General features: G+C 44.4%; 57 protein-coding genes, 1 other RNA gene and 2 pseudogenes (1 of these 60 running past the window's edge). 38 read left to right on the forward strand and 22 right to left on the reverse strand.

The genetic code is table 11. The features are described from left to right. Positions 1-1383: 1383 nt before the first annotated feature. The gene (locus DW103_RS08015; protein ID WP_005641668.1) at positions 1384-2244 is read right to left on the reverse strand and encodes an RNA polymerase sigma factor RpoD/SigA; all 861 of its coding nucleotides are present in this window, start codon (positions 2242-2244) and stop codon (positions 1384-1386) included. Positions 2245-2386: 142 nt separating this feature from the next. Beyond that, positions 2387-3955: a Do family serine endopeptidase gene (locus DW103_RS08025; protein WP_122275146.1), complete on the reverse strand. Its 1569-nt coding sequence runs from the start codon at positions 3953-3955 to the stop codon at positions 2387-2389. Positions 3956-4323: 368 nt separating this feature from the next. Here DW103_RS08025 and rnpB point away from each other — a divergent pair. The 3 genes from rnpB (at position 4324) to DW103_RS08040 (ending at position 7441) form a co-directional block, all read left to right on the forward strand. Beyond that, an RNA gene (gene rnpB / locus DW103_RS08030) (RNase P RNA component class A) lies at positions 4324-4682 on the forward strand. A gap of 13 nt (positions 4683-4695) precedes the next feature. Next, complete coding sequence (locus DW103_RS08035) at positions 4696-6054, forward strand: YihY/virulence factor BrkB family protein (RefSeq protein ID WP_122275147.1); 1359 nt, start codon at positions 4696-4698, stop codon at positions 6052-6054. Positions 6055-6094: 40 nt separating this feature from the next. Then, entirely contained in the window at positions 6095-7441 is a 1347-nt protein-coding gene (locus DW103_RS08040) for an MATE family efflux transporter (RefSeq protein ID WP_122275148.1), read from the forward strand. A gap of 16 nt (positions 7442-7457) precedes the next feature. Here DW103_RS08040 and DW103_RS08045 read toward each other — a convergent pair whose 3' ends face one another. Next, positions 7458-8060 (reverse strand): riboflavin synthase, encoded by a 603-nt coding sequence (locus DW103_RS08045; protein ID WP_122275149.1) that lies wholly within the window; start codon positions 8058-8060, stop codon positions 7458-7460. Positions 8061-8087: 27 nt separating this feature from the next. Between DW103_RS08045 and DW103_RS08050 the strand changes: the two genes are divergently transcribed. The 3 genes from DW103_RS08050 (at position 8088) to DW103_RS08060 (ending at position 10642) form a co-directional block, all read left to right on the forward strand. Beyond that, positions 8088-8594: a nucleotidyltransferase substrate binding protein gene (locus DW103_RS08050; protein WP_233545642.1), complete on the forward strand. Its 507-nt coding sequence runs from the start codon at positions 8088-8090 to the stop codon at positions 8592-8594. Further along, positions 8591-8899 (forward strand): nucleotidyltransferase domain-containing protein, encoded by a 309-nt coding sequence (locus DW103_RS08055; RefSeq protein WP_122275151.1) that lies wholly within the window; start codon positions 8591-8593, stop codon positions 8897-8899. Before DW103_RS08050 ends, DW103_RS08055 begins: the two co-directional genes overlap by 4 nt. Before the next feature lie 909 nt (positions 8900-9808). Next, positions 9809-10642 carry a DUF6261 family protein gene (locus DW103_RS08060; RefSeq protein ID WP_122275152.1) on the forward strand — a complete coding sequence of 278 codons (834 nt, stop codon included), beginning with the start codon at positions 9809-9811 and terminating at the stop codon, positions 10640-10642. Between the two features lie 70 nt (positions 10643-10712). Here the strand turns inward: DW103_RS08060 and DW103_RS08065 are convergent, their stop codons facing one another. From DW103_RS08065 to DW103_RS08080, 4 genes are all read right to left on the reverse strand, one after another. Then, complete coding sequence (locus DW103_RS08065; protein ID WP_122275153.1) at positions 10713-12359, reverse strand: diphosphate--fructose-6-phosphate 1-phosphotransferase; 1647 nt, start codon at positions 12357-12359, stop codon at positions 10713-10715. Positions 12360-12466: 107 nt separating this feature from the next. Then, entirely contained in the window at positions 12467-13288 is an 822-nt protein-coding gene (murQ, locus tag DW103_RS08070; protein ID WP_122275154.1) for an N-acetylmuramic acid 6-phosphate etherase, read from the reverse strand. 18 nt (positions 13289-13306) lie between these two features. Then, positions 13307-14155, reverse strand: coding sequence for an ATPase (locus DW103_RS08075; RefSeq protein WP_122275213.1), 849 nt, complete (start codon positions 14153-14155; stop codon positions 13307-13309). A gap of 6 nt (positions 14156-14161) precedes the next feature. Next, positions 14162-16015 carry a PQQ-binding-like beta-propeller repeat protein gene (locus tag DW103_RS08080; protein ID WP_370453471.1) on the reverse strand — a complete coding sequence of 618 codons (1854 nt, stop codon included), beginning with the start codon at positions 16013-16015 and terminating at the stop codon, positions 14162-14164. 193 nt (positions 16016-16208) lie between these two features. Here DW103_RS08080 and DW103_RS08085 point away from each other — a divergent pair, with 193 nt between their 5' ends. The 8 genes from DW103_RS08085 (at position 16209) to DW103_RS08120 (ending at position 22612) form a co-directional block, all read left to right on the forward strand. After that, positions 16209-17048, forward strand: a complete 840-nt coding sequence (locus DW103_RS08085) for a hypothetical protein (RefSeq protein ID WP_122275156.1) — start codon at positions 16209-16211, stop codon at positions 17046-17048. Beyond that, complete coding sequence (locus tag DW103_RS08090) at positions 17045-17461, forward strand: VCBS repeat-containing protein (protein ID WP_122275157.1); 417 nt, start codon at positions 17045-17047, stop codon at positions 17459-17461. The genes DW103_RS08085 and DW103_RS08090 overlap by 4 nt, the downstream gene beginning before the upstream one ends. A gap of 367 nt (positions 17462-17828) precedes the next feature. Further along, the gene (locus tag DW103_RS08095) at positions 17829-18941 is read left to right on the forward strand and encodes a TlpA disulfide reductase family protein (RefSeq protein WP_122275158.1); all 1113 of its coding nucleotides are present in this window, start codon (positions 17829-17831) and stop codon (positions 18939-18941) included. Between the two features lie 123 nt (positions 18942-19064). Next, positions 19065-19757, forward strand: coding sequence for an iron-sulfur cluster assembly scaffold protein (locus DW103_RS08100; protein WP_122275159.1), 693 nt, complete (start codon positions 19065-19067; stop codon positions 19755-19757). After that, entirely contained in the window at positions 19750-19941 is a 192-nt protein-coding gene (locus DW103_RS08105; protein ID WP_122275160.1) for a hypothetical protein, read from the forward strand. Before DW103_RS08100 ends, DW103_RS08105 begins: the two co-directional genes overlap by 8 nt. Positions 19942-19949: 8 nt before the next feature. Further along, entirely contained in the window at positions 19950-20951 is a 1002-nt protein-coding gene (locus DW103_RS08110; protein WP_122275161.1) for a GGGtGRT protein, read from the forward strand. Positions 20952-21155: 204 nt separating this feature from the next. Then, a complete protein-coding gene (locus DW103_RS08115) occupies positions 21156-21497 on the forward strand; it encodes a hypothetical protein (RefSeq protein ID WP_147381195.1) in 342 nt (113 codons plus the stop codon). An 80-nt stretch (positions 21498-21577) separates the two neighbouring features. Then, positions 21578-22612 (forward strand): TQO small subunit DoxD, encoded by a 1035-nt coding sequence (locus tag DW103_RS08120; protein WP_122275163.1) that lies wholly within the window; start codon positions 21578-21580, stop codon positions 22610-22612. A 126-nt stretch (positions 22613-22738) separates the two neighbouring features. Here DW103_RS08120 and DW103_RS08125 read toward each other — a convergent pair whose 3' ends face one another. The 3 genes from DW103_RS08125 to DW103_RS08135 form a co-directional block, all read right to left on the reverse strand. Next, positions 22739-23254: a DsbA family protein gene (locus DW103_RS08125; protein WP_122275164.1), complete on the reverse strand. Its 516-nt coding sequence runs from the start codon at positions 23252-23254 to the stop codon at positions 22739-22741. 72 nt (positions 23255-23326) lie between these two features. Beyond that, complete coding sequence (locus DW103_RS08130; protein ID WP_122275165.1) at positions 23327-23761, reverse strand: hypothetical protein; 435 nt, start codon at positions 23759-23761, stop codon at positions 23327-23329. A 15-nt stretch (positions 23762-23776) separates the two neighbouring features. After that, entirely contained in the window at positions 23777-25501 is a 1725-nt protein-coding gene (locus tag DW103_RS08135; RefSeq protein WP_122275166.1) for a trypsin-like peptidase domain-containing protein, read from the reverse strand. Between the two features lie 107 nt (positions 25502-25608). Between DW103_RS08135 and DW103_RS08140 the strand changes: the two genes are divergently transcribed. Then, positions 25609-26334 carry an MBL fold metallo-hydrolase gene (locus tag DW103_RS08140; protein ID WP_122275167.1) on the forward strand — a complete coding sequence of 242 codons (726 nt, stop codon included), beginning with the start codon at positions 25609-25611 and terminating at the stop codon, positions 26332-26334. 1 nt (position 26335) lies between these two features. On the opposite strand, the gene DW103_RS08145 is transcribed toward DW103_RS08140, so the two are convergent. From DW103_RS08145 to DW103_RS08175, 7 genes are all read right to left on the reverse strand, one after another. Next, positions 26336-27523 carry an ABC transporter permease gene (locus DW103_RS08145; protein WP_122275168.1) on the reverse strand — a complete coding sequence of 396 codons (1188 nt, stop codon included), beginning with the start codon at positions 27521-27523 and terminating at the stop codon, positions 26336-26338. Beyond that, a complete protein-coding gene (locus tag DW103_RS08150; RefSeq protein ID WP_122275169.1) occupies positions 27507-28682 on the reverse strand; it encodes an ABC transporter permease in 1176 nt (391 codons plus the stop codon). The genes DW103_RS08145 and DW103_RS08150 overlap by 17 nt, the downstream gene beginning before the upstream one ends. 3 nt (positions 28683-28685) lie before the next feature. Beyond that, a complete protein-coding gene (locus tag DW103_RS08155; protein ID WP_122275170.1) occupies positions 28686-29678 on the reverse strand; it encodes an HlyD family secretion protein in 993 nt (330 codons plus the stop codon). Between the two features lie 16 nt (positions 29679-29694). After that, positions 29695-30006 (reverse strand): hypothetical protein, encoded by a 312-nt coding sequence (locus tag DW103_RS08160; RefSeq protein ID WP_122275171.1) that lies wholly within the window; start codon positions 30004-30006, stop codon positions 29695-29697. Between the two features lie 12 nt (positions 30007-30018). Beyond that, the gene (locus DW103_RS08165; RefSeq protein ID WP_122275172.1) at positions 30019-31452 is read right to left on the reverse strand and encodes a TolC family protein; all 1434 of its coding nucleotides are present in this window, start codon (positions 31450-31452) and stop codon (positions 30019-30021) included. A 68-nt stretch (positions 31453-31520) separates the two neighbouring features. Beyond that, positions 31521-32726, reverse strand: coding sequence for an MFS transporter (locus tag DW103_RS08170; protein ID WP_122275173.1), 1206 nt, complete (start codon positions 32724-32726; stop codon positions 31521-31523). A 413-nt stretch (positions 32727-33139) separates the two neighbouring features. Next, on the reverse strand, positions 33140-33691 hold the full coding sequence (locus DW103_RS08175; RefSeq protein WP_122275174.1) for an FHA domain-containing protein: 552 nt from the start codon (positions 33689-33691) through the stop codon (positions 33140-33142). Between the two features lie 223 nt (positions 33692-33914). Here DW103_RS08175 and DW103_RS08180 point away from each other — a divergent pair, with 223 nt between their 5' ends. Then, a complete protein-coding gene (locus DW103_RS08180; protein ID WP_158576677.1) occupies positions 33915-34412 on the forward strand; it encodes a PH domain-containing protein in 498 nt (165 codons plus the stop codon). A gap of 11 nt (positions 34413-34423) precedes the next feature. On the opposite strand, the gene DW103_RS08185 is transcribed toward DW103_RS08180, so the two are convergent. Continuing rightward, positions 34424-35581 carry an acyltransferase gene (locus DW103_RS08185; protein WP_122275176.1) on the reverse strand — a complete coding sequence of 386 codons (1158 nt, stop codon included), beginning with the start codon at positions 35579-35581 and terminating at the stop codon, positions 34424-34426. 491 nt (positions 35582-36072) lie between these two features. Here DW103_RS08185 and DW103_RS08195 point away from each other — a divergent pair, with 491 nt between their 5' ends. The 19 genes and pseudogenes from DW103_RS08195 to DW103_RS08290 all read left to right on the forward strand — a co-directional run bounded on the left by DW103_RS08195 (position 36073) and on the right by DW103_RS08290 (position 49869). Then, on the forward strand, positions 36073-36894 hold the full coding sequence (locus DW103_RS08195; RefSeq protein WP_122275177.1) for a DUF4121 family protein: 822 nt from the start codon (positions 36073-36075) through the stop codon (positions 36892-36894). A 19-nt stretch (positions 36895-36913) separates the two neighbouring features. Beyond that, entirely contained in the window at positions 36914-37855 is a 942-nt protein-coding gene (locus DW103_RS08200) for a hypothetical protein (RefSeq protein WP_122275178.1), read from the forward strand. Positions 37856-37936: 81 nt separating this feature from the next. Continuing rightward, complete coding sequence (locus tag DW103_RS08205; protein ID WP_117984074.1) at positions 37937-40939, forward strand: N-6 DNA methylase; 3003 nt, start codon at positions 37937-37939, stop codon at positions 40937-40939. A 4-nt stretch (positions 40940-40943) separates the two neighbouring features. Beyond that, positions 40944-41177 (forward strand): hypothetical protein, encoded by a 234-nt coding sequence (locus tag DW103_RS08210; RefSeq protein ID WP_004318866.1) that lies wholly within the window; start codon positions 40944-40946, stop codon positions 41175-41177. Then, positions 41168-41665 (forward strand): hypothetical protein, encoded by a 498-nt coding sequence (locus tag DW103_RS08215; RefSeq protein ID WP_004318867.1) that lies wholly within the window; start codon positions 41168-41170, stop codon positions 41663-41665. The genes DW103_RS08210 and DW103_RS08215 overlap by 10 nt, the downstream gene beginning before the upstream one ends. Positions 41666-41677: 12 nt before the next feature. Continuing rightward, a complete protein-coding gene (locus DW103_RS08220; protein WP_004318868.1) occupies positions 41678-41992 on the forward strand; it encodes a hypothetical protein in 315 nt (104 codons plus the stop codon). Between the two features lie 10 nt (positions 41993-42002). Further along, on the forward strand, positions 42003-42290 hold the full coding sequence (locus DW103_RS08225; protein ID WP_004318870.1) for a hypothetical protein: 288 nt from the start codon (positions 42003-42005) through the stop codon (positions 42288-42290). 92 nt (positions 42291-42382) lie between these two features. Beyond that, positions 42383-43312, forward strand: a complete 930-nt coding sequence (locus DW103_RS08230) for a hypothetical protein (RefSeq protein ID WP_004318871.1) — start codon at positions 42383-42385, stop codon at positions 43310-43312. Between the two features lie 40 nt (positions 43313-43352). Next, the gene (locus DW103_RS08235) at positions 43353-43862 is read left to right on the forward strand and encodes a DUF4313 domain-containing protein (protein WP_004318873.1); all 510 of its coding nucleotides are present in this window, start codon (positions 43353-43355) and stop codon (positions 43860-43862) included. Positions 43863-43881: 19 nt separating this feature from the next. Further along, positions 43882-44466, forward strand: coding sequence for a hypothetical protein (locus DW103_RS08240; protein WP_117984072.1), 585 nt, complete (start codon positions 43882-43884; stop codon positions 44464-44466). A gap of 11 nt (positions 44467-44477) precedes the next feature. Next, a pseudogene (locus tag DW103_RS18430) lies at positions 44478-45083 on the forward strand (hypothetical protein); the annotation flags it as partial. A 3-nt stretch (positions 45084-45086) separates the two neighbouring features. Continuing rightward, on the forward strand, positions 45087-45296 hold the full coding sequence (locus tag DW103_RS18625) for a hypothetical protein (protein ID WP_080599529.1): 210 nt from the start codon (positions 45087-45089) through the stop codon (positions 45294-45296). An 11-nt stretch (positions 45297-45307) separates the two neighbouring features. Then, on the forward strand, positions 45308-46330 hold the full coding sequence (locus DW103_RS08255) for an LPD29 domain-containing protein (protein ID WP_004318878.1): 1023 nt from the start codon (positions 45308-45310) through the stop codon (positions 46328-46330). A 10-nt stretch (positions 46331-46340) separates the two neighbouring features. Continuing rightward, positions 46341-46703: a hypothetical protein gene (locus tag DW103_RS08260; protein ID WP_004318882.1), complete on the forward strand. Its 363-nt coding sequence runs from the start codon at positions 46341-46343 to the stop codon at positions 46701-46703. A gap of 1 nt (position 46704) precedes the next feature. After that, positions 46705-47415, forward strand: coding sequence for a hypothetical protein (locus tag DW103_RS08265; RefSeq protein WP_004318883.1), 711 nt, complete (start codon positions 46705-46707; stop codon positions 47413-47415). Between the two features lie 10 nt (positions 47416-47425). Continuing rightward, a complete protein-coding gene (locus DW103_RS08270; RefSeq protein ID WP_004318884.1) occupies positions 47426-47944 on the forward strand; it encodes a hypothetical protein in 519 nt (172 codons plus the stop codon). Between the two features lie 21 nt (positions 47945-47965). Next, positions 47966-48307 carry a hypothetical protein gene (locus DW103_RS08275; RefSeq protein ID WP_004318885.1) on the forward strand — a complete coding sequence of 114 codons (342 nt, stop codon included), beginning with the start codon at positions 47966-47968 and terminating at the stop codon, positions 48305-48307. Between the two features lie 278 nt (positions 48308-48585). Then, the gene (locus DW103_RS08285) at positions 48586-48876 is read left to right on the forward strand and encodes a DUF4120 family protein (protein WP_004318886.1); all 291 of its coding nucleotides are present in this window, start codon (positions 48586-48588) and stop codon (positions 48874-48876) included. A gap of 66 nt (positions 48877-48942) precedes the next feature. Next, a complete protein-coding gene (locus DW103_RS08290; RefSeq protein ID WP_004318909.1) occupies positions 48943-49869 on the forward strand; it encodes a hypothetical protein in 927 nt (308 codons plus the stop codon). Positions 49870-49993: 124 nt separating this feature from the next. Here DW103_RS08290 and DW103_RS08295 read toward each other — a convergent pair. Beyond that, positions 49994-50341, reverse strand: a pseudogene (locus tag DW103_RS08295) (glycoside hydrolase); the annotation flags it as partial. A gap of 414 nt (positions 50342-50755) precedes the next feature. Continuing rightward, positions 50756-53206, reverse strand: coding sequence for an AAA family ATPase (locus DW103_RS08300; RefSeq protein ID WP_118161559.1), 2451 nt, complete (start codon positions 53204-53206; stop codon positions 50756-50758). 390 nt (positions 53207-53596) lie between these two features. On the opposite strand from DW103_RS08300, the gene DW103_RS08305 reads away from it, so the two are divergent. Genes DW103_RS08305 through DW103_RS08315 form a run of 3 tightly spaced genes read left to right on the forward strand, consistent with a single transcriptional unit; the run spans position 53597 to position 56803 of the window. Further along, positions 53597-54775: a site-specific integrase gene (locus DW103_RS08305; RefSeq protein WP_158576678.1), complete on the forward strand. Its 1179-nt coding sequence runs from the start codon at positions 53597-53599 to the stop codon at positions 54773-54775. Next, the gene (locus DW103_RS08310) at positions 54744-55754 is read left to right on the forward strand and encodes a tyrosine-type recombinase/integrase (protein ID WP_118161561.1); all 1011 of its coding nucleotides are present in this window, start codon (positions 54744-54746) and stop codon (positions 55752-55754) included. Before DW103_RS08305 ends, DW103_RS08310 begins: the two co-directional genes overlap by 32 nt. 2 nt (positions 55755-55756) lie before the next feature. After that, entirely contained in the window at positions 55757-56803 is a 1047-nt protein-coding gene (locus DW103_RS08315; RefSeq protein WP_118161562.1) for a tyrosine-type recombinase/integrase, read from the forward strand. 11 nt (positions 56804-56814) lie between these two features. Here the strand turns inward: DW103_RS08315 and DW103_RS08320 are convergent, their stop codons facing one another. Further along, positions 56815-57546 carry a M23 family metallopeptidase gene (locus DW103_RS08320; protein ID WP_122275179.1) on the reverse strand — a complete coding sequence of 244 codons (732 nt, stop codon included), beginning with the start codon at positions 57544-57546 and terminating at the stop codon, positions 56815-56817. Beyond that, positions 57537-57671, reverse strand: partial view of a DUF3872 domain-containing protein gene (locus DW103_RS08325; protein ID WP_117984097.1) — the final stretch only. 429 nt of this gene lie beyond the right edge of the window; the window shows 135 of its 564 coding nt (coding positions 430-564); its start codon lies beyond the right edge, outside the window; the stop codon is at positions 57537-57539. Before DW103_RS08325 ends, DW103_RS08320 begins: the two co-directional genes overlap by 10 nt.

The raw sequence follows: 57671 nt of genomic DNA on the forward strand, positions 1-57671 counted from the left end.
TGTACTACTTTAGTTGATATGTAATTCTTTCAAAGAACTTGGCGCATTTTTATTTTGCGAACGTGGGTGCAAAGATAAATGTTTTATCCCTTTCCCTCCAAATGTTTTCGGAACTTTTTTTGAAAAGTTTTTACTCCATCATTTGCCACACACTCTCGCTTGAATGCGGGTGCAAAAGTAGTGTTATAAAACATATAAAACAAATCTTACGGCATTTATTTTTCTTTTTCCCTAATTGCGATTTATGTATATATTATATGTACGCGCAAAGAATTGAAACAAGCCAAGACTCCCCCGACTGCAGGATAACCTCATCTATGGTATCAACATAATTTAATACACGAAGAAATTATCAAAGTGCACCAATCATATTCTAAAATTGCAAGCGCCGTAGGGATGTGTCGCACTTTTGCCACATCTCCTTTCTCTTCATCATTTAGCTCTTATGCGGTACTTCTTAATCAGTTCCATTTTTTCGAAGCAAAGAGATTAAACACAAAAGAGTTGTTTTTTATTATGTAAAAGAGCCTTGTGCACCGCCTTGGCAAGGCGTGTACACAGCCCTTTTAAAGCCACACACACAACGTTCCATCCAACAACATCTCACGAGAGATATATACCCGCGCTCGTTCACCGTTGTCTTGTCACCAATCTCCAGCCGGCCAATGACACAATTGATTAGGCAAACCGGATGCAATTCTAGGATTTTTCTATCCCAACAAAGCGAAAAAAGGATCTGCAGAGACTGGTCGTAAGATTTAAATCTTAATATTTGCCATAAAAAATTGTTACACTTAAGAATAGGACTTTTAGGCTAAAATGAAGTCTGAGCTTGGGAAAGTTCGGACTTCTCACAAAAAAAGCGCATCCCTGTTACGAGGATACGCTTTTACGCATAGTTATCGTTTTGGTCTTTATTTATCGTTTATAATCTCTCTGTACAAAAAAAGCCTGACCAACAAATAGCCAAGCTAAACACATACATAGTCTAGGCATCTTTGGTCAATCTGTCACTCTATATATAAATTTCTCTTAAAAACGAGTAACGATACAAAGAACGCCTTTTATTATTAATAACACAAGCTTTTCCAACTTTGATTTTTATGCTTTGCAACATAAAAGAAAAAACAGGCATATTTTTGGTACATCTCTAGTCGTACACCAAACCCTTTATAGCAAGCATCATCTTAGAAAATCCGATACTGAAATATTGAAATATATTCAACATCCACCTTACAACTTCCATAAGATGAATTTTAAAGCATTAACCCTTTCGAAAAAAATACAGAAAGAAAATTTTAATAGACTAAGAAGTCATAAAAAAGGCCTCCTATTCGAATTCGAATAAGAAGCCTAGTCCTTTTGTTAACCCCTTGAGGAAGTTTAACCTAAATACGATTTGAGGAGCTTGCTACGCGTTCCTTGTCTTAATCTTCTAATTGCTTTTTCCTTGATCTGGCGGACGCGCTCTCTTGTGAGGCCAAATTTGTCGCCAATCTCTTCCAATGTCATTTCTTGACAACCTATACCGAAAAACATTTTGATTATCTCACATTCTCTTTCGGTTAATGTAGCAAGTGCTCGATCAATTTCTTTTGCCAGTGACTCGTTCATTAACGATCGGTCTGCAATAGGAGCATCATCATTCACAAGCACATCTAAAAGACTATTGTCTTCGCCTTCAACAAACGGAGCATCCACCGAGATATGCCTTCCCGACACTTTTAATGTGTCCGAAATTTTATCAACAGGGATATCCAATTCGTCTGCTAATTCTTCAGGAGAGGGTCTGCGTTCATTTTCCTGTTCAAACTTCGAAAAGGCCTTGCTGATTTTATTCAGCGACCCTACTTGGTTCAACGGAAGACGAACAATTCTCGACTGCTCTGCCAAAGCTTGCAAAATAGACTGGCGAATCCACCAAACAGCATACGAAATAAACTTAAACCCTCTGGTTTCGTCAAATTTTTCGGCTGCTTTAATCAACCCCAGGTTACCTTCATTAATAAGGTCTGGTAAACTTAAACCCTGATTTTGATATTGCTTAGCAACAGATACGACGAAACGCAGATTCGCTCTGGTTAATTTCTCCAATGCTCTCCGGTCTCCTCTTTTGATAGCCTGTGCCAATTCTACTTCTTCTTCTACTGTAATCAAATCTTCACGACCTATTTCCTGAAGATATTTATCAAGAGAAGCGCTTTCGCGATTGGTAATGGACTTTGTGATCTTTAACTGTCTCATCCAATGTTTTTATATTGAGAATATCAGGGTGCAAAGATAATATTATTTTTATTGACAGAATTGGCTGGATGCACCCTACATCCAGCCAATTATAAACCTTTAACAATCTTTCCGCCAAATAAGACGAATATAACTTATTTTATTATTCGGCCAAATCTATAGCATATACTTTTGTACGTCCATTCGGATAGAAACCTTTCACTACGATGTAACGATCATCTGCTCCTCCCTTCAAAACCTTTTCTACTATTTTTTCCAGTTGTTCAGGAGTTGATACTTTTTGATCATTTACAACCATAATTATGAAGCCTTTCTTTATGCCTGCATCTTTCAATTTGCCATTCAGCACACCTGTTACTTCAACACCATAGCTTACACCCATTTCACGCTTCTGTTCATTTGTTAACGCCTGAAAAGCAGCCCCAAGAACTTCCGCACTATCACCACCGCCTTTTACAACAGTCGTACTACCTTGCGCATTACGAAGTTCCACATTAAATGTCTTAGTACTACCGTTACGGTCAACCGTCACTTGTACTTTATCGCCCGGACGATATTTACTAATCTGTTCTTGCAATGCATTTGCAGATTTTACTTTCGCACCATTTACTGCAGTAATCACATCACCTTTTTCAATACCGGCTTCTTTCGCTGTACTGCGTTCTGCAAAATCAGCTACACAAGCACCTTCAGATACTTTTATTTTCGACTTCAAGTCTGTCAGTTCTTCTTTCAATTTACTTGACAAATTCGGATAACCTAACTGGTCGGCAATATCACCTACACTCATAATCTGAACACCCAAAACAGCACGCTGTACTGTACCATATTGTTTCAGGTCGTTTGCAACTTTCCCTGCAATACTGATGGGCACAGCAAACGAATATCCTGCAAAATTCCCTGTTTCAGAATAGATAGCCGTATTAATTCCAACCAACTCTCCTTTTGTGTTTACCAGTGCGCCACCACTGTTACCCGGATTCACTGCAGCATCCGTTTGGATAAATGATTCAATCTTACTCTTATCGCTACCCATAGAGATACCACGTCCTTTTGCACTTACGATACCGGCTGTAACCGTCGAAGTCAAATTAAACGGATTGCCTACAGCCAGAACCCACTCACCTACTTTCAGTTTTTCAGAATCACCAAACGGAATAGTAGGAAGGTCTTTTGCATCGATTTTAATCAGGGCAATATCTGTTGTCGGGTCCGTACCAATCAACTTTGCTGCAAATTTTCGATTATCATTCAATGTCACTTCCAGTTCATCAGCTCCGTCAATCACATGATTGTTCGTTATAATGTATCCGTCAGTCGAAATAATGACACCCGAACCTGCACCAATACGCGGTTGCGGCTGCGGACGCTGGAAACCACCCCGTCCTCCGAATCCGAAGAAAAACTCTTCAATCGGGTCCCTGTATTGCTGCTCTCCTCTGTCGGCATACTGTTTTGCATTTGTCGTAGCTTTAATATGCACAACCCCATGGACTGTATTTTCAGCTGCCATTGTAAAATCAGTATTTTCAGCTGCCACCGTATTATAACCTGCCAATCTTATCGGCTGTTTAAAAGTATTCCCCGAGTCAGTCGTACTATATACCGGTTGATTCTTATTGATTAAATAAGCACTCGTACCAACTGCGGCCCCTGCGCTGATTGCAGCTACAAGAACAATACCAAGCACATTTTTCCACATTGTTTTCATACTCTTTTTATTTTATCAAACATTTAAATTTAACATTTTTCTTCCGACAAAGAAAATGCAAAAAACGTGCGATTATTCAATTTGCAGATGTTTTTTTATCACTTTTAACGACACCTTGCAGGGGCTTAACTGCGGTTAACAGTACCGTGTAATGCAAAGTACCTTTTTAACAATCCAACAGCTGCCAAAAGGTCATGTTTCCAATAATATAACAGTAAGAACGGCAGAATGTTTATTCAAACCTTTATAGGATTGTCAGAATCGACAAACAAAAAAAGGACTGATAATGAAACAAATATTCATCCTTCATGTTATTTGTCAACAGACTACTGCCTACTGTCAACTAAAATCCCTATCTTTGCCGCATTGCAGTCTGCCGGTCTGTCGCTCATTCCAAATGGGAGGAAAGTCCGGGCAACGCAGAGCACCATACTTCTTAACGGGAAGCTATTCGCAAGGGTAGAGTAACGTAACAGAAAAGAACCGCCGGACTTGTCCGGTAAGGGTGAAAAGGTGAGGTAAAAGCTCACCGGGTTTCGTAGCAATACGAAATGCCGTACGTCTTATGGGTTGTAAGGTCATGTATACCGGCGCATGTAGGATTGCTCGTCCGATGCCGGGGGGTAGACCGCTAAAGCTTACCGGCGACGGTAAGACGAGATAAATGGCAGACATTTCCGTGTAAAAAGCGGAAACACAGGACCCGGCTTACAGGCAGACTGCTTTTTTCATTATATAATATGAAGACAACCGATAAAAAAACGCTTGGAGAACGGATTAACGCCTTATTGACAAGAACAATTCGTTTCGTCACTTACGACATTTGGCGGATTACCGAGAATGAAGTAAGCGGCCTGAAAGAACTCTATATCAACATCATCAAAACCATGATATTGGCAGTTCGCGGCTTTCGAAGCGAAAATCTGCAAACAAAAGCCTCCGCCCTCACCTATAGCACACTGTTAGCTATCGTCCCACTGTTGGCGGTATTATTAGGAATAGCCAAAGGCTTCGGTTTCCAGAGCACCGTCAGGCAAGAATTATTCGATTACTTTCCCGGACATGAAGCAGAGCTGACCAAAGCATTCGAGTTTGTGGAAAGCTATCTGACACAAGCACAAGGGGGCGTAATCATAGGAGTCGGCTTACTTCTTTTGTTTTACACGGTTATCAACCTGATATCTTCAATTGAAGACACATTCAACGACATTTGGCAAATACAAAAATCCCGTCAATGGTACCGGAAAATATCCGATTATCTGGCCTTGTTTCTGATTCTGCCGATATTGATGACAGCCTCCAGCGGTATCGCCATCTTCCTGTCGACCCTGCAAAACTCCTTTTTGAGCCAATACTTGTTCTTCACCCCCATCGTCGAACTCATCTTAAACATTGCGCCTTATATAATCACCATATTGGCTTTTACAGGTCTGTACATCTCGCTGCCCAATACAAAAGTCAAATTTACCAACGGACTGGTTGCCGGCATTCTGGCAGGATGCGCCTTTCAGTTTTTCCAGTTCATTTACATCAGCGGACAGATTTGGGTGAATAAATACAACGCTATTTACGGTAGCTTCGCCGCACTGCCTTTGTTGTTATTGTGGCTGCAATTATCCTGGCTCATTTGCCTGTTCGGGGCAGAAATATCATACGCTTCCCAGAATGTAAAGAAATTCAGCTTCGAACGGGACAGCAAGAATATCAGTCGGAGATATAAAGATTTCCTGACACTGCTTATCGCCTCCTTAATCATCAAGCGGTTCGTAAAAGGGGAAAAACCTTACACGGCAGACGAACTTTCGGACGCCTACCGCATACCTATCCGTATCACGACGCAAATTCTTTATCATCTTACGGAACTGAACATTATTATTGAAGTCAATTACGGCGACGACGAACGTGTCGTTCATTACCAACCGGCCGTAGATGTCAATCAGATAACCGTCAGCTACCTGTTGACCCGCATGGACGAGTACGGTTCCGAGAATTTCAAAATCGATACTTCCAGACTCTTCAGCAAAGAATGGAAAGCCTTGCTGAAAACCCGTGAAGACATGATAAAAGCTAACGACACCATCCTGCTCAAAGACCTTTGATTAAGGACAATCCTAAATTGAATATTGGAAAAAAACAACAATGAAGGGGAAGAACAATAACGACTTGACGAAAGGAACAGTGTGGAAAGTAATCATCCGCTTTGCTCTCCCCTTGCTGATTGGAAATCTACTACAACAATTCTACAACATAACAGACAGCATCATCGTCGGACAGTTTTTGGGAAAAGAAGCCCTCGCCGCCGTCTCCGCCTCGTTCTTCATTTATTATTTCATCATTTCGCTGGTGATAGGAGTAGGAAGCGGGACAACAGTCGTGGTATCCCAGTTCTTCGGTGCACAGCAATATAAGAAAGTACAACTTGCCTTTTCCTCCTTTTTCATTTTCATGTTGATTTCGGGGGTCATCCTGTCGGTTGCCGGAATTATTTTTGCCGAACCGGTATTCCGCCTGACCAATACTCCGCCGGAAGTTATCCCCGGTGCTGTCGCTTATTTCCGGATATATATAGGAGGGACTTTCCTTTTCGTCACGTTCAACAGCATCATATCCATTTTGCGCGGGATAGGCGAGTCGGTCCGTCCGATGTTGTTTATCCTGACCACCACCGTCCTGAATATATTGCTCGACCTGCTCTTCATCGTAGTCTTTGATTGGGGCATCGAGGGGGCTGCCCGCGCGACCGTCATTTCGCAAGGCATCGGGATGTGCGTCGCCTTGGGATATGTAAACAACACGCATCCTTTATTATCCATCAAAAAACAGGATATGCTGTTCGACTTCCGGCTGTTTAAAGAAAGTTTGAAAATAGGACTTCCCACCAGCGTACAGCAATGTGCCATCGCCCTCGGGCTGATTGCCCTGCTGGGAATTGTCAACAGTTTCGGGACCAACACGCTGACGGCCTACGGAGCGGCCGGGAAAATCGACACAATCATCACGCAAGCCATTCTGACTTTATCCGGAGCATTAGCCGCCTTTTGCGGACAGAACATCGGAGCCGGCCGGCTGGACAGGGTCAGGCAAGGCGTCCGTTTCACGATGCAGGCAAATATCATATTCGGTCTTCTGACATTCGCCGCGATTTATTTTTTCGGAGGAGAGATGATGCAGGCTTTCACGCAAGACGCGGATGTGATTGCCATCGGGAAGGAATACCTGCTGATTGTAGGCGGGTTCTTCATCGTACACGGTGCTTTGAATGTATACAACGGAGCTTTGAGGGGAGCCGGCGACACACTGTTTCCGATGGTTATCAGTCTGGTCTGCCTCTGGCTCATCCGTATCCCCCTCGCCTGGCACCTCAGCGCGTGGCTGGGATGCCAAGGTATCTGGTGGGCTATCGGAATCAGCATCGCCATCGGGTTGGCGGTTACTTATCTGTATTACAGAATTGGTTTTTGGAAGAAAAAGTGCGTCGTGAAATAGAATGAGAGGAAATCTTTCATTTGAATTGCATCATTTTACTGATATACTTTCCCACGATGTCAAATTCGAGATTGACCACCGTTCCTTTTTCAATCCGGCAGAAGTTGGTATTATCGTGCGTATAGGGAATAATCGCAACCTGAAAACTATTTTGCCGCGAATTGCAAACCGTCAGGCTTACCCCGTTGACACAAACAGAGCCTTTCTCCACCGTCATATATCCCTGCCGTGCCATTTCCTTGTCGAAGGGATATTCGAACGTATAATACCAACTGCCGTTGGCATCTTCCACTGCGGTACAAACCGCGGTCTGGTCTACATGTCCTTGCACGATATGTCCGTCCAGCCGGCCGTTCATCAGCATGCTGCGTTCGAGGTTCACCAGCGAACCGGGCTTCAGAAGTCCCAGATTGGAGCGTTCCAGTGTTTCGCGCATGGCGGTCGTGGTGAAGGTGTCGCCTTCCTTGCGGACAACTGTCAGGCAGACGCCGTTGTGTGCCACGCTCTGGTCGATTTTCAATTCATCGACGAAAGAGCATTTCATCGTGATATGAATATTGTCTTTATCCTGCTCGATTGCTACAACCTGAGCCGTTTCTTCTACAATTCCTGAAAACATATTGATTGTTGTTTTAATATTATTACCGTGGCAAAGATATGGAAAATAACTATATTTGCCCGTAAAATTACAACAATCGATATGGTACGACAAGACGACATACGCTGGCTGCAACGTTTCTCCAACTATCGCAAAGCTTTGGCGAAACTGCGCCGGGCGGTAGAGCTGCAGACGGAGCGACGGGAATTGCCCGGCGAAATCGACGAGCTCTTGCAGGAAGGGCTCATACAACGTTTTGAATACACGCACGAGCTTGCCTGGAACGTGATGAAAGACTATGCCGTATACCAAGGATACACGGACATCCACGGTTCCCGCGATGCCATACGGAAAGCACTGGAGATAGGAATTATCGAGGACAAGCGCTGGATGGATACAATCAACGACCGCAATCTGACCTCGCATAATTACGATGACGACGTGGCTGCCGAAATATACGGGGCGATTATGCACATCTATTATCCGTTGTTCTGCCGCTTCGAAGAAAAGATGTTATCCCTTTCAGACGCGCAATCAACATTCCCAGCCCCATGAAATACGGACTTACCGACACGGAAATCACGAAACTATCCGACTTTTTCGCCCGGTACGAGGGGATTGAGAAGGTTCTGCTCTACGGCTCACGCGCCAAGGGGAACTATAAGCCGTTCTCGGATGTGGACCTCACGTTGGTTGGCGAAAAACTCACTCATCACGATTTAAATCAAATAGCATGGGCTATCGACGACCTTTTATTGCCTTACCAATTCGATATTTCCCTCTTTCAGAAACTGACCAACCCGGATTTGAAAGAGCATATCGAGCGAAAAGGTGTCGTCTTTTACCAAAAAACATCTTGAAACAATATGGAAGCAGACAAAGTCGAGACAGATGAAAAAAGCCCGAAACGGGACTTTTTATTTTGAAAACACCAAATTCGGACCCCAAAACGCTACTTTCATTTTGAAAACACCAAATTCGAACCCGAAAACGCTACTTTTCATTTTGAAAACACCAAATTCGGACCCGAAAACGCTACTTTCATTTTGAAAACACCAAAACCGGACCCGAAAACGCTACTTTCATTTTGAAAACACCAAAACCGGACCCGAAAACGCTACTTTCATTTTGAAAACACCAAAACCGGACCCGAAAACGCTACTTTCATTTTGAAAACACCAAAACCGGACCCGAAAACGCTACTTTCATTTTGAAAACACCAAAACCGGACCCGAAAACGCTACTTTCATTTTGAAAACACCAAAACCGGACCCGAAAACGCTACTTTCATTTTGAAAACACCAAAACCGGACCCGAAAACGCTACTTTCATTTTGAAAACACCAAAACCGGACCCGAAAACGCTACTTTCATTTTGAAAACACCAAAACCGGACCCGAAAACGCTACTTTCATTTTGAAAACACCAAAACCGGACCCGAAAACGCTACTTTCATTTTGAAAACACCAAAACCGGACCCGAAAACGCTACTTTCATTTTGAAAACACCAAAACCGGACCCGAAAACGCTACTTTCATTTTGAAAACACCAAAACCGGACCCGAAAACGCTACTTTCATTTTGAAAACACCAAAACCGGACCCGAAAACGCTACTTTCATTTTGAAAACACCAAAACCGGACCCGAAAACGGCACTTTCATCTTAAAACCCAAGAAAACGAACTCCTGACGAAATTTCTCACGTAAAAATTAGCTTATTCCGTTTTATAATACTTCCTTCGCAAAATGTTAATTTAAAAATAATCATATCATGGGAACATTTACAAGAATTGATTCGTATTCCTTACGTAATCTGAACAATGCTGAATATGCAAACTTCATCGACCGATTCCTCGCACTTCTTCCGCTGGCCGACAAGCCGGATGACCCGGAAAATCCGGACGTATTGAGCCTACAGAGCGATACGCCGGCCCAGGGCGCCCCTTCGCTGGCCATCCCCGCGGAGACTGTGGAACAGGAGAGAGCTCTCCTTGAAAAGTTGACGGACTTAAACAGGGAAACCCGTTCAAGCGCGCAGACGGAACAGATAGCCGAAGCGGAACGGGGACGTGACGAGGTGGCAACATTCATCATCAAACATATTTCCGGTTCTTCAACCTTACCTTTGCAGGCACAAAAAGAGGCCGGGAAACTGATGTATAATACGATAAAGGTGTATGAGGGTATCGCAAAACTCCCGGTCAGTCAGGAGACGGCGGCCATCAAAGGTATGTTGGTCGACCTGCGTAAGCCGGAGTTTGCAGAGGCAGTTGCAACTCTGGGACTTCAGCCGTATATGGCTGAACTGGAACGGCTGAACAGCCTATACGAGCAGCTGGTATCGGTACGCAGCGCCGAACGTTCCGTGAAAAGCACCGATGCCGTCAGCAAAGAAGTCCGCCTGCAAATGGACAGCCTCTACGACGACATGACGGACTTGGCTTTCGCCAGCAACGTGCTGAACGGTACTGCCGAAACGGCTGCCTTCGTCCGCGACGTCAACTCGCTGGTTGCCGAAACCCGCACCGCCCGCAACCAGCGCGGAAGCAAAACCAAAAAGGAACAAGGAGGCGACAACGACCCTGAAAATCCGGATATTTTATAGAAACGGATAAAAAAAGAGGTTGAGTCTTTTGAAGGCCCAACCTCTTTTTTTTATAATCTATCGACTTTTCTTATTTAGCCTGTTCCAGCTGCAACGTCTTGGTCGGCTGGTCGCAAACTTCCGTCGGACCGAAATACTGGATAGGACCCGGATAGACGTAGCTTGTAGTCAACGCCCATTCGTCGCGGTTGGCGGCAAATGTCTTGAAAGGAGCACCGTCCAGTTTCACCAAAGCTTTCTGGATAACCGGTTTCATTTCGCCGTGACGACGTTCCATGTTCATCATCATCGTAACAGGGATACCGCCTGCAATCCATTTGTCAGCCGGAGCAGTCGTGTTGCGTACGGAAGACATGTAGCCCGTCTTACCGGCGGCAATCAGGCAAGAAGCCGTGTAACCCAGCGAATAGCAATAGTCGGCATCATAGTTGGACGGAGCGGCGCAACGGCCTTCGTAACCGAAGAAGTGGTGCTGTGCAGCGAATTTGCCTACATATTTGCCTTCGGCTTTCCATTGAGCCAGCTTGTTGCCAACCATTTCGGAAAGCAGCTTTTCTGTTTCGATGAGTGAAACCTGAACGTTTCCGTGCGGGTCGCGGTCCAAAGACAACTGGCGTGCCACGCCTTCGGGCAGGGAAGCATACAGGTCGGAGTTTTCCTTTGTCAGCTTGCTGATGATGTAAGCGCGTTGTTCGCTCTTCTTAATCATCTTGAATTCGGCGTCGTGTTTAGCCAGGAAGTCGTTCAGTTCGGCAATCAGGCGTTTCATGGCCGGAACAAATTCGATTAAACCTTCCGGGATTAAAACCGTACCGAAATTGTTGCCCTCGTCAGCACGTTTTGCAACGATACCGGCGATATAAGTGACGATGTCGTCCAGCGACATGTTCTTTTCCTCTACCTCTTCGGAGATGATGCAGATGTTCGGTTGTGTCTGCAAGGCACATTCCAGGGCGATGTGGGAAGCCGAACGGCCCATCAATTTGATGAAGTGCCAGTATTTCTGTGCAGAGTTGCAGTCGCGCTGGATATTGCCGATTACTTCGGAATACACTTTGCAAGCGGTATCGAAACCGAAAGAAGTTTCAATCTGGGCATTCTTCAAGTCGCCGTCGATAGTTTTCGGACAACCGATAACCTGTACGCCTGCATCGATAGCTTTGTAATATTCGGCCAGCACACAAGCATTCGTATTCGAGTCGTCACCGCCGATAATAACCAGGGCAGAGATACCCAGTTCTTTCAGGATTTCCAAGCCTTTGTCAAACTGTTCCTTTGTTTCCAGTTTCGTACGGCCTGAACCAATCATGTCGAAACCGCCGGTATTCCGGTATTCGTCGATAATATCGGCTGTCAGTTCCATATATTTATGGTCAATCAGTCCACCGGGACCCAGAATAAAACCATAGAGGCGGGAGTCCTTGTTGGTAGCTTTGATACCATCGAACAAACCGGCAATCACATTATGACCGCCCGGAGCCTGTCCGCCTGAAAGGATAACACCTACGTTGATTGCCGGCATCGCTTTCTTTTCGTTGCTCTTTTCGAAAGTTACGACAGGCATTCCATACGTGTTCGGGAATAGTTCTTTGATTTCGTCCTGATCGGCTACTGATTGTGTGTACTCACCGTCTACGGCTTTCACAGCGCCTTTCAATGCAGCGGGTACCTTAGGCTGGTAGGCTGCTCTTGCAATTTGTAATGCACTCTTTGTCATTTCTTAATTTGATTTATTTAGAAATTATCTGATTCCTGTATTAAAGGCGGTGCAAATATAGATTTTTTTCTTCAATTATAAAAGGATGTATCCGGATTGATTTCGGCCTACCGGGAATGCTCGCGGTATTTATCTATGGCTTTCTTTACAGAGCCGGCCATCAGCAAAAGGTTCTGTGCCTGTTCGTATGACAAGCCCAGTTCTTCGACAATCATACGGGTTCCCCGGTCTATCAATTTCCGGTTGGTGAGTTGCATGTTGACCATTTTGTTTCCTTTCACGCGTCCGAGTCGTATCATCACGGTGGTCGATATCATATTCAGAATCATTTTCTGTCCCGTACCGGACTTCATCCGTGAACTGCCGGTCACAAATTCGGGGCCGACAATCATTTCTATCGGAATATCCGCTTCCGCAGCCATCGGCGAATCGGGGTTGCTACAGATACAGGCTGTCAGAATACCGTTTTTACGGGCTTCCCGCAAGGCGCCTATCACGTAAGGAGTCGTACCGGAGGCGGCTATGCCGATTACGGTATCTTTTTCGTTGATGTTGTATTGCTGCAATTCCTGCCATCCGTGCATCCGGTCATCTTCCGCGTTCTCTACCGCCGAACGGAGGGCGACATCCCCTCCTGCGATAAGTCCGATAATATGGGTAGGAGGCACTCCGAATGTCGGGGGTATTTCCGACGCATCCAACACGCCCAACCGTCCGCTGGTTCCGGCGCCCATATAAAAAATCCGGCCACCTTGCTGCATGAGCGGGACAATCCGGCCGACAAGTTTTTCTATTTGGGGAATCGTTTTCTGTACGGCCAATGCTACCTTTTGGTCTTCCGCATTTATATCGTCTAATAATTCGCGAATGGACTTCTTCTCCAAATCGTTGTAAAGAGACGGTTCTTCCGATATTTTAATGAATGACATATCTGATTGGTTTATCGTTTATACTGCTTCCGCCTGCAACGAATGGTAGGCAATGAGCCCTTCCATCGGGCTTTGGATAATCCGGCCTATCCGGATACCTGTCAGCCGGGCCGCCTCTTCCAAAATATCCTTATAATAGTAGGCGATAGAGCCGACAAAGCTGACTTCGTAGTTCCGATAGTCATACCCCAGCACATTCCGCGTAACAAAATCGACGAAGCTATTCAACACGAGTTGATGGATTTTCGGTTCGTTTATGTTCTCTTCCAGAAAAGGGGTCAGGCTTGCCAAAAAACGATTCGGGAAAGGTCGGCGGTAGACCCGTTCGATGATACCGCCCGGCGTCAGGTTATACTGCTTTAAAAACTTATTTCTCAACTCCTCTCCCATCATTCCTTTCAACAAGTCACCGACCAGGCGTTTGCCCAGTACGGCCCCACTCCCTTCGTCTCCCAGAATAAATCCCAAAGGAGAGACATTATCCACAATCTTTTTGCCATCGTAAAAACAGGCATTGGAACCGGTTCCGAGGATACATACTATCCCGGCTTTTCGGCCGCACAAACTATGGGCGGCAGCCAGCAAATCCGTATTCACCTCCACTTTAGAGACATGGACATATTGACTGATGACATTGCGAACGGTCTCGACTTTGTCGATTGTGCATCCTGCTCCATAGAAATAAACTGCGTCCAATAAATCTCCGTTTATTTGCGGCAACAAAACATTGGAAATCTCATTTCCCATCTCCTCTTCCGATTGGAAATAAGGATTCAACCCTTTCGTCTTTATAGACCGGACAAATTTCCCGTTTTCAATCAAACTCCAATCTGTTTTTGTAGACCCGCTATCTGCGATTAATATCATATTCATCTATTTTTCATTCCATTCTAATACACCCACTTCACCTCCGGCCGAGGTAAACACTATCCGATGACGTGATAAAGGATACACGGTATTTATTAAAGAACTTCCTATCCGATGTTTCCACAATACATGGCCGGTTTTTGAATCCAGCGCAAAGATAAGCCCGTTTTTAGTACTACCAAATACTGCACCTCCTTTCTCCGTTATCATGGACGGTGCGAACTCGTAACCGAAGCCGACATTTGATGCCCACAACTCAACAGGTTCCGTTCCACGAGAAGAAAAACAGGCAACGGTATCATTCATTGTCTTAGCATATATTCGCTCCTTATCTTCCGACAGTCCGATTGTCTCACGGACCTTTTCCTGATGAGTGCGCCAAATTGTTTCGCCGGTTCGCATATCGATGGCCGTCATAGCCCGCTGGGGATCCACGATAAAGACTTTTTCATCTACCGCTACCGGCCATACTGCCGCAGGAGAAAAGTGCATACGCGTAAGTCCTCCCGTCCATTTCCACAGATTTTTTCCATCTGCCTTATTTAAAGCGTACAAGGTATTATCCCAAGCCCCGAAAATCACTTTGTCGGAGGTAACCAACGGACGAGTTTCAATATATCCTTTCACTCCGGTATATTCCCAAACAACTTTTCCATTTTTAATATCGATAGCCCGGAAAGTATGGTCGCTGGCTCCGATATAAGCGATACCTTTTTCTATTGTAACAGCGCCTAATACCGGTTCGGCAACCGTTAATTCCCATTTTTTCTTGCCGTTTCCGGCGTCCAGCCCATAAATCTTCTTGTCTGCGGAACCTAGAACCAAGATGTTGTTTTCTACCGCAGGTGTACCGATAATGCGGTTTCCTGTCTGATACGACCATTTCTTTTTTCCGTTTTCCACATTGTAACAGGTAAGAACGCCTAAATCATCTCCTACATATAAATTGTTTTTATAGACCACCGGCGAAGCATATATACCGGCTCCCGTTTGTTTATTCCAAAGTTCCTTTACCCGGCTATATTCTCCGTTTACTGAAAAATCAGGGCGTTCATTTATCCGTTTATTCTCCTCATAGTATTTTTTCCGGGTAGAAAGGGAGGCCCATTCTTTCATTTCTCCCCCGATTCGATGCTCATATACAAGAATGGAATCTGAAGTAACGTGATAAACGGAATAACCGCCGACCTCTTCTTTTCCCCGCAAATTACTTCTAGTCAATATACCGGGAATGCCATCGTATGAAAGAAACCGGTTGCTATGATAATGCCCTCCTAAAACCACACGTATATTATAAGGGCGGACAGCGTCCGTTACATCATACCAATTATCCACATCCCCTTCTTGGAGCGGATAATGAGTAACTAAAATGACAGGCTTCTCTTTTCCTGCTTTTTTCAGTACCTCCTTCAACCATACAATATCTTGTGGAGAGACATGCCCGTCGGCCATCCGCAACAAAGGTCCCGAATTAAATCCTAAAAATAAATAGCCCTCATACTCAAATTTAAATCGTTCATCTCCGAAAAGAGTCGCAAAATAGGTTGCACCGGACTCACTCCACTTCGTATCATGATTTCCCGGAATTATATAGTATTTCATTTTTAACTCATCCAGAATGGATTTCGCTTTTTTCAACGATTCACGGTCACCTTCTTCCGTAATGTCACCGGAAACAAGAACAAAATCTATCCCGGAAGTCGCGTTTATCTGACTTACCGAATTCTGCAAATCTTCCGCCGATGTGGTATTGGGAGTTATGTGTATATCCGTCAACAAGGCAAAACGGAAATCTGCCGCTTGAAGCTGCCATAGCAAAAAGCTAAACAATAATAAGAAGAACGACTTTTTCATGACGATTGTATTTAATTATAGACCCTTATCACGAGCAAATATAGTTGATATTTAAAAATCAAGAACAGATATTTTAATATTTTGTATTTTATGATTATTAATTCATATTTCCACGAAACTTCCACCCATACAATTATTGCAGGCATTCGCTAAATCTCTAAAAAACCTTTTTATATTTGCACAAAAATCCGAGTCAAACATGAAACTTATAGCAGAAAGTGGTTCTACAAGAACAGAGTGGGCCTTAGTCGAAGGCGAACATCTGATTGATCGTGTCTTTACGGACGAGATTAATCCGTTTTTTCAGAACAGACGGGAAATAAGCAGAAGCATAAGGTTAGGGTTACCAGAAATATATTTCAAGAAAAAGCTTGACCAAGTCTATTTTTACGGAGCGGGATGCAGCTCTGATGAAAAAAAGAGTATCCTGGAAGCTTCTTTAATTGCCCAATTTAAGACTCCGACGCAAGTGGAAAGTGATCTTCTGGCTGCTGCCCGCGGATTATTCAACAACGAAGCTGGCATCGCTTGTATCCTTGGAACCGGCTCAAATTCTTGTTTTTATGACGGAAATAATATCGTAAAAAACGTAAGAGCTGCCGGATATATACTTGGAGATGAAGGGAGCGGCTCTGCTTTAGGGAAACTATTTCTTTCAGATATATTGAAAGACCTTGCACCCAAACACTTGACAACCGATTTCTATAAGAAACTACAAATCACACCGGCCGATATAATGGAATCAGTCTACAATCGCCCTTTCCCTAATCGCTTTTTAGCCATGATTTCCTATTTCTTAGTAGATTATACTGAGGATGAGTATGTTTACAATCTTTTGACTCAAAATCTTCGCAATTTCTTTTCCAGAAATGTAAGCCAGTATGAATATCAAAAATATCCATTACGCTTTGTCGGCTCCGTGGCAAATGCCTATTCTTCCATATTGAAGAATATCGCGGATGAATTCGGTGCAAATCTGGATATTATAAAAGAGACTCCCATGGATGGACTAATCAAATATCATGCTACGGTATTATGAAGAAAGCAACGTTCACTGCCATATTCATTCTGTTGTTCATACAGCTACAAGCACAAACAACATGGAAGCTCGTTTCCTCACTGAACGGAGACATCGATATGCCCAACGGGGGGAACCAACAAACCTGTTCGGTCGTTGCCGACTTCGACAACGACGGACATCCGGACATCTGGTACGCTGAAATGCGTTTGAACGGAGGAAATCCGACATCGCAAAACAAAATCCTCTTTGGAGATGGAAAAGGAAATTTCCCTCGTGAAATGATTATTTCGGTAGGAGTAGACAACCATGAATCCAAGATTGCCGACCTCGATGGCGATGGAGATTTCGATATCCTCGGCAAAGGTTATGACCAATTGGGCGGCAACCTAAACATTTGGCTGCAAAACGGGACGGGAAAACGGAAAAAGTGAAGAAGCAACCCTTCTTGCCTTCGAGCCAAAGGCCGTAGACACTTTTCTAAATTGACGAGAAGGCCCGGAAATCGATTCACACGATTATCAAAATGTCACTACTATGGCGACTAAATGGGATTAGTATGGCGGGTAAAATAAATTACCCGCACATGTAACTCTTTTTAACGTATCAATACGACAGTGAAACACCGAAATGGAGAACATCCTGTCAATTTGCTGAGATAGGAGAAAAGTACTATATATTTTTTATCGTGTACCCTGTTTTTTTATTCAAGACACACTAATTGTAAGGCGAACTTTCACTACTTTTGTAGCAAACGTCGGTAACTACTTAAAAACAGTAATCGCTTTAATACAAAAGTATATGAAAAAGTATCTTTCCCTTGCTGCATCACTTCTGCTACTGGCAGCCTGCAGTGAAAAACCGGGCTACAAAATAACCGGTACAGTTTCAAATGCCGATTTAAACGGCAAGTACGTTTATTTGTATGAATACGGGAAACCGAATGTCATGCCTTTCGACAGCGCACTAGTGACAAACCAAGCTTTCACTTTTAAAGGAAGCCAAAACGGTTCATTACTGACAACTATCTGTTTTTCTACAGATGTTGTTCCGGTAAAACGAGGTGAAGTTACTACCCCTTTCAAAAAAACATTTACATTGGAGAACGGTAAAATTACAATCACCCTCGATTCCATATCGGTTGTAACAGGAACTCCGGCTAACGATGCAGAAAAAGCTCTTCACGACAAGCTGACCCCTATTTTCGACGAAATAAGAAAATTGGGCACAGAAATTAATTCCACAGACAAAAAGATTGTAGAAGCTGCTGAAAAGAAATATGATGAATTCAGCGAGAAAATTACACAAGAAGTCTGCAAATATATATTGGCGCATATGGATCAGAAGATGCCGGCTAAATACTTGGTCGACTACCAGTACCAGATAAATGAAGACCAACAAAACGAAATTCTGGAAAAAGCCGATTCCGCATTCAAAGCACAACCGAATATCGATAGGATGATTAACCATCTGAATGTATTGAAAAAAGTAGCTGTCGGACAAAAATTCACGGACTTTGAAATGGCTGATATCAAAGGTGATATGCACAAACTCTCGGAATATGTAGGCAATGGCAAAGTTGTCCTGATAGACTTCTGGGCCTCATGGTGTCCTCCCTGCCGTGCAGAAATGCCGAATTTGGTAGCTGCTCACAAAGAATATAAAAATAAGGGCTTCGATATTGTCGGTATCTCGCTCGACAGCAATGCTGATGCCTGGGCTAAAGGTATAAAAGACCTGAATATTACATGGACACAGCTTTCAGACCTGCAAAAGTGGCAAAACTCCGGAGCTGCCTTATATGGTGTAAACAGCATTCCACACACCGTTCTGATTGACAAAGACGGCACAATTATTGCAAAAAACCTGCATGGAGAAGAGTTGGACAATAAGTTAAAAGAGGTACTGAAATAAGGAACTCACCTTGTTGCACGGCTTAATTAAAAATTTTATCTTTGTGCGGTTTTTAAAAGAGCAATATTACATTAAAATTAGCAAAAGGTTTTATTATCACTTTAATATAATAAATTAGCGATTATGATTTATTCACATGAAGTTCAACACATGTGTGTTGTAAAAAAGGGAGCTAACCACCAAAGTGCTCCGATTCCTGAAGAAGGAAAGTGGGTTCGGGCAACTCAGATTACTGACATCTCCGGTTTGACTCACGGTATCGGCTGGTGTGCACCGAAACAGGGTGGATGTAAGCTGACATTGAATGTTAAGGAAGGAATTATTCAGGAAGCGCTTGTTGAAACAATCGGTTGTTCCGGTATGACTCATTCTGCTGCAATGGCATCGGAAATTTTGCCGGGTAAAACTCTGTTGGAGGCTCTGAACACTGACCTTGTTTGTGACGCAATCAACACAGCAATGCGTGAATTGTTCTTGCAAATCGTTTACGGCCGTACACAGTCTGCTTTCTCGGAAGGTGGTCTGCCTATCGGCGCCGGTCTGGAAGACTTAGGTAAAGGTCTGCGCAGCCAGGTAGGAACAATGTACGGAACTTTGGCAAAAGGTGTTCGTTACCTGGAAATGGCAGAAGGATACTGTACTCGTATGGCTTTGGATGCTGACGATGAAGTAATCGGTTATGAATTTATCCACCTGGGCAAATTCATGGATATGGTAAAGAAGGGTATGGATGCTAACGAAGCACTGGAAAAAGCAAAAGGCTCTTACGGTCGTTTCAAAGAAGCTGTAAAATATATCGATCCTCGTAATGAATAAGAAAACTGTAACACGCGTCCTGTGGGGGCTTATTGCTATTACAATAACAGCTTCGGTTATCGCATATTTTGCGATGAAACCGGAACGTCCCTGGATGGCTTTTTATGTAGCCTGCTGTGGCGGTGTACTTGTTTTCAATTTTCTGATATCTTTATTCCTGGTAAATAAGAATTTAAAAAAGTAAAAAATAATATGGCTTTATTTGAAAGTTATGACCGTCGTATTGATCATATCAACGCGGTTTTAAAAGAATATGGTATCAACGGTATCGAAGATGCAAAAGCAATTTGCGATGCTAAAGGTATCGACCCTTATACAATGTGTAAGGAAACACAACCTATCTGTTTTGAGAATGCTTGCTGGGCTTATGTAGTCGGTGCAGCTATCGCAATCAAGAAGGGATGTGTAAATGCAGCCGACGCTGCCGAAGCTATCGGTATCGGCCTGCAAGCATTTTGTATTGCTGGCTCTGTTGCCGACGACCGTAAGGTTGGTATCGGCCACGGAAACTTGGCAGCCCGTCTGTTGCGTGAAGAAACTAAATGTTTCGCTTTCCTTGCCGGTCACGAATCATTCGCTGCCGCCGAAGGCGCAATCAAGATTGCTGAAATGGCCAACAAAGTTCGTAAAGAACCGTTACGTGTTATCCTGAATGGATTGGGTAAAGATGCTGCTAAAATTATTTCTCGTATCAATGGTTTTACTTATGTTCAGACTCAGTTTGACTATATGACCGGCGATGTGAACGTAATCGAAGAAAAAGCATATTCAACAGGTTTGCGTGCTAAAGTTAAATGCTACGGTGCTGACGACGTTCGCGAAGGTGTTGCCATCATGCGTAAAGAAGGTGTTGATGTATCTATCACAGGTAACTCAACTAACCCGACTCGTTTCCAGCATCCTGTTGCAGGTACTTATAAGAAAGAATGTATGGAAAATGGTCATCCGTACTTCTCTGTAGCATCAGGTGGTGGTACAGGCCGTACTTTGCATCCGGATAATATGGCTGCAGGTCCTGCTTCTTACGGTATGACCGATACTATGGGCCGTATGCACGGTGACGCTCAGTTCGCTGGTTCTTCATCAGTTCCTGCTCACGTAGAAATGATGGGATTCCTTGGAATGGGTAACAACCCGATGGTAGGTGCTACGGTTGCTGTAGCAGTTGCTATTGAGGAAGCAATGAAAAAGTAATTAAACAGTTACTAACATACAAGCTCCTGTAACTTTAATGGTTGCAGGAGCTTTTGTTGTTTTATACAAATATCACATAAACACCTACAAAATCAATTTTTCTTGCCTGAAAAAAGAACAAAATACCACCGACAGTTGTTTCATAATAAAAACTCAAAGGGAAAAAGACCTTGAGAAACAAACGATATAGCAAGAAATCCGGTCATGACTTTACACAAAGACAGACATCTATTTAATATTATCATTTTCCCGATAATGATACTTTTGCTCCTCTCCTGCCCGATTAAGAGAGAGATTAAGCAATTGTTGGATATTCCTGTGAGAAATGTTACTTTGGGAAAAAGCAATATTCAATTTCCTACCTGCTTATATGAAACGGCCTCCAAGCAGGAAAATAAACAGATGTACGAGGTCCCCGAATACATTACAACTACTCCTTTCACAAATACTCCTACTTCTATAAATATACTATTTCAAACACAATGGTACGAAAAGATTGCGATATCGCTTCCGCTTTTCATCCGTCATCGTAAACTAATTATTTAGCTCCGGATTTCTATTCTGGCAAGGATAAATATGCAAATTCGTTTATTAATTAGTTTAACTATCTAAAACAACATACAAATATGACAAATCAAGAAAAACGGGACATAAACAATGTTTATGTCTTAGCCGGACTATTCACTCTTTCATTGCGTTTAGTCGTAGGATGGACTTATTTCTCTGCTTTTTGGAGACGTATCATACTGGAAAATAAATTAATACCCGATGTACCGGGATATATCGGGGAGAAATTCAATCATTTTCTTCCGAATGCTCTCGGTATCAAATCTATGATTGAATATCTGGTAACTAATCCGGATACTTTATGGTGGGCAATGGTGATTTTTACGATTATAGAAGGGATTGTCGGATTATTGTTTATGCTCGGATTCTTTACAAGGCTAATGAGTATCGGTGTCTTAAGCTTGGCTACAGGTATTTTATTGGGTTCCGGATGGTTAGGGACCACCTGTGTAGATGAATGGCAAATCGGAATTTTAGGAGTAGCCGCCGGTTTTACTTTATTCATGTCTGGTGGAGGAATATATTCGCTGGATTATTTATTATTGCCTAAGATACCGGTACTAAAAAAACAAAAATGGCTCGTATGGCTCACATCCGGAGCACTCCCGGTCAACATTTATACATTCAGCAAAATAACAGGCATCGGAGCAATCGCTATTTTATTACTGTCACTCGGAACAAATCAAGTATTCCACAATGGTGTTTGGGGAAAATTACATAACAAATCAGTAAAGCCCAAAATTGAAATATCGGAAGCAAAAATCAATGACAAAGGTTTGTCTTTTACAGTTTACCGTGTAGAAGGAGCAGATGTATACGGTTCTTTCCTGATTGGCATCACTGTAAAAGATGCAAACGGAAACGTTCTTTTCAATAAAAATGGAGAAGAACTTGCCCGGTTCCCCAAAAGCAATATACAAAATGAATATATTGCCAAAGTTACTCCCGGAAAACATAGTCTGGTTATCCCCTTAGGTAGTAAAGCACAACTGAATATGGAAAATCCTTCCATACAAAATCTGCCAAAAGGAAGATATAAGCTCATCTTAACAGATATCAGCGGTATCACGTGGGAAAAAGAAATCAACAAATAATAAAAAAAGGTGCATAAAATGTATCTTATCCAACACTTGACGCGAGATTATAGTAAGGAAAGACTTTATCTATCGATATCTGCCGATTCCTATATGTAATCCTGCGTCAAGCGCGGATACAATTTATTATTTAAGAAGAGATTCCAAATATTCGATAAGCTCATTAGACATCCAATTTCCTTCAAATCTCTGTCCGTTGACAAAAAAAGTCGGAGTTCCTTCTACTCCATTCTTTTCACCGGATTCATAATCACTTTTCACTTTTTGGAAATATTCGTCTTTTCCAAAATCTTTTTCAAACAGATGGACATCAAGTCCTATCTCTCGGGCATATTCAATTAAATGCGCATCATCCAGTTCACGTTGATTTTCGAGCAAAATATCATGCATTTCCCAGAATTTATCTTGCCCGGAAGCAGCTTCTGCTGCTAAAGCGGCATGTACAGCATATTGATGTACATCAGTCAACGGGAAATTCCGAAAAACAAATTTCAGTTTATCACCCATTTTCTGTTGGATATCCTTCACTATATAAAATGCTTTCTTACAATAAGGACATTGATAATCTGCATACTCAATTAATTCGACAGGTGCATCTGCCGGCCCTTGGACATGGTCCTGATTTGTTACATGTAAATTCATAATTGTGTTTTTCTGTTAGAACACAATCTGCGGCTAAACTGTTTACGGAAATCCCCTATTTTCGAGGAAACCTTATTTCCTAATCAATGTATATTTATATCCTGTTTGCGAACAATCCTGCAAAATCAACGTATCCCCATTTATGAGAAGCGGATAAGCTGGATTTGTTTCATAAAAAACATCCATCAGATAAGCATCATATCCTATACCGGTATCTGCCTTTCGCCAGTTCAATTCTCCCGGTTCCTGCTTGCCATCTTCTGTCCAGATATATTTATCATCATTGAACTCTATAAACGTATTCTCGTACTCACAAACTTCACGGGAATTTTTTCCACTAACCAGTTCCCACTTTCCATTAATCATTTTCTTTATCTCCGGAAGTTCTTTATCGAATAAGGTTGTCTTTATCCGAACAGTGTCTTTAGCTTTTTGTTTATTCCGGCAAGACGTTCCCGTCAGTAAAAAAGCAATCAACAGGAAAGATATTATTTTTACAAACCTCATATTCTTTTCGTTTGATTATTTGCAATGTTCCTTGATTAACTTTTCGGCAACCGGGTCACCTAACTCTTTAGCCTTATTCAATGCTTCACAAGCTTCATCCTTCTTGCCCATACGAACATAACAAACACCACGCAAGCGATAACAAGCAGCAAAATCAGGATCTATCGCGATAGCACTATTGATACTGTTCAGCGCATCTTCATGTTTTTGCATACGTACATAAACGGATGCCTCTTCCGCATAATAGTCGGCAACCTGAGGACTGGCACTTATCGCCTGTTGAATATCTTTTAAAGCACCTTCCAAATCATTGATACGGAATTTTGCTTGTTCGCGGAGGTAATAAAAATTGGCATTTACCTGTCCTCCCATCATTGTATAATACAAATCATAATCGGCTACAGCTTCCGCAAATTGCGACAAACGCAGTTTCCAGTCAATACGCTCCAATATATAAATCCCGGCTTCCGGATTGGTCGAACCGCTCTTTTCAATCGCTTTATCCAGCAGGCCTATCACATCCCCTATATTAAATCCCTGGGTATTTTCCAGCGTTTTAGCTGCGAAATAATAGGATGTGGGAGACGCCATATCACTATTATTGACAATCATATAGTCGTCATAAGCTGACTGATATTCCTTTTTATTGAAATATATATCGCCTTCCAACTGACGATAAGCCGGTAAATCTTCTTCTTTAATCGCTTTCTTAACAGCATCCATAGCTGCATCGACAGTCCATGCCGGATTATTTAATGTTGTATCGACAACTGCCGTGCTAAATATCAATTTCGCCTGATTGAACCATAAATCACCTTTCTTATCACTGAATTTTGATGCAGTTTTAACATCTTCAAACGCCATATCCAGATATTTATCCTGCTCAGACGGCGATGTTGCCAATTCGGCACGATTATAAGCATACAAATTGGCACGGTTCAAATACCCTTCGCTACTGTTCGGAAAAGTCTCAAGAAAATCATTAATCGTCTCCAGGCGGGTTTTCACATCTTGCGCATTACCCATCAAATAAAGAACGACTGTAGCCTGGTCAATATCTTTAGGCCATCCTTTTTTAATCCCAAGACTCGTATAAGTCGTATTCAGGAAATCCGTAGGCGAAATAGACAAGCTATTGGCATAACCCACCGAAAGAGCATAACTAATATCCTTTTTACCACCGGCATCCTCCTGAAGCAAACCGAATACCTCCCCTTCCGGGGTTAACAACGGAGAATTTAATTGCGAGGCTTCCAAAGGAATAGACAATTTGTAGTATTTATAAGGGTCTTTCAGCTTGCTGACTTCCGTTACGGTACCGGAAGCAAATTTCACATTCTTATCCGTAGAAAAAGGTAGCAGATAGGCAGTCGAACCATTAGCTACCGGTGCAGGTACTATAGACAAATAAGCAGTCTTCTTCGGTATCTGTACCTGAAATTTTATCACATCATACAATTCATCCGCACCCAGGATACTCTGAACCGGGAAAGTTTTCCCTTCCAAGTCCGTTACCACTGCTTTTGCCGCACCTTTAAAAAGAGCATAAGCCGAAACAGCCTCACCTGTTTCAGAAATAAAAAAACCCGTACCGGAAGTGAGTTCATTTCCATCTTTGCCATAAGTAGTAATTGTGATTACAGCTTTTCTTGCTTTCTCCATCCATTTAGGCGCTTTCTGTTGAGCTACTGCCGATAAGCACTGGCAGCAAATAAAAATAAATAGCAGTATTCGTTTCATTTCATTTCATGTTATCAGATACAGCCACAAAAGTAATTATTTATCCGGAATGTTATAGTATTTCTTTATCTTTGTCTAAATTGTTTTACTACTAAAGCGTGTTATTTATGAAACTTCAAATTTTAATTATTATGTGTAGCCTATTTACCGGAATATTTACATCCGCAAGCAATTTTGCTTCTGATAAGTTCAAGACCAAAGATGGTAGTGAACTGGAAATTACATTTATCAAACATGCCAGCCTGATGCTAAAGTACGACGGGCATATCATTCAAGTAGACCCGGTTTCGGAGTATGCCGATTATTCCGCATTCCCCAAAGCCGACATCATCCTGATTACCCACGAGCATGGAGACCATCTGGATAAAAAAGCGATTACCGCATCTGAAAAACCGGGAACAATCCTCATCGCAAACGGCAACAGCGAAAAGATATTGGGAAAAGGAACGATTATGAAAAACGGAGACAAAATCCATCCGACCGATTACCTGACGATTGAAGCTGTACCCGCCTATAACACCACGCCCGGCAGAGAGAAATTCCATCCCCGCCATCGCGACAACGGATATATCCTGACATTGGGCGGAACCCGTATTTATATTGCCGGAGATACGGAGGACATACCGGAATTAAGTAATCTGAAAGATATCGACATCGCCTTTTTACCGGTCAACCAGCCCTATACCATGACAGTTCCCCAGGCTGAACATGCCGCAAGAATGTTTTCGCCTAAAATACTTTACCCCTACCATTACGGGGAAACAAAAATCGAAGAACTGAAGGATAAATTAAAAGGTTCCGGCATTGACGTACGTATCCGCCAGCTGCAATAAATCAGGCCTTCGCCTTCTTCACGTTATACCGGTACGCCCAGCATGCTGTCAGGAAATAGATAGCACATTGTATCCACAGCGTAACATATTCCGTATGGATTTCGGCCATCGAGGCATGCATGGAATTAAGTTTCACGTATGCCAAGGTAGCCGGAGCCGCCGGAATAATATAATGAGAAGCTTTCCAGTACCAAGGCATTAACTCCAATGGATAAGAAACGCCGGAAAGAAAAATCAGACCTACGGAAAAGAACGCTATCATCAACAAAGGTGCATCCGAATCAGTAAAAACAATCGATGCCGTCAACCCGAAAAAACTTGTTGACAATAGAAACGGTATCAGAAGCATGATGACATAAAGCGGATTCCCCACATCCGGCAATCCGAAAATCAGAGGTATCAATCCCAAAAGAAAGAGTGCGAAGATAGCATAAAGTATGCCATAGACAAACGTCTTCCCTGTCACAATCCGCATCATTTGTCCGAAAGTAGGGTGAATAAAATGGCTCAGCGAACGGGTTTGCCGCTCTTTCCCGCTAATCATTCCGATGACCATCAACAGCGTCTGGAACATAATCACAATCAGGACTGCCGGAATTAAATAAGTCCCATATCCTTTCGTATAATTATACAAAGCGGTCCCTACCACATTGAAAGGTTGTGCCGAAGTTATCTTGGTCGCATCTTCACGGGGAAGGAATACCAGCATATCCGGACGGGTATTCTCGTTCAAAGCCAGCATTGCGCCGGACGAAGCCTCCTGTATCGCCAGATAATAAAGAAATGCGCTGGTTGTCTCATACATGATAAAAACAGACTCCTCACCACGTGATACACGCTCCTCGAAGTTCTCAGGAAGATACAAAATACCGGCTACTTCATTTTTTTTCATCAACTCTTGCGCCTCCGCATAATCCACGCCGGTTGTCAGGATATTCACTTGTGGAGTAGCGTCCAGCAAACGGATATATGAACGGCTCAGCTCACTTTTCGAGTTATCCACAACTGCAACCGGAACTTTCCTCACCACATCCGGAGCATACATATAATTATAGAGCAGGCCATACATGAAGATGCCTCCCGTCAAGACCAACAGGATGGCATAACTGCCGGAAATAGTCCGGAACTCATTGCGAATAATAGTCGCAATATCGATAAGGCCTGCTTTTATTTCATTCGATGTTTTCATACTTATGACTTAATATTGCCCGTTTCAGATGTGGCAAAATCAATAACGCGACTAATAAGAAGCAGAACAGGGCACTATAATTCTGCCAAGTATAAGCAAAACCGTAATCGCCATAGAGCAAATTCTGATTGATTTCGATAAAATGCCGTATCGGAAACAGAAACGAGGTATAATAAACCGGTGCATACATGGAAGGAGCCGGGAACGTCACTCCCGAAAGAGTAGCCCCCAACGAACCGACCATCGAAACAACACTGATAATCAAGCTGAGCGCAGGAAATAAGGAGAACAGAAATACCGCCAATGCCTGCGAAGCTATCACAAACAAGATTGCCGTCAGGTTCAACGGCCAGAAACCACAAGAAAAGGGTATATTCATCATCCCGAACATCACATAATTCCCGAAAACGCTCATGATGCCAAATATCACAGTATAGGGCAAGAGTTTTGCCACAACAGCCGTTCCGATATTCATCCGAGCCGTAGCAAGCCATTCATCACCGGTATGAAACTTGATTTCGCTGCCGATGGCATAGACGGTTGTCAGTAAAACAATCACTTGGAAAAATATAAAGAAGAAGGGATTACTCAGATAAACCGAATAATCCAAATCCGGATTAAACAGAGGATGGTTACTGGCTTTTACCGGCAACAGAAAGGTGGTAATCTGTTGTTCGTCCACCCCCAAAGCTGTTGCCTGCATGACGACAGGCCCCAGCGACAAGGTACGCAGAAGCGTCTCGAAAGCCCCTCTAACCTCACCGCCCACACTCAAAAGCGCGTAATGATAATAGTAAGAAAGAGTAGCTTCCCGCCCTCCCGTGACATCCGCCTCGAAATTGCCGGGTATGACTAAATAGCCGTATATTTCCTTCGCCTGCGTAGCCTTCCGGGCAGCCTCCGCATCAATAAAATGCCGGATGACGCGAAAGGTCGGAACAGCCTCCACTTGCCGGCTGATTTCACGCGACATGACCGTCTGGTCTTGGTCGACGATGCCTACCGGAATATTTTCCATCTGCCCGTTCCCGAATATCGTGGACATAAAGAAAATGCAGAAAAGAGGCAAGACGATGCAAACGCCAAAATACAGGCGCCTCGAAACCATCCGCTTCAATTCCCGTCGGAGAACGGCCACAAAAGGACTCTGTTTCTTCATTTTTTATTTTATCTTATCTAATTCCACCAATACGGACATTCCGGGTCGCAGGCCTTCCACACGGGAAACGGGCAACGCATGTATCTCGAAAGTACGCAAATCGTAGCTGCCCACCTGCTTCGTCGATTTCCAGGTAGCGAAGCTGCCCAACGGACTGACGTAATTAATTTTGAATTCGATGCCTTTTTTATCGATAGCGGGAACATCCGCCACAAACGTGCCTCCCATCGGGAAAAACGGCAAACGGTCTTCACGGACATTCAGCACGACATGTACATCATCCAGGACAATCAAATTCATTATCGGCATTCCCGCTCCCACCAATTCGCCCCGCTTGAGAAAAATGGTGGAAATCTGTCCCGCTTCCGGAGCCGTAAGCCGGGCATCCTGCAAGAGAGCGGCAACCTCTTCGACCGTTCCCTGAGCGGCATTTACCAGCGAACGGGCACTTTCCTTATCCTGGATTTGCGCTCCGTCGAGTGCCATCTGATACTGGTTGTAGGCAGCCCGCTCACCGGCAACGGCAGCATCATACAAGGCTTTCACCTCGTCGCGACGCTGGGAGGTGACAACGCTGTCCTTATATAAAGTCTCGATACGGCGATAAGTGGTCCGCGCCAGTTCCAGGTCGGATTTGGATTTGTTCCAGAGCTGTTGCATCGTGGCAATTATCTGCTTCCTCGTCCCTTCATCTATTTTTTGATGTTGGAAACGGGCAATATTTTCGAGCGCATTTACTTGTTGGTATTTGGCAAGCGCTTCGGGGCTGTTGATGACAACAAGCGTATCTCCGGCTTTCACGTTTTGTCCTTCCTTCACCAGAAACGTGTCGATGCGTCCGGGCAGTTTCCCGGAAATCCGTATTTCCGTCGCTTCAATCTGCCCTTGCAGGATAACCGGTTTCTTTTTCAGCAAGAGTATCCCGGCTACCGAGACTACGATGACGATTAGCAGGACTGCGACAAAAGAGATTGTCAGGTATTTTTTTGTTTCCATATTGATTATTATTATTTCAATCCAAAAGTTCTTTTTTTATGATTTTATAGTTTCCGAGAGCTCCGGAGAGGCTTCTCCCTAAGGAGAAATGGTCGCTGAGTGCTCCAAAGAGGCTTCTCCCCACGGAAAAGTCATTATTGAGTGCTTCGGGGTCGTTTTTACCTAAGGAGAAGCAGCCGTTGAGTGCTTCGGGAAGGTTTCTCCTTAGGGAGAAAGCATTTCGGAGTGCTTCGGGAACATTTTTACCGGAAGAGAAGCCATTTCGAAGTACTCCGAAGGCGTTTTTACCTAAGGAAGAGCCGTTTCCGGAACGAAAGTGATATTTCACACACGAATACAACTACAAAATCTCCGTCTTCCCGTCCCTCCGATACTGCTCGAAAGCCTCCGGAATGCCGCAAACAGACAACAGGTTGGCGAGAGCGACATCATATTGATAATAAGCCAGCAGAAAAGCCGTCTTTACCTTCGAAAGCATCACCTCGGCATCCACCACATCCGAAGAGGTTGCCATGCCCTCCTGAAATGATTTCATCCGGATACGAACCAGTTCGTTGCTCATTTCAAGCGTCGTATTCAGAGCCTTCACATTGTCGAGGGCATTTTGCATCTGCGTATGGAACTTATCGACACCTACCTGCAAATCGGTAACGGCTTTATCCTTCCCGATAGCCAGCGACTGACGGGTGAGGCGAGCTTGGCGGATAGTTTTTTCCCGCTCCAACCCGTCGAATATATTCCAGGTGAAACCGACGCCAATCATCGTGCGGGGCATCAGATATTTGTCGACTCCGTCCGAATAAAGCGTCTGCTTGCCTATAAGGGCGATATTCGGCAGATAACCGGCACGGCCGATTTTCAAATTATCCTCAGCTATGTTTTCCTGCAATCTCAATTGATTGACCGTATAATTACTGAAAGGAATCATCTCCTTGAAATAAGTTGCCGAGGGGAAACTCTCGTTTATAAAGAGAGAAGTCGTGGTGCGGATGTCCGTATTGTCATCCACATTAATGAGGCTTTTAAGTGCCTGGGCGGCCACTTCCAAATCTTTGCGGGCCGACTCCAATTCGCGTTTGGCTTCCTCCATGCTGACTTGGGCAAAAAGACGCTCGGCACGGTTTATCATTCCCTCCTGTTCCAATTTTAAAGCCTGGTCGTAATGCGTTTTCAGCGAACGATACGTTTCCTCTTTCACCTCCACGACACGTTGTCCCAGACGAAGGCCGAAGTAGCTTTCTATCAAGAGAGCTTGCTGGCTCGCATTGACCTGGCCTTGATTCGCCTCGGCTATGGCCACCATTGTCCGGCCTATTTTACCGGCATAAATACGCTTACCTCCGGCAAAAACAGGCCAGGTAAGATTTGCATCTATGGAAGTGATATTTTGCGAAATAAGGGGAAGCGTTAATGTATTCTGTCCTATCTTATCGAGGATGGACGAAATAAACCGGTCGTCGGGAATGATGGTGTGAACAAAATCCTTGGCAGGTCCGGTAAATTGGCTTAAAGATTGCCGGACCTCCACCGGGTTCGACATGTGCACGAAAGTGCCGGCGGCACTGACATTCGGATACCAAAAGGCGTTTAGCTTCTGATGCTCGTTCTTTGCCATTTCCACCTCCTTTCCCGCAATCTTCAGGCTTTTATTTTCCCGGTGAAGCAGCGAAAGAGATTGCTCCAGCGAAAGCTCGACCGTATCCGTCTGCGCTGAAACGAAGATGGGAAGAAGAGACAGCAAGGCAATGCCGAAATGCGTTAAGTTATAAATCATAAATGTGTCTAAATTTAGTTTTGTGCAAAATTTATGACTTATAACAAGAGGCCGGACAGGATTGTTTTCTATTTCTTTTTCTTCAGATTAGGTAAAAACCAGGTAACCAAACCAATCAAAGGCATATAACCGCAGACATTATAAACACTCTCAATGCCGTAACGGTCCGCCATATTTCCTAAAACAGCGGAAGCGATGCCCGCAACCCCGAATGCGAACCCGAAGAAAAGTCCCGAAACCAATCCCAATTTGTAAGGCAACAATTCCTGCGCGTAAACCAGAATAGCCGGAAAAGCGGACGAAAGCGTCAGACCGACACAAAAACTAAGTATCGCCGTCAGATACAAATTATCCACATGCGGCATCATCAGCGTAAAAGGAGCCGCTCCCAAGATTGATGCCCAAATCACATACTTCCGCCCTACCCGGTCGCCGATAGGTCCGCCCATCAGTGTGCCGATTGCCGTTGCTATCAGGAAGGTAAACAGAAACAGTTGCGAAGCCTGCACGCTGACGCCGAACTTTTCAATCAGGTAGAAAGTATAATAGCTGTTCAAACTCGCCATATAGATATATTTGGAAAAAATCAAAATCAACAGAATAGAGATAGAGAAAATAGTTTGCCCCAAAGGAAGCGGCATCTCCACGCGATTTGCTCCAACTCCCCTATCCTCTCTTTTCAGCCGCAGCAACAACCCTTTATACCAATGTCCGACCGGTATCATCACCATAATCGCAATAAAAGCCAATATAGCGAACAAAGCAATATGCCTTCGTCCGTAAGGAGCCACAAAAACCGCCGCCAGCAACGGCCCCAGCGAACCGCCCAGATTACCGCCAACCTGGAAAAGCGACTGCGCCAGTCCCCGCTTCCCTCCCGAAGCCAATGAAGTCAGTCGCGAAGCCTCCGGATGAAAAACCGACGACCCGACTCCGACCAACGCCACGGAGCATAAAACCCACGGCAACGAATTGGCAAATGCCAAGCTTAACAATCCCACCAATGTGAAACTCATGCCCGTGGGCAACGACCATGCGGAAGGCCATTTGTCGAAAAACAATCCCGTCAACGGCTGGAACACAGATGCCGCAAGCTGGTAGACCAACGTTATTAGCCCGATTTGAGCAAAACTAAGTCCCAAATCCTCTTTAAAAAGAGGATAAACAGCCGAGATAACGGACTGCAACGAATCATTCAAACAATGTGAAATACTTAATGCGACAAGTATGCTAAATGTTATTCCGCTTGTAGATTGTGCTTTGTTTTGTTCCATTTTTTATATATCTTCTTGCCTCTTCGGGCTGCAAATGTACGCATAAATACACACACTGTTAAGAAAATAATCAAAATGTTCGTTTTAACAAATAAATTTTATCAGTTTGCAAACGACAGAGGTTGCAATCCAAGCATTTATCCGCATTTTAACCATAGTTAATATCAACTTTTATTTCAGTTATTTTTAATTCTTTACGTAAAAGGCCGTGAGCCAAATGCCTTTTAGCTTGTTTTAATTGCGAACGTCTAAACAAAGAAACATGGAATGATAAATTTAAACCATAGCATACTGGACCGGAGTAGGAAAGGAATCTTGTATCCATCTCTCCCGAAACCTACGCCAAATTCCCCCTATCTCCCTTATCGCCCTGATGTAAGAGCTCAGTTTCGCTCCGGGACAGTATCTAAGGTTTATTCAACAAAATCCGTTTCTTCCTCCTCTCCTCCCGGCACATGAAGTATAAAAGTTGTAGCACCGATGGTAACAATGGCACCTTCGCCGATTTGCACCTGTTCCTTCTTGCCTAAAATAACACTCTTGAGGAAAGTTCCGGTCAGGCTGGGGAAATCGCGCAGCGTATAAATCAATTTACCCTGTTTGTTTTCTTTTACATGGATAACACAGTGCTTGCGCCCCATACTCGGGTCGCTGGTAATAATCGGGACATCCACGCCATCCGTATCTTTATTACGACGCCCGATTACATTGTCGCCCATGACTAAAGGCAATTCCTGTTTAAAGCCAAACGTATTTTCAATCACTGTTATATAGCCGCAGGAAAAATCCGGTTCTTTCACCTCCTTTTCCTGTCCGCTTTCCGTTCGAACCACCTTCCGGCCTAACTTAATCTTAAATTGGGAACCGCATTGAGGACAAACGAAAGCCAAAATCTTGCCTTCGGAATATTTCGTCTCATCAAAAGCCAACTGATTATCACATTTCGGACAGAAAACTCTTTTCATATCTATTTCTTTCGGATTATCGACATTTTATTTACGGCAAAGGTACGTTTTTTCGGCAAACTATAAAAAATCGGCCATTTCTACCTAAACAAATTCCAGAAAACTCTTACATAATCTTTGCGAACACAACTTTATTAATTCGACAATCCTTATTTTTTTATTTATTCAATAGGAAAACATACCAAGATATTAAATAATGTATTATTTTTATCAAAAAAATAATATGGAAAAAGTAGTAAACATCACGTGGAGCAACTCCGTTAAATCAATTACAGGCATTTGTGTCATTTTAGTGCTTTGTATCTTTTATTATATTATCAAATCCGGTTCTTTCAAAACAAATTTGTTACTCCCAACATGCCTTATCTTAATCCTTGGAGTATTGGCATACTTCATGACACAGGCGCCAACCTCACTTCATCTTTCCGAAACAAGCCTAACCTTAAAAAAGATAATAGGCAAAATAGAAATACCTTATAAGGACATTCAAAATATAGAAAAATACAATTTCAACCAAGGAGATACCAGGATTGTTGGAAGTGGTGGATTTTGCGGTTATGTCGGGACATTCAAGAACAACACATTTGGTAAATACTCCTGCTATGTTGGAGATGCACAGCAGGCATTTCTTATACAAACAAAAGAGAATAAGTATTATGTATTAAGTTGCGACAATAGTATATCTATTATTAATGACATTAAACAAGAGATACGAAAATAACAACTTTAATTTTATCCCACCAAATATTTTGCCTTCTTTCCCATCCATTTGTAAATGGATGATACAATCAGCCAGGAAACTCCGAAAGCGACTACCGCCGCGGCCGGAATTTGCAAACCCATCGGAATACCGATTGTACGCATCAAAACGACAGACGGACCGGTAAAGAAATAATGTATCATGTAAACGCCGAAACCGCATAAAGTCAAATTGGCTAAAGCACGTTTCACAACATCCGAACGAACCTTCACCTTCTTTGCCAGCAGGAAACAAGGAATTGTCATCATGACCACATTCAGGGAACAATAGGTAAAGAATAATTCCAACATCTCATCGCTATATTCCGGAAGAGAGGTGATATGGCGAAAACCGAAGAAAGTAACCGCATATCCGACTAAGAACATCGGTATACCGAACATCAATATCCTGCTTAACGGCCAGTCATGGTTCCGCAAGTAATGCCCCAACAATAAATATCCGTTGAAACCGGCAAACATATACAACATGTTGAAAGAGTTCCAGGAACAACCTCCCCATATATAAGGATTGACATACTGATAATAATAAGGTAAAAGCGTCGTCACTCCCCAAGCAACCAAGAACCAGAGCTTCGCTTTCTCCGACGCTTTTTCTACCCACGCCGAGAAAATCGGCATATACAAATACAAGCCGATAAGCAAATAGATATACCACATATGCACATCCAGTAAAGAGAAATTAAAAGGTATCTGCGCGATATATCCCAATGATACACTGAGAGATTGGCGGGTAACTTCTTCACCCGCATAAGGAAAAAAGTCTAAAATAACATCCGGGGAAAGCCCTAATAAACCGGTAACCCAAGGAAATAAGTTATAGATGACAGACCATATCAGAAACGGCCAAAGCACACGGGAAATACGCTTTTTATAAAACATGGAAGTATCCCCTTTTACCGGCAACAGCAAAGCCCCGGTTATCATTACGAAAAGCGGAACGCAAGGACGCAAAAAAGAACCCCAGGCAGCTCCCCAGAATTTTATCTCCTCAATATTGGCAGGCGGTTCGCCCGGATAAAAATTAAACGGATCGGCACTATGGCAACAAACAACGGTAAACATAGCAACAAATCGCACCACATCCAACCATACAACATGTTCTTTCGTAACAGACAAATTTACATCTCTCATAAAAATAACAACTATTAGTTTAACTGCAAAAGTACAAATCCTTTTAGTATATTTGTGATAGTGTGAAGTATTTTATTTGACTATCAACGATTTGTAGTAAACTCGCATGAGAACGGGCAACGGATAAGAAAATGCCGGATTGTTCAGAACCACCATGTTCCTCATGCTTTCAAATAACTCTTTTATCAATGCAAAGATAGCATTTTTTCTGTAAAGGCCGGTAATAATCCGGTCAAAATCTTATGAAATAGTCCTATCGGAAAGAGCTGCCATCCCGTAGCCGAGTCCCCGTAACTCACAGGCAAAGGTAATTCGTGTTCTTTTCGTACAAGCAAGGTCAAGCCCTTCGGGTTCCGTGGAAAAATCTTCCGCGCCCTGAAGGGCTTGCGGTATTTTTCCCGGAAACCTTGCATGTACGGAACACGACCTTTTAAGCCTGTAGTTACGGGAACTCCGGCCCCGAAAAGCCGGACTAACAAAAATCAAATGTTATGTTACAGATGGCTAAAAACAAGTACAGTGTGGAAACACTCAGAGAACTGAATGTTTCATACGACCATGAACACGGGCTGACACAGAAAGATGTCGATATGGCTAACAGTTATGTGGAACTCATCGAACAGACACGTTCCGAAATCACACCGCAAATCGGAGACAGACTGATTTATGTGACCGAAGACGGGGACTATTACGGCAACGCCCTTATAGAGAACCTGCACCACACAAATAAAGGGCATCTTTCTATATGCGAACAGCCAAGCATACCTTTCGTCTGGAATGATAACGGAAATATCCGGTTGAGCGTCAGTGGAGGTGCGTTTCATGCCGTGAATCCGAAAGAATTGAAATTCCTGAAATGGACGGATGGTTCATTCAAGGACTGGAGACATTGTAGAGCTTGTGCAAACGGAGCGGTGGCATTTTACGCAAAAGTACCGATGTGGTTCTATTCAGAACCCAATCCCAAGTACGGAAATTTCACGACCGAAACCTACCGAAAATTTTATTTCAATAAAAAGGAGGAATCGGAAGCCGGCAATCTTTACCAAGGTTTTGACATTGCTTTCCGTAACGAGGCGGAACTGCAACAGTTCGTGGAAGACTATGAAGGAACGATCTTCAAGGGAAATTGGCCTACACAAATAGTATTGTGGTGTTTCCGTCGCGAATATATATTCCTGCCGCTTCCCGAGTGGGAAAAGATAGAATCCCCTGCCGTAGAGCGAAGACTGAATTTCCATCCCGAACAAGTCAAGATTGTCAAGGACATGGAACAGCACATCACCTACCTGTATCGTATCAAGAATTTCTAACATCTAAAATCCAATAAATATGCAAACGACAACAGCAACTAAGGTCGGCAACGCTCCCGACCTGCTTTCCGGTATCCTGAGCGTACAAGTGAGAAACGAGGACAAAATCACGGAGCAAGACCGCCTCTATTGCCAGACACAGCAGGACCTGCTCTACAGGACGCTCGACCAGATAGACCGCTGGTACGCCGTCTTCAAGGAAGATGCTGAACAATACCAGGCGGAACGCAAGTTCCATTACGAAGACAACGGCAAGGTATCCATGCGCGATTTCTATTCCTACCATAACGGCAGGGATGACTATTCGCACAACGAGTTCAAGCCGTTCGACCTTATCAATGACTTGGTGGACAAGAACCGTAATGCCAACTCCAACTTCGCGGGTCGCATCATCTCCTATTTCAACAACACCTACAATGTTCAAGTGCCGGTGCCGAACATAGACGGGAAAACGCTCCGCATGGGATTCCGCCCGGTCTATGAAACATACGTGGATGCCGTCATAGAACACTTGGGAGGCAAGAGCTTCCGCGAAACGGCGGAAGAGGAACTAATCAGCCGTGTTCAGAAAGTCGTCAAACCGGCATACTGGACTAAGGTAAAGACTGAACTAAAGAAGGACAAGATTATCTTCCCTGAAATCATCCGTTTTGATGATTTTTCCATGCAATACAGTAATCGTTGTCGAGTGTCATATAGCTATACCAATGAGTTGGAAACCCTTTGTGCTGGAATTGCATTCGGTGCGGATGACATATTGAACGGCAACTCAAAGATGATTATCTGTTTCGATGATAATAATGTATCCATTAACGACTGGTACGACCTTACCACGACCAATGCCGAGCAAATCAGATTCTACAAGAACGGGCGCATAGACGTCAGGTTCAAGGACAGTGCAGCCGCCGAAAGCTGTTTCAAGCGGCTCCGGCTGGATGAAATCACACTAAGAGAACAATAACGGCATGAGAGACCAATCCAGACACCCCGTAAGGCATCCTTGCGGGGTGTCTTCATTTTCAAACGTAAACAATCCAAAGACATGTACGCCATCATCCCCCAACAGATACCGCAGGACAAGCGGGCCGAAGTCAACGAAAAGATACTTTTCGCCATAGACTCAGGTAAAGACCTTATTCCGGCAGAGAGCATCTACAACTGCTATACCGGCATCGGAGGGCTGCACAACCTAAAGCAGTCCGACTTCGCCAACTATAACGAGTATGCCAATGCCAAAAAAGAGTTCGAGATGGGACAGTTCTTCACTCCGCATGAAGTATGCAGGGATATGGTGGAGATGCTTTCTCCCGTCTATTCGGAAATGATCCTCGACATGTGCTGCGGCATGGGTAACTTCTTCAACCACCTTCCCAACCTGCACAACGCCTACGGGTTTGACATTGACGGCAAAGCAGTGACTGTCGCCAGATACCTCTACCCGGAAGCCCGTATCGAGAAATGCGACATCCGGCAATACCACCCGGAACAACGCTTCGACGTCATCATCGGCAACCCTCCCTTCAATCTGAAGTTCGACTACAAGCTCTCCCAGGAGTATTACATGAACAAAGCATACGATGTGCTCAATCCGGCAGGCATCCTGATGGTCATCGTTCCCTTATCGTTCATGCAAAGCGAGTTCTGGGAGAAGAGCCGTGTCGCGAATATCAACAGCGACTTTTCCTTTGTAGGCCAGGTGCAATTAGACCCGAACGCCTTTGCCTCCACAGGGGTACACAACTTCCGCACGAAAGTAATGGTGTTCCTGCGCGAGTCCCGCCATATCGAAATGCAGCCCTACAATGCGGAAGAGTTCATCTCCATGGACGAGTTGAAAGGGCGTATCATGGAGGCAAGGGCGATGAAGCACAAACTGCGCCTCGACCTTATGCGCGAGACCAACCGGATTGACAGGGAGGAACTGGAACTGTTCGAGTACAAGCTCGCCAAGTACATGTACGAACTGAAAGCACACGCGGCACTGAACAGGCATATCGACAAGGCGGAAGCGTTGGTGACGAAGTTCCGCAACCAGAAACCACCGGAGAACGCCACCAAAGAGCAGGAGAAGGAATGGGAAAGGAAGAAGCTGACCACGAAAAAAGTACTCGGTATCATCCGCAGGTACATCACCTCACAAAACATCGTCCCGCGCAAGGAAGTGGCATTGGTGAAGACCTCCTACGGCTTCAGGCTGAAACAGTACGCCCCACGCCTGCTGGATAAGGTACAGCACAAGGCAGCGGGCATCAACGACCTCGTATTGGGACGGGCGGAGCTTCCCGTACCGGAAATCCTGACGGAAAAGAACATGATGCAGGTCCGTGCAGCGAAGAAACTGATACGGAAAAAGCGCAGGCAATATGAAATACAGAACCGTCCATTCTCAGACATGAAACCGGACACACAACTGGCCGAATATCTTGACCGCACGACCTTCATCAACAAGGAAGGCGATGTATGTGAGTTCACGGAGCTTCAGAAACACGACCTGAACCTCGTATTGCAGAAACGCTTTGCCCTGCTGAACTGGCAGCAAGGCTCCGGCAAGACGGCGGCTGTCTATCACCGTGCCAAGTACCTGCTCAAATACCGTAAGGTGCGCAATGTCATCATACTGGCCCCCGCCATCGCCACCAACATGACATGGGTGCCGTTCCTGACGATAAACAGGGAGCGATTCCGCATGGTCAGGAACAACGCCGACCTCGAAACGGTTCCGGAAGGGGTATTCCTCGTGCTTTCCACCTCCATGCTCGGCAAGCTGAAAAGAGGGCTGACAAAGTTCATCAGGCGCACCTCAAGGAAACTCTGCCTGGTATTCGATGAATCCGACGAGATTACCAACCCCTCGTCACAACGCACAAGGCATATCCTGGGCATCTTCCGCAGGCTCAAATACAAGATCCTCGACACGGGAACGACCACGCGCAACAACATCGCGGAGCTGTACAGCCAGTTTGAACTGTTGTACAATAACTCCATAAACATGATTTGCTGGTGCAGCCGGATATACCACGAGAACAGGGACAGGGAGATAGAGGAAGATCCAAACCCGCACTACGGAGAACCGTTCCCCGCCTTCAGGGGGCACGTACTGTTCCGGGCCTGCCACTGTCCCGGCAAGGCGACCGTGTTCGGCATCGAGAAGCAGAACCAGGACGTATATAACAAGGACGAACTGTCCGAGCTTATCGGCAAGACCGTCATCACGCGCAAGTTCAAGGACTTTGCCGGAGAAAAATACGAGGTAAGGATGCACACGGTCGCACCATCCGAGGGGGAACACGAGGTGTACCGTGTTATCATCGAGGAGTTCTGTCGTATCTGCGAGCTTTACTACAACAGTACGGGCGACACGAAAAAGGATGCCGGGCTCCGTCTCATGCGCCAGATCAAACTTCTTATCAAGGCCTGCTCCGTGCCCCACCTGATAGAGGGCTATTTCGGGAACGGCTACCCGAACAAGACAGTCTTCATCGAGAAACTGATACGGAAGATTCCCGGCAAGGTTGCCGTCGGCTGCACCTCCATAGCGGCGTTTGAACTGTACGAAAATCTCATCCGCGAGCGTTTCCCGGACCGACCGGTATTTACCGTCAAGGGTGACGTCGCGTTCAAGAAGCGGCAGGGCATCGTTTCGGAATTCGATTCCACCATCAACGGCATACTGGTATGCACGCAGCAGAGCCTGAGCAGCTCGGTAAATATCCCCTCCTGCAACGATGTCATCCTTGAATCCCTGCAATGGAACATCCCCAAGATGGAGCAGTTCTACTTCCGCTTCATCCGCCTGGACTCCAAGGAACTGAAGAACGTCCATTTCGTGACCTACAAGGATTCCGTGGAACAGAACCTGATGGCATTGGTACTGACAAAGGAAAGGCTCAACGAGTTCATCAAGACCGGCGAGGTGAAGGAGCAGTCGGAAATCTTCGAGGAGTTCGATGTCACGATGTCCGTCATCGACAGCCTGCTGGTACGGGAACGTGACAGCGAGGGAAAAATCCACATCAGCTGGGGAAGCCAGCGCATAATGAGTTAGCAAAATGAGTACAGACACAGGGAACCGCAGAATCCATTCCACAGGCAAAGGTAGCCCGTATCCCCATCGGCTGTGCAAGGTCATGCCGCGAGCGGTTTCCGGAGAAATCATCCTCGCCGGAGGCTGCGGTATTTCCCCGGAAAACCCTGCACAGCCGGGATACGGACCTTTTGGGGCCTGTGGAATGGAATCCCCGGTTCCGGTCATTAACTACAATAAAAAACGATTATGGACTTGAATCAAGCGGAAGTGGCAGTGACCACTCAGCATCTCATAGACATAAGGCAGGAGAAGGACAACTGGTTGCAGATGTCCGACTTCGGCGACATGGGGGAATTCCTTTGCACCTGCTCCGACATGTTCCCGGAAGAGGAGAACCCGGAGTACAGGTACACGCGGTGGGAAGAGATTCCCGGCTCGCTGATAAACAGGCAGTGGCTGTGCCCCAACTTCTTTGAAATCAGGGAGGCGATGGAACAGCTGGATGAACCCGACAAGGAGTGGTTCTTCGACTGGTGCGACAAATGTCATCACGACATCAGCTCGGAAGACCCGCACCTGCTGGTAGCGCACTACCTGGAACTGTACGGCAATGCCACGTCCACCGGCGACGACACCTGCCCGGACGGAGACGATGATGGCTTCCTGTATTATCCGGGCATATCAAACAATTACTTCGACACGGTCACCCCCCGTTTCGAGGTGTTCGATGACAATTACGATTAAAAACATACGCTTATGAATATCAATTTTCTCGGACCGGTCTTCCCGACAGACCCATACGCGCAGATGGCGTTCGTGGAGATACTGAATACCCTTCTGGTGGCAAACAACATCATGGAGGTGAACAGAATGCTCATACACCGGAATGCCAATCCCGCGTACGGCTCGCTGTCGGGATATTTCAGATGGTCGTATGCAGGCAACCATTTCACGCTGTGGCAGCGTGTGGAATACAATTCCCCGGTCTGTTTCGGACAACGCATATTCAGTATCCATTTCGGAATGCTGGCAAGCCGGGACAGGGAACGGGATAGTCCGACACTTAACTGAATTGGAATATATGAATACGATAACGATAGAAAACAGAGAAATCGCAATAATGGCTTTCGACAAGCTGTGCAGAGAGAACAAAAAGGACTCCGCTCTGCGGCTTGCCGGATGTATGCTAAAGCACTCATACATATCGCTCGGCATCGGTGATATCGACTGGGAGATAGACATGGCGATACGGCAATGCGGCGGTGAGCCGAGAACCGGTTACAGATATACCGCCCGTTTCCATTTCAACCTGAAGACGGAGATGGAAAAGGAAAAATACGACAGGGCCGTGAAGGAACTGTATGGATAAGGAGATTTACACGGAGGCGGCCGCAAGGTCGCTTCCGTCATTTATAACGGTATGTACGGGAAACAGAATCCTGCCGTACACAGGTAAGACAAATGGATGAACAGAAAACATTGACATTGGATTTCGTGAAGTCCCTTATGGAACCGGCCTACACGCTGGTATGGACGGATTATAATGACAATCTTGACGACCATCGGGGCTTGATACAGAAGTGTCTTGACAACAAAAACTGCGAAGAGCTGTGGGAAAAGGCAGACGAGTGGTACAGCGATGCCGAGTGGGAAGCGGTCCGTGAGATTATCGCAAAATTAAAAGAGGGATGCACCGTATCGGGTGACTTTGACGAGGAAGATGTCGATGACTTCTTCGACGGGCACGAGGATGAAATCCGCGATGAGATATACAACCGTAACGACTCGGATGTGCTGAAGGACCTGATAAAACGCACGGACGACATACCCATCCGGGTGGAAATGCTTTCCAACTATGACTGCATAAATTCCAACTGGTTCGAGTCGCAAGGCGGCTATCGCTACGAGGAATCCTATTTCGGGGACATGGTGGATACCCTGAACCTCAATCCTGCCAAGGTCAAGAAACTCTTGCTTGAACACGGATACGAGGTTCACGAACGCTTCCCGAACAGGAAATCGCGTGACGGCAAGGAGCAGGTGTCCTACGAACAATTCTACCAGGAACTTGTCAACTCCTGCTGCGGGGCCAACCTGCTGACCTATATCGGAAAGGTTAACCTGAAGGAACTGTATGATGCCGGCTTCTCCCTAAAAGAGATCGTCATTCCCAAAGGAAACTGTTGCGGACTGTTCAGTTCGATGTATGGCGGTGGCAGCCTGCTTGAAATGGAGCTGAAACAGGATGTAAGGCTGAAACTGGAAGTGAAAGACTACCACGGTTTCCGTTTCCGGCTGGATGATGAACGCTCCAAATACGACTACTCCGTCCAGCATGTATATGGCGTATGTGATTCCTTCTTCGGTGATGCGGTAAGCATAGTGTCCTGACAGTCAAATAAAGCAATAACTTTATAAAACAATTGTGAATATGAATACCCATTTGACAATAATCCGGTCACACGGGAAAGAGCACCTCTGTTACCGTGATGAAGAATGTTTTGCCGATGTATCCTTGCCTATGATGACATTTACCGAAGGAGAAGATGATTTCGAGATAGTCAAGTGCAATCGCCCGGTTGCCGGCAGGACTTTTCGCTATCAGGACGGACACTTCTCCATAGCAATGGAAATGTACCCAAACGGTTGGCCGGCATTGTGCCTGAAAGCTCCTGAGACACATGAAATCTACACCATCCTGACGGTCAATCTTGAAAATGAACCGGCATTTGCTTTACCGGACAGGGCTTTTGTCGACATCAACAACAATCCCGATGCCATGGAGTTCCTTATAGCCAACAAACTGGCGGAGGATACAGGCTACAAGAGACAGAGCGGTTGGGTAGACTACCCGATGGTAAAGCTGAATATGCCGTCGCTTTACCGGCTTGACCCTGCCGGATTTCATAAAATCATAAGTTGTCAACAAATAAATCATTAACAATCAAATCATAAGAATTATGGCAAAGTATGATGTAAAGGTAAAGTACGCCTTCGAAGGTACTTACACTGTCGTGGCGGAAGACCGCGACCAAGCAGAAAGAATGGTAACGGAAGACTGCGGTCTGGTGCTGGGCGGCAATATCCACACGACCTGCGGTGATGACGAGGTAACGGACTGGAATTTCGACTGTCATCCCGACGTGCAGGTTCTGTCCTTCAAGGAGCGGAGCAAAAAAGGCAGGGCAAAATACACTGCCATGGATTTCAGCGGCAGGATTGAAGAACTCCGCAAGGACATCATTGAAGCAATATGTCAGTTGCTCTATGCACACGGATTGACGGAACTGACATTCACGAGTCAGGACGAAGACCCTGTCTGGGTAATATGGTTCAATGACGACGGCGAGCCTTACGAATGTTGGGTAAATGGCATTGAAGCTACAGACAACAAACTTACGGTATTGGCCACGATAAAGGACAGCCTTGAGGAAGTTACCTGCGAATCCCCGTTTGAACTCGGTGCAAGTAACATCGACTGGCTCAACGAAATGTACGAGGCTGCAAAGCTGGAGCTGGAAGGAACAAAGAATGTCGAACCTTAAATCTGAAAATCATGAAATATCAAGCGGGAAATGCAGTCTCCAGCTTCTTCTACTATATGTGGAACGCATGGAGCAAGGAAGAATGTAAAATTGTGTTCGGAGGGCAATACCAACATTTCTGGGAAAAATGGTGTGCGAACAGTGACAAAGCCATATTCGGAGCGGTGGAACGGTTCTGTGCGGATCTTTCGGAGAGCAGCCGGGAACTGCTGGTGGAACGTGCCGTCACGCTTTATGACGGAAAGTCTAAAAGAAAGAATCCGGATGATTCAGAAATTCTTGTATGTGAAGAATGCGGTTCCACAAACGTGGAAATCACCGCATGGGTCGATGCCAATACGAACGAATATGTCAGCGATTCCGATGACAGTGAATGGTGCTCTGAATGTGAAGCGCACAACACTCTCATTACATTGAAAGAGTTTAAGGAACAAATGCTGTCTTGGTGGGAGTCGTGCGAGTCCAAGGTAATGGAACAGATTACGGGACTTCGGGAATGTGATTATCCCTCTGAAGAGGGTTCGCAGGCTTTTGTCGATGCTGCAACCCAATGGTGGAGCGGACAGGATTATGAACGCAAACGACAAATTTACAAAGAACACTTCTTAAAAACAGACAATATGCAGAAAGACATTATCAGCCAGATTCGCTACTCATGCAGTTGCAACGATACGAAAGCACAGGAATACCTGGACGATGAACTACGGCATCTTCGCGAATTGCAGGAGGTGGACGACCTCAGGGAAGACGACATCGGGATGGCGTGCAGCAATCTCGGTCTCGACCTTGACTATCAGGAATATTTTATAAACCGCCTCGCAGGGGCATAAAAAGAAACACCATGACTTATTTTCAGAACATACGAAGTCTGGCGGACTTGAAGAAGGAGTACCGCCGGCTGGCATTGGAGCACCACCCGGACAAGGGTGGTGACACCGCCATCATGCAGCAGGTGAATACCGAATTTGAAAAACTGTACGATGTATGGAAAGACAGGCAGGATGTTTCCGTAAGCACAAGCGGCTACGAACACGACTATTCGGGAGCGACGGCAAGGGAATACACCGAATACGTGTATAACGAATACCGTTGGAAAGGCCGCAACTACAAGGGACAGCATGCTCCTGAAATTGTGGAGCTGACACGGATATGGCTGAAAGAGACCTATCCGAGATACAGGTTTTCCGTCAGACGCGAAAACTACAATTCCATCCATGTCCGGCTTATGAAAGCGGATTTCGAGGCGTTTACCAGAGAGTCCGGCAAAGTTCAGGACGAAATCAATCATTATTGTATCGAATCCGACGAATCACTTACTGACAGAGCCAAAGAGGTAATGATGAATATATGCGATTTCGTCATGTCGTACAATTTCGACGACAGCGACTTGATGATGGATTACCACCACACCAATTTCTATATGACGATGGGAATAGGCAGTTACAGGCAACCGTATAAAGTGGAGCTACCCAAACTGGACTGCAAGGAGAAGGACAAGCCGGAGGTATTCAAACATCCCGAAGGTGCCGCACACAAGGCAATTAGGCAGGCATTGGGCACAGCCCGTTTCGATTTCATCGAGCACAGGAGGCATTCCGGTGAAATGATACTCGGGGAAGACCATTACGGCTCGCAGGGCGAGCACTATTTCTGGCCGAAGGATTACTCAAGCGCGAAACTGGCGCAGAAACGGATAGACAAATTGGAGAAAGCCGGTATCCAATGCAAGCTCACGGGATATAATGGCGGTTACATCCGTTTTCTCGGCTACACTCCTGAAACGGAAGTGTTACTGGAGCAGGAACGACAGGAATACATCATCGCCCATCGGCAATGGCAAACCAGACAGGCAACAACCAATTAAATTTATGAATATGGAACCGAACAATTTGAACGAATGGTGGGGCGGACAGCCCGACGAACTGAAACAGGCATTCTCGCTCTTCCCAGACAGACGGTGGGAAGGGGCGGACCTGCATTTACTAAACAATATCCGCAACTACTGCCACCTGAAGAAAGAAGGGTTGCTTTCCGAAGACGACCGCTCGATGCTCAGCGAGATTGTCAGTGAGCTGGCCGATGCGGAGCTGTGCCGTGCAAACGGAAGGACGCTCGAAGACATGTGCGATACGGACGGGGCTTTTCTGGAAGAGTACCAGGAGCAGTTCAACCGGATATACGATGAACTGGAAATGAGAATTACGGATTATATGAACGGACAATCAAAAAATATGTAAGATGAAAGCAAAAGTATTCAGATACAAGTCTGACGGTAATACCGTCGTGGCCCCTTATATGGAACTGGAACCGTATGCCGAGAACGTGTATCTCTCGTTGTCGGAAAAGAATGAATACGGGAATGAGGACGAGGACTGTTTCCATGTGGTCTGCAAGATTGAAAACGTATGCTTCTCCTGCGGGCAGTATTCCCGCCGGTTCCTCAACGGGGAAAACCGCAGGGAGGAAGCCGCCGCTTATTGCAGGAACTGGATTGCGGATACGCTTCAGAGTGCGGAAAAAGGATCTTTTGTCAAGCTGCTCTCCATCCGCGTGTTCGAGGCCCTCGGACTCGACACCGCACCCTTGCTGCAAGCCCGTGAAGCATACAAAAGGGAGCAGGAACAGAAACGCAGGGAACAGGAACAGAAAAAGGCGGAAGAGCGCAGGGTACGTGAAGAGCAACATCAGCTGTTGCTCGATGAGCATAAACAGAAATTCCTGGAAGGGGAACGGATTACGGGCACGATGTTCCTTGAGATTGCCAAACGGGACGGCTTTGAAATACATATCCGGACCAAGGGCGTGCTGGGCAGCCGCGTGAAACAGTTGGACAAGTCCGGGAGCATCACCTACAGCAGGCCGAGGGGAAGCCGCAGCCCTGATTTTTCCGGTTGCCACAAGGCGATTTCCGCCTACCTGAAATTTTTAGAGACGGTTGCACTATCATAATAATTCCAATATGGCACAGGAAAGAATGGATGACTGGTGGGAATACGCCAAAGAGCTTGCAAAAGCAGAACGGGAACTGCAAATCGGGCATTGGGTACGTATCTCCATCGAATACAGGGATGAAGCCGGCGATACAGTCCGGCTTCACTCGTATGACCTGCCAAGGGAACTGCACGAACGCTACCGCTGGGTGGTCCGCTGGCGCGAAGCCCGGCTGCAATGCCTGTACCCTCGCAAGCATATTCACACCTATTACAGTTATTACGACAAACGCACCGGACTCCGGACCGGTTTCAACTCCTGCCTGTCGAGATTGTCAACGGCAAAGGCACAGATTACCATCGCGGAAAGGAAAGAGAAGGAGTATCTGGAATACCAGCGCACAAACAACCTGTTCTTCGATGAAGCCACCGACGGGCAGCTGCAACAGTTTCGGCAGAAACTACGGGTCAAGAAAGAAAATCATACGGCATTGGAAGCCAAAATCCGTTCTGCGGTGATGGAAGCCAGACCGGTAAAACCTATTTGACAAACCAAAAACAGAAAGATTATGACCAATCAGGAATTGATAAGGCTGTTGAAAGCCAACAGTTATAAGCGGATAGCTTTGGATAACGATACCGGCGAACCCAAGACATTCTACACCTACCGCCGGGGATTGCATATCAACGCCACGGACAAGCTGTCATTCCATATCGTGCCACAGTCGCAAAGTCTGGGACTGGGCAGGTTCGCCATATGCGCAACCGGGAATGGAGCAAGTTCCCAGGTGGGTACGGACTGTCCTGAACTGTTTTTCCCACGCCTGCTGTCATACCTCAAAGGTGAAACAAGCGGGGAAGAAATCATCCGGTACGTGACCGGCAATCCCTCAAAAACAGTTCCGGCATAGGGTACACCGCATCACAGAACCAGGACCTGAACCGAAAGGCATCCAAAAAATGACCGCATATTTTATTTCCCACCCTGCAAAGGTAGTCCCGTGTCCTGCGTACGCCGCAAGGCCGGGCCCCTGCGGGGTTGGCTGAAAGAAAATCATCCTCGCCTGAAGGCTGCGGTATTTTCTTTCGCCAAACCTTGCGCGTACGGACACGGGACAGTCAGGCAGGCGAGAAATAAAAATACCGGCTCCCGGAGCCGGGCATGTTTAACAGATAAAATACAAAAGTCATGAAAATCCTGAATGAAGAACATTTCGAGAAAGTAAAGCGCTATGCAGAATCCATCGGCGACACCTCGTTCCGGCACTGTCTGGACAGACTGGAAAGCTGGGAGAAGAATCCCGACCATCCCAGTGAGATATCCCTCTATTACGACCACGCGCCGTATTCGTTCGGTTTCACGCAACGTTATCCCGACGGAAGGACGGGCATCGTGGGCGGCCTGCTCTATCATGGAATACCGGACAGGTCCTTCGCCGTCACGCTGGAACCGTTCCACGGATGGCAGATACATACCTGAAAAGGGAAAACGGTAACAATAAATAATAAACAATCTAATAGTATCAACTTCATAAAATTCAAGATTATGGAAACAACATTGGCAGTATTGGAAAGACAACAACAGTTCGACTTCCAGAAGAACGGAATCGAAGTGATGAACTTCGAGACATTGCAGCGTACCTACAAGGAGAACGACATCTACAACAATCCCGTGCAGGGCATCTACCATTACCAGGTCATCCGGCGCATGATGGATATCTGCGAGAAGCACAGCCTCAATTATGAGGTGGAGGAAATCTTCGCCGCCCAGAACAGGAACAAGACACAGCCCGGCGTGAGCATACTCCCGCAGGTGGAGCAGACACACGGGGAAAAGGCGGTGGAAGCACACATACTCCGCCGTATCTTCGCCACCATCCGGATCAAGGACTGGGAGACGGACGAGCTGACGACGACGCTTGTCGTGGCTTACCATCAGGACGGGATACAGGCGGCCATAGGCCCCTGCGTGCTCATATGCCATAACCAGTGTATCCTTTCGCCTGAGCGGAGCGTCTGCAATTACGGAAAGAAGAAAGTATCGACGGAAGAGGTGTTCGAGACCGTGGACGGCTGGCTGGCGAACTTCGAGGTGAACATGAACGAGGATATCGAACGGATACGGAGATTGAAAAACAAGATTATTTCCATGGAGGAGGTATATATGTACATAGGACTGCTGACAGCACTGCGTGTATCCCACGACAGCTCGGACAGGAACCTTTCATCCTCCGTCGAGACCTATCCCCTGAACCAAGGGCAGATTTCCATATTCACCGAAGAGGTGCTGAAACTGGCCATGACAAAGGGACAGATTACCGCCTGGGATCTGTACAACGTGGCTACAGAAATATACAAGCCCGGAAAGACGGACTTCCCGGCCCTCATCCCACAGAACGGGGCGATGGCGGAGCTCCTGCTGTCCCGTCTGCCCGAAGAAGCGGAAATACAGGAGGTTGTTACCGTAAGCTGAACCGGACAGGTATGTGAAACAGCCTTCTACACCAATCGCCCTCTCCACAACAACCGGTGGAGAGGGCGATTTATCCAATTACAAATTACACTATATTATCCAAAACCTTATTCTGACACTTCTTTCACTCTTCAAAAAGCAGTTCAAATTCCTTTTTTCGCCGTCGCTCTATGCTTGGAACCACTTTCCCCTTGTAGCACCTGAAGGAGATATACTCCTGATAAATATCCCTGTCTCCGGATTCCAGTTTTTGAATCAATCTGCTCTTGGGTATCTTTCCATTGCCTACCAGACGGTAATAACCCACATTATATGAAAGGGTTGCGACCAAGAGCGCGTCTTTCCCGAAGCGGCTGCACATACAGCAAAGTTTCAGCAAATCCGCCCTCAGCAGGGAATCCGCCTGCGCCTTGGTCATATCCGGAGTGAATGTTTCACCTGGCAATAATTTGTGCCCAAATCCTACGTACGGGTTATCAAAAGCTTTTGATAACCCGTATTATCCAAAGCAAAACATTATCCAAAGTCTCAGCTTCTATTGCATTAATAATTAAGTCGTTTCGTTTGTAAGATTAAATATTACTTACGATAAGAAATAACATAGCAGTGGTGAAAAACTCTAATAAAAGCCAAATGTAACTTCATGGGATAAAACATTCATTTGAAAGAAAGTTCTCTAGAAGAAAATATCAAACCAATGGGTACGATAAATTTCGGTTAGCAGCTTTATGCCTCCAATTATCTATCATTAGTTCTAAATAGTTATTTCACATTGACAAATTTCAAAAATATAAGAAAACACAATAAGAAGAGTCATTTTTAAGGTAAAAAATGACTCTTCTTATTGTGGAAATTATTTTAGACGGGACTACATAAATGGAAAACTTCAGGATTCCAGTTCTAGGCTTGAAGCCCTCTCTGATTCTCCTATGGTTGATTCCGTTGATATCCACCCATTTTCTTCACGTTTCCAACTTTCTATCCTTGCTACCACTTCCGGCTTTAGGTAAGCCTTTATGTGTGGCTCGTTCACATACAATAGAAATAGTAGCACACTCTTTGCAGTCTGCAATTTCTCCTCCTTAGTGAAGAAAGGTGTAAAGTTGCTCAATGTGTATACTCGCTCCTCTTCATGACTCTCTCCGTTTAGTGTCAAGCGGCACATAAAATTCTCGTAATACACTCTCTTATCTTCTGGTATATTACTGATTACCCCTTCCGTACGCATCATAGTTTCAAAAGGCTTATTATAGCAAAAACTTGAGAAGGCCTCCAACATTCGTCGCATAATATTACCAATACCCATCTCTGAAATTTCATCTAGATCCTCTGGACGGTCGCAACTTGCATATTCATACACATGTGTCAGTAATTTTTGGTACTCATTTCTTACTGACTGTTCCTTTATTTTCCTATTCTCTAACTCCAAAAACTTCTTCTCGCCACGTCCTCCTTGCAGGTCACTCCTTATTTTTACTAAATCAAACACTGACTGTAGATCGTGAGACATAACTAACAATCGGCTATTTGCATTGCCTTTTTTTATGTTACTAAACTGATACCGCAACAGAGACATCACTCCCAGCCTATTCCCATAGTCAAAACTTGAAATAGGATCGTCTATCACAATCAAATATTCTGAGGTATACTTGTCCTCATTTCTTTTTCCGCTAAACAACATTGCAAAAAAGTAACACAGCCCTAGTACATTTCGCTCACCCACACTAATCTTCTTTGGCTTTACCTCTTTGCCGTTCACCGTCAGTTTATAGCAACCCTCACCGGGTATCAGTTTCACTTTGCGGTTACTATAGAACACGTACTGCAATTCTTTGTTGATATATTCCAACGCAATATCCGTGCGTTCCTTTTGCATTTTCAGTTCTTTAATAGCAGCTATCAGCTCATTCTTTTGTTCTTTTAATACTTGCAGTTTCCTTTTATCTTTATCCTCGTTAGTCAATGCCATTTTGTAACCCATTAGTGCAGACGCCAATTGTTTTCGAGCCAGCATATTATTCTCGTGGCGTATCCTTTCAAACAACTTATTTCGCTTATTGACTGTCTCATTAAAGGTTTCTACGCATTTCAGTACACGTTCGAGTGCCGTCTTCCATGCCATACGGGCGTTACAATATGCTTCACCCATCTTATCAGTCAATGGTGTTTTCAGTGGTTTATAAATGTTACGTTTTCGTTGCTCTATCTTCTCTCGTAGGGTAGCCAACACCTTGTTTAATTCCTCTTTGGTAGCTACAGCGGCATCTAATTCTGTTTTATTTAAATTATCAGGAAATTTAGGCATATCTATTTTTATTTCCGCAAACAGATCGTATGCAATGTTTAAATTCGCATTAAACTCTTTCGCTTCTTTATTTAGAAGATGAGTTAATACCTCAGCTATGGAAGAACGGTCTTTTTCTGTGATTTCTCTTAAACACAATGGGCAGAATGTCCAACCCTCTTCTAACATATGCAGGGTATGGAACTGTTCAAAGTGTTGTGGTTCCTGACTTATTTTTGTTAATAGTTCCATCAGTCGCTGTTCTCTTTCTGTCAACTGTGGCGAGTCCAAAGGACTTTCTAATAGTACAGTCAAGTCTTCTAAACTTTCTGGCAGCATCAATTTGTCTATAGCCCACTCTATTACTTGCGAATCTTCCGCTCCCAAGTATAACCTCATATCAGCTTTCACCCGTTCCCGTAGTTGCTCATAGGTCTCCGCAGGCTCTTCCATTTTCATAAGTATATTCACCAAATCATCTGTAATACGGCTTTTCAGTGTGTTCCCTTTTAAGTCTCGGTCTATGTCTGCCCACCCACCGTTTTCACGCAACCCTTCTCTTATCTGATTCCAATAATACCGTGGTGATATATTCTCTTCGATATTACTGTATCTCTTTACCAGTTCTTCTTGCTGGTTGAATTCTTCTGTTTTTCTGCTTAGCTCCTCGTTTTTCGCATTTATCTTTTCGTCTAATTCTACTTGTTCACCTAACATCACTATTGCGTTCAGTCCGTCATTTTCCACCCTTACGTTGTTTCGTAGAAAATCTTCATCAAACACGAATATACTAGATTTATGCTCATCTGCTATAGGAGTCTCGCTGTTCACTGTGTAGTTTGTTTCCTCACCCCGTGTCACATTCTCCTCTCGTTCAATCCGTTCTTCTTCACTCTCTGACAACTGTTTCAGACAACGTGCTATCGTGCTTTTTCCGCTACCGTTACGTCCATAAACGATACTCAATGACACATCTCCTTTGAAAAGTTCCAGTTCCGTATCTTCGTCAAAGTAACCTCCTTTTATCTTTATCTTCTTAAAGTTCTCAAACATAGATTGTTCTTTTCATTTTTGATACAAAAATACAATTATCAATTCTAATTCAATATATGAATATGATTATTTTTAAGTCAACTTTTTTAAGCTCTTAACTCAGCTAGTAATTTAGTGTTTAAATCAGTTCTATCGTTTGTTAATATACCCAAAATGCACAAATCAGAAATCTCTCTTAAAAGCATTATCCAAAGTATGAACAAAGAATCCTGCTACTTATCTGAATAATAGCATAAAATAGAAATGGATACTTTTGATAATATTATGAGAATAATTTAAGAATTAGAGCTTTTGTTGTCTATTTTTATACATGGTATAATTTTTAAATGTAAGATTATGGATGTATATGACTACACTATTGACGATTTAATTGTCAAATGCTCAGAGAAAATGAAAGAATCTGGATATTCTCAGAGTTGCATCAGTGTCCATACTGTAAGATGGAAATTACATGTAAAGCCATTTCTCAGTAAGAGCGGAACAAATATTTATTCACATGATTTGGGACGTAAATTTCTCATGGAAAAACTTCCGTCCTTATCACCGGCATCCCGAAAGAGATTCAAAAGGAGCATACGTATTCTTGAATCATATGTTTTGACCGGAAATATACCCAAACATACTCCGCATACTCCTACATTTCCACTAACTGGCGGTATAGGAGTTATCGCACAAGACTTTATCAATTACAAATTGAAACAACGACGGCAATTAACGACAATCGAAAATTATCGCAGATTATTATCGTATTTTATCACATCCCTAAATATTAAGGGGAAAGATAATATCACTCAAATATCGGAAAGCGATGTACTGGAGTTTTTAGGAGTAAAAGAATCGCATTATTATAGATATACTGCCATGCACCAATTTTATGACTTCATAGGCAAGTTCCATCCAGATGCTCCCAATTATTCATATTTATTTGAGTTCATCCATCATCAACCTCGTGAAAAATTGCCCATAATATACACAAGGGAAGAAGTGAAAATTATTGAGTCTTCGGTAAGCCGTAGCGGAGCTACTGGAAAGCGTACATATGCCATGCTTCTATTGGCTTCAAGACTTGGTCTTCGCATTTCCGATATCGTCGGGTTGAAATTCTATAATATAGATTGGGATAAATCCTTTATACGACTGAAACAGGCAAAGACTGGAAATCCGATAGAACTACCTCTGCTGGTGGAGGTCGGAGAAGCCGTCATAGCGTATCTTAAAGTGCGTCCTCAATGCAAATGCGATGAAGTGTTTGTGACCCATACATGTCCTATAACAAAGATGAATAGGTCTGGAGCTGCCCGACTAATATCTCAAGCCATATTGAAGAGTGGTGTTGATAATGCTGGGCGCAAACATGGTCCGCATTCAATGCGGTTTTCTCTTGCAAGCAGAATGCTTGAACAAGGTACTACCCTTCCTACAATATCTGAATCGCTCGGTCACAGCGGTCATGATGTGACCATGAATTATTTGCGGATTGATATACATGCGATAAATCGCTGTATGCTTGATGTTCCACCTGTAAAAGACGATTTTTATGAACAACAAAACGGTACATTCTTCCTATAAGAATGATTTTAAGAGCATATTTTCTCCATACATATTACGTTTTTTGGAGATGAAAGAAATGTCCGGTTCAAAACTGGACAATATATTGGCTACATTGCGTGAATTTGACCGATTTGTCTTAGCTTCCGGTTTGGAATCTGTATGTATGACACAATCTGACATAACCTTGTGGAGAAACAACATATATGGCAAAAAGGCAACAACAATATACATGAAGTTCTGTATAATCGGGCAGTTCTGCCGTTATTTGGTAAAGCTCGGCATCCCATGTTATGTTCCTGTATATCCCCGTAAGCCTAAAGAACACTATGCCCCATACATCTTTTCCAAAGAGGAGCTAGACGACATATTCAATGCGGCAGACGAATTGGAACTTACGCGGAGGGATTTTAGAGTCAAAATATTCTCAATACCGGTATTGTTAAGATTGCTGTATTCCACAGGCATGAGAATAGGAGAAGCCGCAAATCTAAAGAACAGTGATGTTGACATGGTCTCACGTTCCATTATAATACGGGATAGCAAAAATAGAAGAGAACGCCTGCTTCCTATTAACGAATCTCTGTTCAAGGTATTTGAACAATATCTTGTAAAGCGTGACAAACTGCCATTATCTGATATAAATTCTCCTGACTCTCCATTTTTGGTTTCGTTAGACGGGAAACCCTTTAAAAGAAATTCTGCGACACATTGGTTTCTGTTAATCCTTGAAAAATGCAAGATTAACTATACTCCGGGCATTGGTCCCAGAATACATGACCTCCGCCATACTTTTGCCGTGCATGCACTTAATAAACTTGCAGAGGAAGGATTGGATATGTACTGTAGCTTACCGATTCTTTCTGTAGCTATTGGGCATAAATGCGTAAGTGACACAGAATATTATCTTAGGATTACAAGTCAAGTATATCCTGATTTATCAGAGGTCACATCAAACATATCAGAATATATTTTCCCAACCATCTCTATCATGCAATAATAATGAAACAACAGACTGAATTACCATTAGCGAAGTATATCGGAACTTTCTTCTCTTCATATTTATCAGCGGAAAGGGGAGCCAGTCCACATACAATACGTTCATATGCCAATGCCATTGCTTCATATCTTGATTATATGGAAACTGTAAAAGGTATTGCGACAGAACGCATATTGACTACATCTTTTAATAAAGAAAATGTTCTTGATTTTCTTTCATGGATAGAAAATAAGAAAGGCGTATCCGTGCAGACCCGCAATCAGAGGCTGGCCGCAATGCACTCTTTATCTCGATACCTGTTACATTCAGATGTGACACATATAGACCGTTGGCAGGAGATTTTGTCTATCAAATCTAAAAGAGCACGGCTTAAACCCATGACATTCTTATCGGTAGATGGAGTTAGATTGCTCCTTAAACAAATCCCGACAGATAGTATTTATGGTAGGAGAAATCTTGCCATGTTCGCTTTGTTGTATGACACGGGAGCCCGTGTTCAAGAACTCATTTTGCTACGACCGTGTGATCTTCATCTGGAATCACCGGCATATCTTATTTTGCAGGGAAAAGGAAACAAGAACCGAGCTGTTCCCCTTCATGAAAAACAGGTTGCCATTCTTCGAAAATATATCAATGACAACAAATTATATAGGACAGAGCTTCAGACAGAGCCATTATTCAGAAATCGCAATGGAAGCAGACTTACAGGCGCAGGTGTCACATACTTGCTAATGAAATATGTGACACTGGCCCACATGAAAAATCCCGATTTAGTGCCAAAGCGAATTTCTCCTCATTGCCTACGGCATAGCAAGGCAATGCATTTGCTTCAAGCCGGAGTTAATCTAGTTTATATTAGGGATATATTAGGTCATGTTTCAATACTGACAACTGAAATATATGCCCGTGCAGACTCAAAGCAAAAAAGAGAGGCACTTGAAGCCGCCTATAAAGATGTCATACCGTCTGAAGAGTATCCCAAACCAACATGGGAATCTAACAAGTCTCTTAAAGAATGGCTCAAAAGCCTTGGAACACATACACATTGATGACTCAGAATTTATTTGTTTAAAACCTCCATGATATAATCCAACATTATCTGCGGGTCAAGGGGATGATGCCCTTTGTATAACGTCAAATGTAAATGTGGACCTGTTGAACGACCGGTCGAGCCTACAAACCCGACCGGTTCACCAGGATGTATTGCCTGTCCTTGCTTAACCAATATTGTTGACAAATGGCAGTAGATAACCGTATAGTTATCATGTTGTATGACCACATGGCAACCGCGAGACTTATCTCTCCCAACAGCAATAATTGTACCTGGAATCATAGCATATGTCTTTTCTCCCATACGGGCTTGCAGGTCTATGCCATTGTGGTGCTTTTGTCGTTTTGTGAACGGATCTATCCTAACTCCAAATTTCGATGACACATGAATGCGTTTCAAAGGCAACGAAACTTCTATTTTGTAAAACGGGACTTGATTCTTACCTACAAACTTTTCTTTTACCAAACAATTATTATCATAAGGTATATCAGTTTTGAGAGGTATAATGTCTTTATTCTTAATGGCATTACAGTTTATACTTTGGATAATGTTTTGCTTTGGATAATATGGCAGATGATTTCCATGCCAACCCTCATGTTCCTTGATGCAGGCAATGGCTTTCTCGAACAGCGAAGCCGGAATCTGCAAGGTGGCGGGAGGCGACGAACCGCCTCCCCGTGGTTGTACCACCATGCTGCTGCAACCCAGAATCAGGCATGTAGCCGTTACAATCATTCGCATATGGAACCTTTTTCTGATTTCAACACAGGCGGTCTTATAACAAGCGAATCCCTTAGCCACGGTCTTTCGGGACTGACTACAGTCCCTTCCGTGTTCTCTTCAGTCTCATCCGTCCTCTCGTTGTT

Source organism: Parabacteroides sp. AM08-6, assembly GCF_003473295.1.
GTDB lineage: Bacteria > Bacteroidota > Bacteroidia > Bacteroidales > Tannerellaceae > Parabacteroides.

Bases quoted from the DNA above. Each gene is read 5' to 3' on its own strand.
- DW103_RS08015 (WP_005641668.1), bottom strand. From the start codon at position 2,244: ATGAGACAGTTAAAGATCACAAAGTCCATTACCAATCGCGAAAGCGCT.
- DW103_RS08025 (WP_122275146.1), bottom strand. From the start codon at position 3,955: ATGAAAACAATGTGGAAAAATGTGCTTGGTATTGTTCTTGTAGCTGCA.
- DW103_RS08035 (WP_122275147.1), top strand. From the start codon at position 4,696: ATGAAGACAACCGATAAAAAAACGCTTGGAGAACGGATTAACGCCTTA.
- DW103_RS08040 (WP_122275148.1), top strand. From the start codon at position 6,095: ATGAAGGGGAAGAACAATAACGACTTGACGAAAGGAACAGTGTGGAAA.
- DW103_RS08045 (WP_122275149.1), bottom strand. From the start codon at position 8,060: ATGTTTTCAGGAATTGTAGAAGAAACGGCTCAGGTTGTAGCAATCGAG.
- DW103_RS08055 (WP_122275151.1), top strand. From the start codon at position 8,591: ATGAAATACGGACTTACCGACACGGAAATCACGAAACTATCCGACTTT.
- DW103_RS08060 (WP_122275152.1), top strand. From the start codon at position 9,809: ATGGGAACATTTACAAGAATTGATTCGTATTCCTTACGTAATCTGAAC.
- DW103_RS08065 (WP_122275153.1), bottom strand. From the start codon at position 12,359: ATGACAAAGAGTGCATTACAAATTGCAAGAGCAGCCTACCAGCCTAAG.
- murQ (WP_122275154.1), bottom strand. From the start codon at position 13,288: ATGTCATTCATTAAAATATCGGAAGAACCGTCTCTTTACAACGATTTG.
- DW103_RS08075 (WP_122275213.1), bottom strand. From the start codon at position 14,155: ATGATATTAATCGCAGATAGCGGGTCTACAAAAACAGATTGGAGTTTG.
- DW103_RS08085 (WP_122275156.1), top strand. From the start codon at position 16,209: ATGAAACTTATAGCAGAAAGTGGTTCTACAAGAACAGAGTGGGCCTTA.
- DW103_RS08090 (WP_122275157.1), top strand. From the start codon at position 17,045: ATGAAGAAAGCAACGTTCACTGCCATATTCATTCTGTTGTTCATACAG.
- DW103_RS08095 (WP_122275158.1), top strand. From the start codon at position 17,829: ATGAAAAAGTATCTTTCCCTTGCTGCATCACTTCTGCTACTGGCAGCC.
- DW103_RS08100 (WP_122275159.1), top strand. From the start codon at position 19,065: ATGATTTATTCACATGAAGTTCAACACATGTGTGTTGTAAAAAAGGGA.
- DW103_RS08105 (WP_122275160.1), top strand. From the start codon at position 19,750: ATGAATAAGAAAACTGTAACACGCGTCCTGTGGGGGCTTATTGCTATT.
- DW103_RS08110 (WP_122275161.1), top strand. From the start codon at position 19,950: ATGGCTTTATTTGAAAGTTATGACCGTCGTATTGATCATATCAACGCG.
- DW103_RS08115 (WP_147381195.1), top strand. From the start codon at position 21,156: ATGACTTTACACAAAGACAGACATCTATTTAATATTATCATTTTCCCG.
- DW103_RS08120 (WP_122275163.1), top strand. From the start codon at position 21,578: ATGACAAATCAAGAAAAACGGGACATAAACAATGTTTATGTCTTAGCC.
- DW103_RS08125 (WP_122275164.1), bottom strand. From the start codon at position 23,254: ATGAATTTACATGTAACAAATCAGGACCATGTCCAAGGGCCGGCAGAT.
- DW103_RS08130 (WP_122275165.1), bottom strand. From the start codon at position 23,761: ATGAGGTTTGTAAAAATAATATCTTTCCTGTTGATTGCTTTTTTACTG.
- DW103_RS08135 (WP_122275166.1), bottom strand. From the start codon at position 25,501: ATGAAACGAATACTGCTATTTATTTTTATTTGCTGCCAGTGCTTATCG.
- DW103_RS08140 (WP_122275167.1), top strand. From the start codon at position 25,609: ATGAAACTTCAAATTTTAATTATTATGTGTAGCCTATTTACCGGAATA.
- DW103_RS08145 (WP_122275168.1), bottom strand. From the start codon at position 27,523: ATGAAAACATCGAATGAAATAAAAGCAGGCCTTATCGATATTGCGACT.
- DW103_RS08150 (WP_122275169.1), bottom strand. From the start codon at position 28,682: ATGAAGAAACAGAGTCCTTTTGTGGCCGTTCTCCGACGGGAATTGAAG.
- DW103_RS08155 (WP_122275170.1), bottom strand. From the start codon at position 29,678: ATGGAAACAAAAAAATACCTGACAATCTCTTTTGTCGCAGTCCTGCTA.
- DW103_RS08165 (WP_122275172.1), bottom strand. From the start codon at position 31,452: ATGATTTATAACTTAACGCATTTCGGCATTGCCTTGCTGTCTCTTCTT.
- DW103_RS08170 (WP_122275173.1), bottom strand. From the start codon at position 32,726: ATGGAACAAAACAAAGCACAATCTACAAGCGGAATAACATTTAGCATA.
- DW103_RS08175 (WP_122275174.1), bottom strand. From the start codon at position 33,691: ATGAAAAGAGTTTTCTGTCCGAAATGTGATAATCAGTTGGCTTTTGAT.
- DW103_RS08180 (WP_158576677.1), top strand. From the start codon at position 33,915: ATGGAAAAAGTAGTAAACATCACGTGGAGCAACTCCGTTAAATCAATT.
- DW103_RS08185 (WP_122275176.1), bottom strand. From the start codon at position 35,581: ATGAGAGATGTAAATTTGTCTGTTACGAAAGAACATGTTGTATGGTTG.
- DW103_RS08195 (WP_122275177.1), top strand. From the start codon at position 36,073: ATGTTACAGATGGCTAAAAACAAGTACAGTGTGGAAACACTCAGAGAA.
- DW103_RS08200 (WP_122275178.1), top strand. From the start codon at position 36,914: ATGCAAACGACAACAGCAACTAAGGTCGGCAACGCTCCCGACCTGCTT.
- DW103_RS08205 (WP_117984074.1), top strand. From the start codon at position 37,937: ATGTACGCCATCATCCCCCAACAGATACCGCAGGACAAGCGGGCCGAA.
- DW103_RS08210 (WP_004318866.1), top strand. From the start codon at position 40,944: ATGAGTACAGACACAGGGAACCGCAGAATCCATTCCACAGGCAAAGGT.
- DW103_RS08215 (WP_004318867.1), top strand. From the start codon at position 41,168: ATGGACTTGAATCAAGCGGAAGTGGCAGTGACCACTCAGCATCTCATA.
- DW103_RS08220 (WP_004318868.1), top strand. From the start codon at position 41,678: ATGAATATCAATTTTCTCGGACCGGTCTTCCCGACAGACCCATACGCG.
- DW103_RS08225 (WP_004318870.1), top strand. From the start codon at position 42,003: ATGAATACGATAACGATAGAAAACAGAGAAATCGCAATAATGGCTTTC.
- DW103_RS08230 (WP_004318871.1), top strand. From the start codon at position 42,383: ATGGATGAACAGAAAACATTGACATTGGATTTCGTGAAGTCCCTTATG.
- DW103_RS08235 (WP_004318873.1), top strand. From the start codon at position 43,353: ATGAATACCCATTTGACAATAATCCGGTCACACGGGAAAGAGCACCTC.
- DW103_RS08240 (WP_117984072.1), top strand. From the start codon at position 43,882: ATGGCAAAGTATGATGTAAAGGTAAAGTACGCCTTCGAAGGTACTTAC.
- DW103_RS18625 (WP_080599529.1), top strand. From the start codon at position 45,087: ATGCAGAAAGACATTATCAGCCAGATTCGCTACTCATGCAGTTGCAAC.
- DW103_RS08255 (WP_004318878.1), top strand. From the start codon at position 45,308: ATGACTTATTTTCAGAACATACGAAGTCTGGCGGACTTGAAGAAGGAG.
- DW103_RS08260 (WP_004318882.1), top strand. From the start codon at position 46,341: ATGGAACCGAACAATTTGAACGAATGGTGGGGCGGACAGCCCGACGAA.
- DW103_RS08265 (WP_004318883.1), top strand. From the start codon at position 46,705: ATGAAAGCAAAAGTATTCAGATACAAGTCTGACGGTAATACCGTCGTG.
- DW103_RS08270 (WP_004318884.1), top strand. From the start codon at position 47,426: ATGGCACAGGAAAGAATGGATGACTGGTGGGAATACGCCAAAGAGCTT.
- DW103_RS08275 (WP_004318885.1), top strand. From the start codon at position 47,966: ATGACCAATCAGGAATTGATAAGGCTGTTGAAAGCCAACAGTTATAAG.
- DW103_RS08285 (WP_004318886.1), top strand. From the start codon at position 48,586: ATGAAAATCCTGAATGAAGAACATTTCGAGAAAGTAAAGCGCTATGCA.
- DW103_RS08290 (WP_004318909.1), top strand. From the start codon at position 48,943: ATGGAAACAACATTGGCAGTATTGGAAAGACAACAACAGTTCGACTTC.
- DW103_RS08300 (WP_118161559.1), bottom strand. From the start codon at position 53,206: ATGTTTGAGAACTTTAAGAAGATAAAGATAAAAGGAGGTTACTTTGAC.
- DW103_RS08305 (WP_158576678.1), top strand. From the start codon at position 53,597: ATGAAAGAATCTGGATATTCTCAGAGTTGCATCAGTGTCCATACTGTA.
- DW103_RS08310 (WP_118161561.1), top strand. From the start codon at position 54,744: ATGAACAACAAAACGGTACATTCTTCCTATAAGAATGATTTTAAGAGC.
- DW103_RS08315 (WP_118161562.1), top strand. From the start codon at position 55,757: ATGAAACAACAGACTGAATTACCATTAGCGAAGTATATCGGAACTTTC.
- DW103_RS08320 (WP_122275179.1), bottom strand. From the start codon at position 57,546: ATGCGAATGATTGTAACGGCTACATGCCTGATTCTGGGTTGCAGCAGC.